Consider the following 56,406-nt stretch of genomic DNA (forward strand, 5'->3'; position numbering starts at 1 on the left):
TCAAGAACAGCTCTGCGCACGACACTAAAACGACAAAGGAGAAAACGAAGAACTTGACCATGGCCGCAGACCCGAAGCATACCTAACAGGCGGGGCAGTTCTCAGTGGAAACGACGGGGCAGTTCTCAGTGGCAATCAACAATTGACGGCTTTCTGATGGTCGTATCACTTATCAGTATGCGCCGTTCGAAATTGGCACAAGCCTATGTATCTGAACGCCTCGTTCAGAGAGTTAATCTCGCAAGCTTTTGTCGTTAAACATTGGACCCTGCACAGCCAAGCTCGGCGTTAGCGGTTTTTGTTTTTTGTCCAGAAGCTAACGCCGGTCTGTCCAGAAGGTGCCGTCGTGCCACAACTAGCATCAATATTCTGGAAACGAAAACTAGCTAAGTGCTTGATTTTACTGGTGCCGCTTGCGTGACTCGAACACGCGACCCCATCATTACGAATGATGTGCTCTACCAACTGAGCTAAAGCGGCCCGGAACAGTGTGTTCCATTTTCCCGAAGGAAGCCAACCGTTTCCGGCTGGACGGTGCGCTGATAACCAAAAGCATGGAGGAAAGCAAGGCCCAAATCAAACAATCTGTATGTTTGTTCAAAAGCTTTCACAACATGCGCATCGCCAGCGCCCGGCAAGGCTGAAAGAAGCTGTCTTCAGCTGCACAAAAGCGATGGTTTTGTGGACGTGCGCGGTTTGAGCCCGCGCCAGCCGTCAAGCCAGCGCGGTCTACAACCAGAGAATCATACGCTCGCGCAAAGACGCTGGCGCGCTTCCTTATATTCACGCTCAAGACGGTCAATCAATTGCCCGGCAGGGGTCACTTCGTGGATAGCGCCGATGCCCTGACCGCAGCCCCAAATATCCTTCCAGGCCTTGGCGCCTTCCTGCTGCGCCTTGTCGAAGTCCATCTTGGAAGGGTCGGCCTCCGGAAGATTGTCGGGGTCCATGCCCGAATTGGCGATGGACGGCTTCAGGTAGTTGCCTGCAATGCCGGTAAAGTAGTTGGAATAGACGATGTCGGAGGAACTCGAGTCGACGATCATCTGTTTATAGGCATCTGTCGCACGCGCTTCTGTCGTGGCAATGAAGGGCGAGCCGATATAGGCAAGATCGGCACCCATGGCCTGCGCGGCAAGGATCGAGTTGCCGTTGGCGATGGCGCCCGAAAGGAGCAGGGGACCATCGAACCAGGAGCGGATTTCCTGCACGAGCGCGAAGGGCGAGAGCGAACCGGCATGGCCGCCCGCACCGGCTGCCACGGCGATAAGGCCGTCCGCGCCCTTGCGGATTGCCGAATTGGCATGACGGTTGTTGATGACATCATGGAGGACGATGCCACCGTAGGAATGGATTGCCGCGTTTACCTCGGGCACCGCGCCGAGCGACGAGATGACGATCGGCACCTTGTATTTCACACAGAGGCCGAGATCGTGCTCAAGCCGCTTGTTGGAACGGTGGACGATCTGGTTGACCGCGAATGGTGCGGAGGGGCGGTCAGGATTGGCCTTGTCGTGGGCAGCAAGCCCTTCGGTGATTTCCGCCAGCCACTCATCGAGTTGCGCTTCCGGGCGGGCATTGAGAGCAGGAAAGGAACCGACGACGCCTGCCTTGCATTGTGCCATTACCAGAGCCGGATGCGAAATGATGAATAGGGGAGCACCAACCACCGGGATGCGCAGTCTGCTTTTCAGAATATCCGGCAAGGCCATTTTCAATCGTCCTCCATGATTGACGTTTCCGTAAATGTAATACCTGTAGCATTTCCTTGCCCAACGGCAATATCAAAAGCGTGCGAACGTGCCTGTTGCCGCCAGTCTGCCTTCGATAGCCACTCGCAGACCTTTGCCGGAAGTCAGTCGGCTTGCTCACTTTCAAAACAGTGGGAATCCATCTTTGCCGAAATGATCGAAGGTGAGGGAATCGGCAATATACTTCCGGGGGTGTCGCTCACCTGGGGGCGGTGTTCAGCGCTGTAAAAACTATACGGATGGGGGAAAACCGCATTCAGAGTTAATATTTGGTGTCTCTGTTAAGCTTATCGGCTAGTCAAAGCGGGTGATGAACAGGTAAATGCCTTGATTCAGACGTTAATTTCGCTGAGGCTTATGAAACCGTCTGCATCGGGAACCGCTTGCTCCTGTTGAGGGCGCAACGAAACGGCGGGAAAAACGAACAAGGGAAGAGCAGCCTTTGGAAAGTATTGAGCGCGCGATCAGGAATGCATTTGCCAAGGCGGATGCACACAATCCGGCGACCCGGCAGCGAATTTATGAGTCCGCCTGGGGTGCGCATGAGCGCGCGCTCGCGACCAACACTGCGCTCAGCGATGCGCAGAAGGAACAGCGGCGCCAGAACCTGAAGGATGCGATTTCCGGTATCGAACAGGAGTTCAAGACCGGTGGCGGAGAGACGAGCGCTCGTCGCGAGCCAACGCTTGATGCACAGCTGGGGGAAGATCCCGTGCTGGGCGGGGTGGAGGAAACGTCGCCCGCGCTCGATACCGGCGATATTCGCGCGACCTCGCGGCAGAAGAAGCGCAGCAATGCCGATCTCGGCTATGAGGGTGGCGTCTCACGAAAGGACCGCCGCAAGAAGAAGCGCCATTCGCCTTTCTACAGCTACGGCATTCCGGCACTTGTGCTCGCGGTTGCGGCTTTCATCGGCTATTCGCTTTATAACAGCTTTATCGATCTGAGCAGCCGACCGGCGAACAACCCGCTGCATGGCGAAGGCAATATTGCTCCATTGAAGGAAGGCGAGGAGCCGGGCGGGGCGAAATGGATCACCATTTTCCAGCCTTCGGAAGCCACTCGCATGTCCGTCAAGGGACGCGCCACGGCTGAAATCAGGCAGGAGGGCACGCGCAGCTTCGCACGCATTCAGTCTGCCGGTGCCGAAGATACGGTCACATTCGATGTGGGCGAGGGCATTCTGGATCAGCTGGTGGGCAAGACCGCGACCTTCAACATCGTTGCGCGTGCCGACGATGGCAAAACGACCCAGATGTCGGTCAACTGCGATTTCGGCGGTCTTGGCGATTGCGGACGCAGGCGCTACGACGTGCGCGATTCCGTGAGCGATTTCCTTTTCGATATGGAAATGCCTTCCGGCCAGAAGGCAGGTCGTGCGGGCACAATCACGATCAATTCAGACCTGAGCGGTTCCGGCAAGCCGGTCAATATCTACGAAATCCGCGTGTCGACGGCGGCTGATTAGAGCGCATCCCGAAAAGTGTGAAGCGGTTTTCGGACAAGATGCGCTTCAAAGAAAGACGTTCCAGTCAGGATAGCAGTTTTTCCAGCGTTTCAAGCCGGTCCGCTTCGCGGGGCGGCTTGTCCCAGCGCAGCCGCGAAAAACGCGGAAAGCGCATGGCGACGCCCGATTTGTGGCGCGTGGAGCGATTGAGACCCTCAAAGGCGACTTCCACGACCAGCCCATGATCGGGTTCGGCGCGTACGGATCGCACCGGCCCGAAACGCTCGGTGGTATTCTCGCGCACAAATTTGTCCAGCAATTTCAGTTCTTCATCCGTAAAGCCGAAATAGGCCTTGCCGACCGGCACCAGCACGGGTTCATCTTCCGGTCCCGTCCAGACCGCAAAGGTAAAATCGGAATAATAGCTCGACCGTTTGCCATGCCCGCGCTGGGCATAGACGATCACCGCATCGATGGTGAAAGGTTCGCGCTTCCATTTGAACCACGGTCCCTTGGGGCGGCCCGGAAGGTAGGCGCTGTCATGGCGCTTCAGCATGACACCTTCGATGACCGGATGTGGCGGATTGGCGCGAAATCGCGCCAGTTCCTCGAAGTTGGAAAATGGCAGGACAGGCGAGAGATCGAAGCGGCGTGGATCGAGCCTGCTGACAAAGCTTTGCAGACGGGCGCGGCGCTCCAAAAAGGGCAGGGCGCGCAAATCTGCGCCTGTCTGCTGGTTCCCTTCCTGCAACAGGTCATAGGCTCGCACGAAGGCCGGATAATCGCGCAACTGTCTTGCGCTTACGGTCTTGCGGTTCAGCCTCTGCTGGAGGTCGGAGAATGTGGCGGTCTCTATGCCGGTTTCGCCGTAGTGGCCGACCAATAATTCGCCATCAATCGCGCCTTCGAAATCCATGGCTTCCAGAACATCCGGGAACGCGCCGGAGATATCGTCACCGGTGCGCGAATAGAGACGGCGCAGGCCGTTTTCGGCGACAGCCTGAACACGAATGCCATCCCATTTCCACTCGGCAGTGAATGCGGATGCGTCAAGCGCGGGAATTTCTGCTTCGTCAAGCGCAGTGGCCAGCATGACGGGGCGAAACGGTGCGGCTGCGGTAGCGGCGGGCCTTCCACCGCGGCCTTCGAGCCAGGCGAACAGCGCCTCATAGGGCGGCGATTGGCCGTGCCAGAGTTCTTCTATTTCCACGACGTCGACGCCGCCGAAATCCGCCAGCGCCTGCTTCACCAGACGGGCTGAAACACCGACGCGCAAGCCGCCGGTCACGAGCTTCAATAGCGCGTATCGTTCGGAAATGCCAAGCACGTCGAGCCATCCGGCGACGAGAAGCGGGCCTTCGCGGCGCGAAGCATTCTGCAATTCGTGCACCACGATACCAAGCGGCAGATCGGCGCCCGGAGCAGTTTCGCTGGGGCCGGGCCAGATCAGTGAAATCGTTTCGGCAAGATCACCGACATAATCGTAGGAATAGGCAAACAATGCCGGGTCTGTCCGCTCGGCAATGAGCGCGCGCAACATGGCCGGCTTTACGCTTTGCAGTTCCAGATCGCGGGTGATCGCCGCCAGCGCTACCCCGCGATCCGGGTCGGGTGAGGCGCGGAAATAGTCGATGAGCAACCGCAGCTTGCCGTTTCGCTGTGGCGTCAACACCAGCCGGTCGAGAAGTTCGGCGAAAGCGCGCATCAGTCGCCCTCATCTTCATAGCCGACGAGGTGCAGCGGCTTCGCCGGTATGTTCTGCAACTCGCACCAGCGAACAAGGGCTTCTTCCCGTCCATGCGTGACCCACACTTCGGCGGGAGCGATTTCCGTTATGGTCGCTGTCAGCTCGTCCCAGTCGCAATGATCGGAAATGATCAGCGGCAGTTCTACGCCCTGCTGCCTGGCGCGCTGGCGGATGCGCATCCAGCCCGAGGCGAAGGCTGAAACAGGATCGGGAAACCGTCGCGTCCAGCGGTCGGAAAATGCCGAGGGCGGGCCGACGATGATCTTTCCTGAAAAATCCGGCTGTGCCTCGCGCTGCTCCAGCGTGGCGGGTTCCAATACGCCGAGATCAATACCTTGCGACTGGTAATATTCGCAGATCTTTTCCAGCGCGCCGTGAATGTAGATCGGCTCCGCATAGCCCGCTTCGCGGATGAGCTTGATGACGCGCTGCGCCTTGCCGAGCGAATAGGCTCCCACCATATGCGTCCGCTCGGGGAACTGCCGGATCGATTTAAGAAGCGTTGCGATCTCGTGGGATGCATCCGGGTGACGGAATACCGGCAGTGCAAACGTCGCTTCGGTGATGAACACATCACAGGCGACAGGCTCGAACGGCGCACAGGTCGGATCGGCCGCACGCTTGTAGTCGCCTGAAGCGATGATGCGGGTGCCATCCATTTCCACCGCGATCTGGGCCGAGCCAAGCACATGGCCCGCTCCATGAAAGCTTATCCGCACGCCATTGATCGTCAGGCTCTCGCCGAGGCTTATCGGTTGCGTCGCTTCTGCAAAGTTTGCGCCGTAGCGCAGCGCCATGATGTCGAGCGTTTCGCGCGTTGCCAGCACATGGGTGTGGCCCGAGCGGGCATGATCGGAGTGTCCATGGGTGATGAGCGCGCGTTCCACCGGGCGCACCGGGTCGATATAGAAATCGCCGGGCGGGCAATAAAGGCCTTTGGGAGAAGAGCATAGAAGCTGGTTGAAGCGCATGGTTTTCAAGATAGGTCACGAAGTTTGCGCAGAAAAGGGAGGGAGTTTGCGTCTGCTGACAAAATGAGAACAAAAGTGAACAAACACCTTGGCGGTTCGCTTCGCTGCGATTAGATTGACGGCGTGACACTGAACCAGAAACCCGCCGCCGCATCTGCCGCTTTTCCCTTGCCGGACCGTTTTCTTGAATGGTTCGCGGCCAAGGGTTGGTCGCCGCGCGCGCATCAGCTGGAGCTTCTGGCACGTGCCGAACAGGGCCAGTCCACGCTCCTGATCGCGCCCACCGGCGCCGGCAAGACGCTGGCCGGGTTTCTGCCTGCGCTGGTGGACCTGGAACGAAAGGGCCGTAAAAAACCGGGTATGGCGAAGCGTGGTGTTCATACGCTCTACATTTCACCTCTCAAGGCGCTTGCGGTCGATATTCATCGCAATCTGACAGTGCCGGTGGAGGAAATGGGGCTCGACATTACCATCGAGACGCGCACCGGCGATACGCCAGCGCACAAGCGCCAGCGACAGAAACTGGCGCCGCCGGATATTCTGCTGACCACGCCGGAGCAGCTTGCGCTGTTGATCGCATCCAAGGGAGCAGAACAGTTTTTCAAGGGCCTGCGCTACGTGGTGCTCGACGAATTGCACTCGCTGGTCATTTCCAAGCGCGGGCATTTGCTGGCGCTGGGGCTGGCGCGGCTGCGCCGCCTGCAACCGCAAATGCAGACCATAGGCCTTTCCGCGACGGTGGCCGAGCCCGACGAGCTACGCCGCTGGCTGGTGGAGCAGGACGGGACCAGTTCCATGGCCGGTCTCGTGACGGTCGATGGCGGAGCGAAACCGGAAATCACCATTCTCGCTTCCGAGGAGCGGGTGCCATGGGCAGGACATTCCTCGCGCTATGCGATACCTGATATTTATGAGGCGATCCGTCGGCATCGCACGACGCTTTTGTTCGTCAATACGCGCAGTCAGGCGGAGATGCTGTTTCAGGAGCTTTGGCGGGTCAATGAGGATACGCTGCCGATTGCCCTGCATCATGGCTCACTCGATGCCAGCCAGCGCCGTAAAGTTGAGCAGGCCATGGCCGCCAACACATTGCGGGCTGTGGTCGCGACCTCGACGCTCGATCTGGGGATAGACTGGGGCGATGTCGATCTGGTCATCCATGTCGGTGCGCCAAAGGGTGCGAGCCGCCTTGCGCAGCGCATCGGCCGCGCCAACCACCGCATGGACGAACCGAGCCGGGCCATCCTCGTGCCTGCCAACCGCTTCGAGGTGATGGAGTGCCGTGCCGCACTCGATGCCAATTATCTGGGCGCGCAGGACACGCCGCCTCTGATCGAGGGGGCGCTGGATGTGCTGGCGCAACACGTGCTCGGCATGGCCTGCGCCGAGCCTTTCAATGCCAACCAGCTTTACCGTGAGGTGCAGAGCGCCGCTCCTTATTCGAACCTGCCGCGAGACACGTTCGACCGCATCCTGGATTTCGTGGCGACCGGCGGCTATGCGCTCAAGACCTATGAGCGGTTTGCGAAAATCCGCAAGACGGTGGACGGCACGTGGCGGGTGTCCAATCCGCGCATCGCGCAGCAATATCGCCTCAACATCGGCACCATTGTCGAGGCGCCGGAGCTGAATGTGCGGCTCACACGTGGCGGAAAGGGTGGCAGTGCAAGAGGCGGACGTGTCCTTGGCCGCATCGAGGAATATTTCCTAGAGACGCTGACGGCTGGCGACACGTTCCTGTTTGCCGGAAAGGTGCTGCGTTTTGAAGGCATCCGCGAGAACGAATGCATCGCCTCCAATGCTGCGGGACAGGATGCCAAGATTCCTGTCTATGCAGGCGGCAAGTTTCCGCTTTCCACCTATCTGGCCGCGCAAGTGCGCGCCATGCTCGCCGATCGCACGCGCTGGCAGTTTCTGCCGGAGCAGGTGCGGGAATGGCTGGAAGTGCAGCAATGGAAATCCGTGCTGCCCGGCACGGACGAGCTTTTGATCGAAACCTTTCCGCGCGGCAATCGCTTCTACATGGTCGCCTATCCATTCGAGGGCAGGCTGGCGCACCAGACACTCGGCATGTTGCTGACGCGCCGTCTGGAGCGCATGGGCGCGCATCCGCTTGGCTTTGTCGCCACTGATTATTCGCTGGGTCTCTGGGGCCTCAAGGATATGGGCGCGATGATCGGCACGGGAAAACTCAGCCTCACCCGCCTGTTCGATGAGGACATGCTGGGCGATGATCTCGAAGCATGGCTTGATGAAAGCTACCTGTTGAAACGCACTTTCCGCAATTGCGCCGTGATTTCCGGGCTTATCGAACGCCGTCATCCGGGGCAGGAGAAGACAGGCCGTCAGGTGACGGTTTCCACCGATCTGATCTATGATGTGCTGCGAACCCACGAGCCGGACCATATATTGCTGCAGGCGACGCGTGCGGATGCAGCGACCGGGCTTCTGGATATCAAGCGCCTCGGCGACATGCTGGCGCGTGTGAAAGGGCATATGCTCCACAAGCCGCTCGACCGGATTTCGCCGCTGGCGCTGCCAGTGATGCTTGAGATCGGGCGGGAGCGCGTGGCAGGCGAGGGCGATGAAATGCTGCTTGAAGAGGCCGCGGACGATCTGATCAGAGAGGCGATGCAATGAAAACCGCAGTGTGGGGAAATGGAGAGGCCTACAGTCTGGCCCATGCCGAAGTGCGTGGCGTTGCAGCTGTTTGCGATCCATCCGGCGCGCTGTTCCTGCCCGACCTGCATATGCTGGTCGTTTCCGACCTGCATCTGGAAAAAGGTTCATCCTTTGCCCGGCGCGGCCAGCTTATCCCGCCTTATGACACGGCGGCGACGCTCGACATGCTGGCGCTGGCAATCGCGCGCTACCAACCGCGAACCGTCATCAGCCTTGGTGACAGTTTTCACGATGCGACGGCCAGCGAGCGCCTGCCGTCACTCTATGCCATCCGGCTGAAATCGCTGATGGAACATCGCGACTGGTTCTGGATCACCGGCAATCACGATCCGGATCGCCCGGTTGACCTGCCGGGCGATTGCGTGGAGGAACTCGCGGTCGGGCCGCTGACTCTCCGGCACGAACCGTCGCGCAAGGCCGGGCAGGGCGAGATTGCAGGCCACCTTCACCCAGCCGCCCGCATCGTGCGGCGCGGACGGTCAGTGCGCCGCCCCTGTTTTGTGAGCGACGGCGAAAGGCTCATCATGCCTGCTTTCGGAGCCTATACGGGCGCGCTCAACATTCTGGATCGCGCCTTTCGAGGACTGTTCGCTGATGAGACCCTGCGCGCCTATATGCTTGGCCAGGGCAAGGTTTACCCGATGACGCGCAACGTGCTGCTTGGTGGATAGACCATTATACCAGAACGCGATGAACTGAACGGTCCCGTACGATCCGGCGACACGCTTTAATTGGGCTGATAGGAAAAAATAAGCCCTTCACCCAATTTGCATTTGAAGATTCTCGTTTCCCCAATGGCTTCAAATGTCTTTGATGAAAAGACTTTGGTCGTGATTATCGCTGTTTGATCCGACGCGACGCGATAGCGAAGGAATTCATGTACGGGCAGGTCATCATGCACTGTCGAATGATCGTCCGAATAGAGGATCGCTTCGGAGGGTTCCTGCACATTCATGAAGCTGGGAATGACGAAGCCGCCTGTCAGACCTTTCATTCCGATTTTTGAACCAGATGTCTGCTCGCACTTGTCGAGTTGCACGATGGAGGTGGTTCGCTGTCCGGCAAGCAAATGTTGCTTGAGTATCTCGTACTGGCCGGGCTCGTCCGCCTGGGCCGCGCTCATGCCGCCAGCACCGATTAACATCATCAATAACAAAGTATTCCTGAACATTCTCTGGCTCACTTTTCCAATAAGTACGCTAGAGCTTAGCGACTATGGCAATGGGCGCTACTCCAAGTATTTGCTAGTTCTATAGGAGGGCATACCAAAAGCGGTTCCCGTTTTTGGGAGCCATGCATCAGTCTTTTTTAAACAGAATACGCCCGAACCAGCCGGTGAAGACGGCAAGGAAAACCGCAAACAGGCCGTAGAGAAAACTGTTCTGATGGGCGGCGTTATATATGCTCTGTTCGAAACCGGCCTTCACGATTTCCAGGCTGGCATTGGCTTCCCGCAGGAAAACGCCGTTGCGAAACAGAAGCGCGCGCGCCTTGTGGCGGCCAACAGGCACGTTGGCTGGCAGTTTCAACGTAGCGCGAAACAATGTGCGTGAAATGAATTCCACGCCTCCGATACGCTGCGTATAGAGACCTTGCCGGATTTTCATCTCGCGCAGTTCATTGCCAAATCGGGGAATATTGCCAGACAGGCTGCCGGGGTCTTCGGGAACGAGATAGAAGTTGCGCACGCCAACCGAAAGCTGCCGGTAGATTTTCTCTTCGGTTATGTCCTGAAGATTGCGGGTGGAGGCCAGCGAATAGGAAAGCGGCACCCCCAGGAAAGTTTCCGAATCCGCATTCAGCCACACGCCGAGGTAACGATCCTTCTTGCGCACGACGAGGTCGCGCGAGGGGCCTTGCAACACTACGATGATATCATAGCGGCCCTGCCGCTGGATCGTCGGATCAGCATTGTCGAGCGCGCCGAATATGGTGAGGTCGGTGCCGCCGAAATTCGATGTGATGGCGATGGTTTCGGTCGATAAGCCGATTTCGATGCTTTCATCGGCTGGGTTCTGCAATTGCGGGACGGGATTGCCATTGCCGCTGGAATCGACCTGCGCAAATGCGCTTCCTGTCAGCAGAAGCATGAACAAAGCACAGAAGAGCCTACCCATCTCACATATCCGCAATCGAGATGGAGAACAGATTGTCCGGCCGCACGAACAGGCCGAAGGCAAGGCGCAGGCCGACGGCCAGCACGAGAAGTGCTAGCAGAAGGCGCAACTGTTCGCCGCGCAGTTTTTGTCCTGCGCGCGCGCCATATTGCGCGCCGATAACGCCGCCAGCCATCAACAGGAAGGCAAGCACGATGTCGATGGATTGGTTGGTCGTCGCCTGCAGGACCGTCGTGACTGCGGTGACGAAGGTGATCTGAAAAAGAGAGGTGCCGACAACCACATTGGTCGGAACGTGCAGCAGGTAGATGAGGGCTGGCACCATGATGAAGCCGCCGCCGACACCCATCACCGAGGACAGAAGGCCAATGAAAAAGCCGATGCCGAGCACCGGAATGATGCTGACATAGATGGTGGAGGCGCGGAACCGCATCTTGAACGGCAGACGATGTATCCACGTGTGCTGGCCGGACCGCCGCACAGCGCCAGCCTGTCCCTTTTTCACGCGGCGGAGCGCCCGCACGCTTTCCACCAGCATCAACCCGCCGACAGTGCCGAGAAAGAAGACATAGAGGATCGACACGATCAGGTCCAACTGGCCGAGATCGCGCAGCCACGCGAACACGAAGATACCGGCGAGGGAACCCAATATGCCGCCCGCCACAAGAAACAGGCCAAGCTTGATATCGAGCGTTCGACGTTTGAAATGCGCCAGCGCGCCTGAAACCGACGAGGCGATCACCTGATTGGCGCCTGTGGCGACCGCGATGGCAGGCGGAATGTTATAAAAGATCAAAAGCGGCGTGATGAGAAACCCGCCGCCGACGCCGAACAATCCGGATAGAAAACCCACGGCGGCGCCCATGCCGAGAAGAACCAGCATGTTGACCGATAATTCCGCAATGGGAAGATAAATACCCAATTCCCAACCCGGCTTTCACGAACGCATGACATACAGCTGCTTGCGGTCGCGTTTCCCCGCAAGATATCTCACCTTACCAAAACATCTCCGGCAACATTATGAAACTGTTCTGCGCACGGAAATGCATGAAAACAAGTAGTTAGGCTTTATTCTGCTCGCGAGTTCCAGCCTTGGCCACCTCTGATAATGTCTTGCGCTGTCGTTGTCGGGAAGTCAAACGCCGATTGCCGATAAGGTTACCTTGCGGGAGTATATTGAAGGAAAAATCCGAACTGTTGTTTGAGAACAACAAAAAGAGTGCTGATGACCATAGAAAACAGCTTTCATCGATATAATCCTACCGATTATATAGGATATACTTCAGCGGTTCCGGTGCTGATGCGCTTTGAATCAGTCAGCTGCGTTCTGACGATTACTGATAACGATATTGATATCTTCTTTGGGCGTGATGACCGAATAGCCGGACGACGGATAAAACTGGGCGCGGATTGAAATGTTGTCCGACATTTTACTATCGGTGAGGCTGCCGTTCTTTATGATGTAAAGATAGGGATTGGTCAGGTTGACACTGAAATTCCCGGCAAAGCGGCTGCTGGATTTGAAGCCGAAGCAGTTCATGCTCTCGGCATAATAGCTGCCATTCATCACATTCCAGTCTTCCATCGGGCTGGAGCGCGTCAGACAGGTTTTCTTGCCGTCTGGCGTGGTGAAATTCGCATTGAACGATACGGCGATGAAGATGTTCTTCAGCTCGAAACTGCCAGAAAGAACCTTGAAAATGGATTTGTAAGGATGGATGTCCTCGGCGGGGATAAGCTGCTTGTCGCCGGAGGAAATTTCAAAGTCGATCGCGTCCCCCTGGAAACTTTTGATATCCTTGTCGAGCGCGAGAGGGATTTTCGCGATGATACCGTTTTCCATGTCGTTGTTTACATGCAAGAGCATAGTCTATCCCCTCGTTGATAGGGTGTAGATAATAAGCCTCGGCGAGTCGGATCAACCTGTCACTTCTCTCAGACGATTGCAGCCGAAAACGAAAAAGGGCAGCTTATGCCGCCCTTGTTTAATCCATATGATTTCAATGGGTTACTTGTTCTTTTCAAGCAGAAGCTGGACCAGCTTCTGGTCCACGTCTCCGGTGGGCGCCTGTCCGTTCGCCTTCTGGAACGCGGCAATCGCGGTGCGGGTCTTGCCCCCCATTACGCCGTCGGCTGTGCCGACGTCGTAGCCGTTTTTCTGAAGAATGAGCTGGATGTTGCGGACGGCCTTTTTCATGTCCACCGAGCCTGTGGTGACCGGCTTGGTTTCGGTCCATGCATCCGGCACGTCGATGGAATTGGTCGCCTGATCGAGCGGCTTGGCCTTCCAGAGCTTCACCAGATCCTTGGCGCGTTCAAGCTGCTCTGGCTTCAACGCCTTGGCAATCTGGTCGCGCTTGTCGGCTGCATCCTTGTCGCCAGCATTGGCGGCAAGCGAGAACCACTTGTAGCTTTCTTCCAGATTGACCGGCATGCCCAGCCCCTTGGCAGCGAGGATGCCGAGATTGAACTGGCTATCCTTTACGCCGAGTTCAGCCGCATCGATGAACCAGCGCACGGCTGAAGCATTGTCGGGATTGCCGTTGGCGCCGGTTGCGAAAAGGACGGCGAGATTGTGCATCGCGCTTGCGTTGCCCTGCTGGGCGGAGAGCTGATACCAGGTCTTGGCTTTTTCGAGATCGCGGGGCATGCCAAGGCCCTTCTCGTTGAAATTGCCGAGACGATACTGTGCGGGAGCAAAGCCCTGGCCTGCGGAAATTTCATACCAATTGGCAGCCTTGGCAAAGTCGGCGGCAACGCCGCGGCCTTCCATGTAGCGATTGCCAATTTCAAAGAGGGCGCGGGCGTCGCCCTTGGCCGCAGCTTCGCGAAGCGCTGCCGGACCGGCTTCCTCTGGAACGGGCGGGATCGTGGGCTGGGATTGGGCAGCGGGTTCTGCCGGAGCCGTTTCCACAGGCTTCACCGGATTGGCCGCTGTCGCCGCAGGCTGTTCGATCCGCGTGGGGATTTCCACCGCCGCCTGCTGTTCATCGACTGGTGCCGGGGCCACTGCCGTAGGGGCGGGTTCAGCGGATTGCTGTGGCGCCGGGGCTGCATCCGTTGCAATCTTGGTCGCGATTTCGTCGGCTGGCGGGGGCGTCTTATCGACGGCACTTGTGTCGATTTGCGGCGAAGCCGTATCGATTGCCGTTTCCATCGGTTCGTCGCGGTTAAGGAAAGCGGAACCGATTTGCAGGCCAGCCATCGCGATCATCACCGCGCCGATAGCCATGAGGATAGGCTTGCGCTGGCGCTGGATCATCTCGCCGACGGAAGATTTCTTGTTGTTCGGGCGCTTGGCCGCGCCCTTTTGAAGCTGTTCGGATTCGGCAGCGGCAAGCTGGGCGGCGCGCCGGGCTGCGGTTATGAAGTCCACTTTACCATTGGCAGCAAGTGCTGCATCGGCAGCATCTTCGCGCTGGCGGCGTTCTTCGCGCACCCGCTTCATGATTGAATTTAGGTCGGGCATTCCTTCGCCTCGGGGACGAAGCGAGGAGGTCCTTTCCAGTTCGGGTTCTTCACGTGTGACCGGCTCGATTGCCGCAAGGTCGCTTTCGAAGGCAGGCGCGTCGAGCGTCGCATCAAGCGCCATGGATTCGAGCGTTTCGCCGTCCTTTCCGGCGGATTTGTCGGCGCGACGGCCACGTATGGCCTTGGCAAAGCCGCCGAACAGCGATGATTTTGCACTCACATCATCGGCGCGCGTATTGGCAGGGCCAGCTTCGTCCTGAACGGTTGCGAAAGCGGCCTCCGCCGCTGCCGCCGCCGGTGAGCGCGGTGTGGACAGGCGCGGCGAGCCGGAATTCGGGCCCTTGAAGATCGGCTTTTCCGCATCGGACGCATCCGGTCTGCCCGCTACATCCTGTTCAAGCCTGGCCAAGCGGTCGACAATCTTGACCAGCGTGTCATGGACGGTCTCGAAAGTCTTGCCGTTTCGCTCGTCGGAATTGCGCGCCAGGGCCTCCAGCGATTTCATGTCTTCGGCCAGTTGGCGGGCAATCGTGCCGTCATTGTGCGATCCGTGTTGCAGCACGCGCGCAACCGCGCTTTCGGCAGCTTCGCGTGCAGCATCCAGGACGGTTTCACGATTGGAGGCGATGGAGCGCTCGATGGAATCGAGACGCGGCTTCAGTTCCGCGATTTCGGCAACAGGCTGCGCCAGATGATGGGCGATATTGGCGATCTGATCCTCAAGGCTGCGGATCGCCTTCATGTCCAGTCCGGGACCGTCATAGGACGGTGCCTGAAGGAGACCCAGCGAAATCTGCTGCGAAAGATCGTCGATACGGCCTTCCAGCGTATGGAGCGCGCTGGTGTCAACATGCTGCGTGGCATATTGCGTGTCGAGACGTTCCGTCAGCTCCGCAAAGCGGCGGTCGATCTTTTCCAGAACGGAAGGATGCGGCTCTTCGGCCCGGCGTTCAGCCGCTTCGAGTTTTTCGCCAATCGCTTCAAGGCGGGCTTCAACGGTGTGATAATCGGACTGGCTGAGATTCTCCATAACCTTGCCAACCTGGCTGGCAAGCAGGTTGATCTGGTGCGCAAGCTGGTCGATGACACCATCCGGCAGCGCGGAGCCGCTGGCAAGGCCGTCAATGCGTGAGGAAAGTTCGCCGAGCTTGCGATAAAGTGTGTCCGAGTTCTGCTGTGTCGCGGAAGCGGCAAGCTGTTCGGCAAGGTCCGCCAGACGGCTTTCGATGCGCTCCAGTCGGCGTCCGCCGTCCTGATCCGGGCGCTGGGCGCGGCCCGTCGCAATGATGGCGCGGCTGATTTCATCCAGCCGCTCGTCAATCTGTTGCAGGCGCCCCTGTTCGAGCGACGATGCATGTTGCGGGTTGAGCGATTCCTCAATGGAACTTGCCAGCTGGCCGATGCGGTCTTCGATTGCGCTCAGGCGGTTCGACTGCGGCAGGGTGCCGATAGCGTCGCGCACCTGCTCAAGGCGCGAGCCTATGGCATCCAGCGCCGGATCGACAGCATTATGACGCTGCTCGAAGGCTTCGAAACGAGCGTCGAAGCGGTCCCAGCGATTGTTGAGGCGGTGCAAGGTCTCCTCGCGGGCAAGGCTCTGGACCGTTCGGTTCAGCTCTTCGAGCTGGCGGCGAAGCGCCTGCGCATTGGCTTCGCTGCTGCGCTCTGCGAGAAGGCGCACACTGTCGTTGAGGCGCTCGAAATCGTCGCTGACCCGCTGTGAAAAACCTTCTTCGCTTGCGGCGCGCTGGAGACGGGTCATTTCGCGGCTGGCCCGGCTGACTTCTGCGCTGGAGGCATAATTCTGCTGGTGTTCGTCCTGACTTCCCCGCATGCGGCGCAGGTTTTCGGCGATTTCCGCAAGACCCGTGACCGTCTCGTCGGCTTGGCGCGCGGGCTGGCGTTCCGAGCGCAAGATATCGCGCATGTCCGGCGCGTCATCCTGCTCCAGATCCATCAGGCGCTTTTCAAGGCTTGCCAGTGTGCGGTTGAGTTCTTCCATGGCAGGCGAGGGAGCACGGCGCTCGCGGCGGGCATTCAATTCGTCGATGATGGATCGTGAACCTGACGCCAGATCTGGGTTTGCCATGAGAAATTCACTTTTTCCAATGATAGAGACCGCCGGAGCAGATTTCGCCAACGCAACTGGCAAGAATTTGCTCTGCCTAGTTTTGTACAAACGTGGTAAACAACTCGTTAATATATGTAGCCAACTGAGTGCTTTAGTGGTGCCGGAGAGGCATCTCGCTGCAAAGCGGTCGAAATCGGCGTGTCGAATACGGACTGACAAGATAGCGCATTTACCAGGCATGAAAGACGAGTGGATTGCGGCGGCGAGTATAAGCCGCGGCAGTGGCAGCGCGGCGCTGGCAGCAATGTCAATTTGAGCTGCCGTCAACATTGGTTCCATCGCGCTTTCGTGCGGTGGCCGGGCGTTTCCGGGGGCGGAAACAGGGTAGAAGATGAGTAAACAAAAAAACGCGCCGGGACAGACGGTAGATATCGCCATCGCGGATCTGCTGACCGGGGCAAGCGGGAATGCGCGAAGGGAAAATCAGTCGGGGCAATTATACCGGATCGGTGATCTTGCCGAAGAATTCGACCTGACATTGCGAGCCTTGCGCTTTTATGAAGACAAGGGACTGCTCAATCCGCGCCGCGCGGGCATAACGCGGCTCTATGACTACAAGGACCATACCAGATTGCGTCTGATCTTGTTCGGGCGCCGCATCGGCTTCACGCTGAGCGAAATGGGTCAATTGATCAGCGTGTGGGAAAAGGGCACCGCCGACCAGGCTGAGGCCGAGAGCCTGCGCAAGCGTTTCAAGGATAAACTCAGCAAACTTGAGAAGAAAAAGGACGAAATCGACCGCTCCGTCGAAGAGCTGCGCGCTGTTCTGGCGCGCATGGCCGAGTGAGCGGCGAAACTACCGATCTTTCCCTGTCCTGACGGCCTGATTGTTTCAGTCTGTCGCACTAAGTGTGCCGTTCCGCAGGAACTTAGGCGTCCCGATGCGGTTATTTCAGCCTTGCGAGTGATAGCGCATCCCGAAGCAGCCCAAAGCGGCTTTCGGATAGGATGTGCGTCGAAACGAACCGACAGAGCGCTGAGCTGATCCAGATCAGGTCAAAAATCGCTCTGATGCGAAAGTGAGGCTGAAAATGAAAAAGGCTCTTGTTCTGACCGCAGCGGTGTTTTTTGCCAGTTCCGGCATTGCGCTGGCGCAAGATCGCGTACTGGTCGAAGTGCCGCAAGCAGCACGTGACTATGTCATCGCAAATCCATCGGAGCCGGTCGTCATCGAGGGCGAAATCCGCGATGGTTACGTTCTGCCTGACGCAATCGCCGTTCACCCGATCCCCGACAATCCGGATTTCGGCTACATCTATGTCAATGGCGAACCGGTAATCGTGTCCATGCAGAACCGTCAGGTCGTCTATTATACCGAGGGGCCGAATGCCGGGCCGCTGGTTCCCAATGAAGTGGTGACCTACATCGAAGCCAACCCGGTCGATCCGGTGGTCATCGAAGGCGATATCGCTGAGGGCACAGTAATTCCTGAAGGCGTGCCTCTGGTGGCTGTGCCGGACCAGCCCGCCTATTCCTATGTTTATGTGGAAGATCGCCCGGCCCTGATCGATACGCAGACGCGCCGCGTCGTTTGGGTCAAATAAGCCCTGGACGTCTGGATGAAAGGCGGCAATTCCGCCGCCTTTCACGAGATTTCAACAGGGCTGCCGCGTCCTGATCGCTTTGCTGGCCAGGATGCGCCGTTACGAAGCTGCGAATTTGACCGCAACGCCGCGCTGGCGGAAATAAGCCTGCATCAGCTTTCTGCCGGAGCGGTTGTTCTGCACGAGTTTGGCCGGGTCGAATACGGCTTCTTTGGAACCCGCGCGCTCCAGAGCGGCTTTGAGCGCTGCGATATGCAAGTCCAGATCGAGATTATCAGCCCGAAGCGATTCATAGATCTGGTCTGTCGCTTCCGCTACGGTAAGTTCGCTCACCACTATACTCCTGTCGTTGTCTGGAGCGGTTCCTGTTTCAACGGAATCGTTGGAACCGCTCTATCTGTTTGTTTGGCTTCGAGATGCCCTCGGCGCTTTAGCGTTAATCCGAGCGAGCCAGACCTACGCCAACATTCTTTAACGCGCCTCATGTGGGGATGCGCTCTAACACACTTTCGTTCGGACCACTATCAGCCCCGAATGCGCCTTTGCATACATTTTGTCTGTCCTGCACGAAGTTGTGTAATTTTTGACGTTTACGGAAACGTCAAAGTAGGCTAGCTTCAGCTCCGAATTGGTCGGACCTACGCGAAATCCGTGCTACGGTTGGCCAAAAAGTAACAAAAAGGGCTGTTTTTCGCAGAAATTCATCCGTTTTTGTTGCAGCATGCGTGCTGTCACAACAATTCGCTATAATGTGGCATGCAGGCATGAAACGCGGTTACGGGCTCGTTCCAATCATCGCGGAACGGCTCAGGTGGTGAATTTGGAGGATTTCTATGCCGAGCTATCGCGCGCCAGTTGAGGATACGAATTTCGTTCTCAACGACGTTCTGAATTATCAGCGCTACAACAACCTGCCGGGCTTTGCCGACGCGTCGCCCGATGTCGTCGAGGCAATCCTGTCGGAAGGCGCGAAGCTTGCGGAAGGCACGCTGTTTCCGGTCAATCACAGCGGCGATCAGGAAGGCTGCAAGCGTTCATCGGATGGCTCGGTCACCACGCCGAAGGGTTTTAAGGAAGCCTATAATCTCTATCGTGAAGGCGGCTGGCTCGGTCTTGCCGTGCCGGAGCAATATGGCGGGCAGGGGCTGCCTTATCTGCTGCACACTGCGGTCGGCGAATATATGTCTTCGGCCAATATGGCGCTCACCATGTATCCGGGCCTGACGCAGGGCGCGATTGCCGCGATCCTGACCCACGGCACCGACGAGCAGAAGGACACCTATCTGCCGAAGATGGTGGAAGGCATCTGGACCGGCACGATGAACCTGACCGAGCCGCATTGCGGCACCGATCTGGGGCTTCTGCGCACCAGCGCCACGCCGCAGGCGGACGGCAGCTACAAGATTTCCGGCCAGAAGATTTTCATCTCGGCTGGCGAACACGACATGTCGGAAAACATCATCCATCTGGTGCTGGCCCGTATTGACGGCGCGCCGGAAGGGGTGAAGGGCATTTCGCTGTTCATCGTGCCGAAGTTCATTCTGGATGAAAACGGCAATCCGGGCGCGCGCAATGGCGTTTCCTGCGGTTCCATCGAAGAAAAGATGGGCATCCATGGCAACGCGACCTGCGTCATGAATTATGACGAGGCGACCGGCTTCCTGATCGGCGAGGCCAACAAGGGCCTGCGCGCCATGTTCACCATGATGAACGAAGCGCGTCTCGGTGTGGCCTTGCAGGGCCTTTCCATTGCCGAAACCGCCTACCAGAACGCCGTGATCTATGCGCGCGAACGTATCCAGGGCCGTGCGCTGTCCGGCGCGAAGGAGCCGGAAAAGAAGGCAGATCCGATCATCGTCCACCCGGATATCCGCCGCAACCTCATGAATATCCGCGCTTTCAACGAGGCCGGTCGTGCGCTGATCCTCTGGATCGCGCTTCATTCCGATATTGCCCACCGCGCAGGCGATGAAGCCGAGCGTCAGGCCGCAGACGATCTGGTCGGCCTGCTGACGCCGGTTCTGAAGGGTGTTCTGACCGACAAGGGTTTTGAGCACGCCGTCATGGCGCAGCAGGTCTTTGGTGGCCACGGCTATATCGAAGAACACGGCATGAGCCAGTATGTGCGCGATGCACGCATTGCCATGATCTATGAGGGTGCGAACGGCATTCAGGCGCTTGATCTGGTTGGCCGCAAGCTGGCGCTGAACGGCGGCCGCGCCATCACCGCCTTCTTCAAGGAAGTGGGCGAGTTTTGCGAAGCCAATCGCGAAAACGAAAAGCTCTCCTTCTTCACCAAATATCTGAAGAAGGGCGTCAACGACCTTCAGGCCGCAACCATGTGGCTGATGCAGAATGCGATGGCCAAGCCCGACAATGCCGGTGCTGCCTCCAATGATTACATGCATCTCTTCGGTCTGGTGGCGCTGGGCTATATGTGGGCGCGCATGGCCAAGGTCGCGGAAGAAAAGCTGGCCGCAGGCGAAGGCAACAAGGCGTTTTTCGAAGCAAAGCTCGTCACCGCGCGCTATTATTTCGAGCGGATCATGCCGGAAAGCGTGGCGCATCTGGCCCGCATCCAGTCGGGTGCGGACAGCATGATGGCGCTTAACGCAGACACATTCTGAGGCTTTTTGATTTGAGCCGGTGCCGGGGGCACCGGCGGGCCAAATTTGGCTGGAAGGAGCAAACATGGCTGAGGCTTATATTTACGATCACGTGCGCACCCCGCGCGGGCGCGGCAAGAAAGACGGATCCCTGCACGAAGTGCCTGCCGTTCGTCTGGGCGCGAAGGTTCTGGAATCCCTGCGTGACCGCAACGGCATCGACACCGCCAAGGTCGACGACATCATTTTCGGCTGCGTCGATCCGGTCGGCGAAGCTGGCGCGGTCATTCCGCGTTCTGCCGCTTTCGAAGCCGGTTACGACTTCAAGGCGCCGGGCATGCAGATTTCGCGCTTCTGCGCTTCGGGTCTCGATGCGATCAATCTGGCTGCGGCCAAGGTCGCTTTCGGTTCCGACGATCTGGTGATTGCTGGCGGCGTGGAAAGCATGTCGCGCGTCGGCATGGGCATGTCGGGCGGCGCCTGGTACATGGACCCGTCGGTCGGTTTTCCGGGCTATTTCATGCCGCAGGGCGTTTCCGCCGACCTGATCGCCACGAAATACGGCTTCAGCCGCGATGACGTCGATGGTTATGCTGTCGAAAGCCAGAAGCGCGCCGCCAAGTCGTGGGAAAAGGGCTACTTCAAGAATTCGGTCATTCCGATCAAGGATCAGAACGGCCTGACCATTCTCGACCGTGACGAACATATGCGCCCGTCAACCGACATGCAGGCGCTGGGCCAGCTCAATCCGTCCTTTGTGATGCCGGGCGAAATGGGCGGCTTCAATGCCGTCGGCATTCAGGCCCATCCGGAAATCGAGACGGTCAATCACGTCCACCATGCCGGTAACTCGTCGGGCATCGTCGATGGCGCGGCTGGTGTTCTCGTCGGCTCCAAGAAGGCGGGCAAGGCTTTCGACATCAAGCCGCGCGCGCGTATTCGTGCTTTCGCGAATATCGGTTCGGAACCGGCACTGATGCTGACCGGCCCGGTCGATGTGACGGAAAAGCTGCTGAAGCAGGCCAAGATGAAGATTTCGGACATCGATCTGTTCGAGCTCAACGAAGCCTTCGCCGCTGTTGTGCTGCGCTACATGCAGGCTTTCGAGATTCCGCACGACAAGATCAATGTCAATGGCGGCGCCATCGCCATGGGCCATCCGCTCGGTGCGACCGGCGCGATGATCCTCGGTACGGTGCTGGATGAGCTGGAACGCCGCGATCTCAATACCGCTCTGGTGACTTTGTGCATCGGTGCCGGCATGGGTACGGCGACGATCATCGAGCGCGTGTAAAGGGGAGGTTTAGACAATGGCTTATGTAAATTTCAAGGTTGAAACCGACGCCGACGGCATTGCTCTCGTTACGTGGGACATGCCTGAAAAGTCGATGAACGTCTTCACCGTCGAGGCGATGCAGGAACTGAACGCCATCATCGATGCGACGACTGCTGACGAGAAGGTCAAGGGTGTTGTTATAACATCCGGCAAGGAAAGCTTCTCCGGCGGTGCGGACCTGACCATGCTGGAAGGCATGTTCAAGGAATTCCAGAAGCAGAAGGCCAAGGACCCACAGGGCGCCGTCCAGACGCTTTTCGACAATGTTGGCAAGATGAGCGGCTTGTTCCGCAAGCTTGAAACCTGCGGCAAGCCGTGGGTGTCGGCCATCAACGGCACCTGCATGGGCGGCGCGTTCGAAATGTCGCTTGCCTGCCATGCCCGCGTGGCATCCGATGCGCCGGGCGTGAAGATGGCCCTGCCGGAAGTGAAGGTCGGCCTGTTTCCGGGGGCTGGCGGCACGCAGCGCGTTCCGCGCCTTGCCAACCAGCAGGACGCGCTCCAGATGATGACGACGGGTTCGAGCCTGACGGCGCAGCGCGCCAAGGCCATGGGTCTCGTCACCGAGATCGCCCCGGCCAAAAAGCTGGTCGAAACCGCCAAGAAGCTCATCAAGGGCGGCCTCAAGCCGGTTCAGCCGTGGGATGAAAAGGGCTTCAAGCTGCCGGGTGGCGCGATCTATTCAGCCGCTGGTGCAAACCTTTGGCCCGCCGCAACGGCAATCCTGCGCCGCGAAACCTCCGGTAATTATCCGGCGGCGCTGGCCATTTTGAAGTCGGTTTATGAGGGCCTTCTGGTGCCGTTCGATACCGGTCTCAAGATCGAGCAGCGCTATTTCACCGAAATTCTCCAGACGACCGAAGCGGGCATGATGATCCGCTCGCTGTTCGTGTCGCTGCAGGAGCTGAACAAGGGCGCACGCCGTCCGGCGGACGAAAAGCCGACCAAGCTCAAGAAGATCGGCGTTATCGGCGCGGGCTTCATGGGCGCTGGCATCGCCTATGTCACCGCCAAGGCGGGCATCCCGGTCGTGCTGATCGACCGCGATCAGGAATCTGCCGACAAGGGCAAGGCGCATACGGCAGACCTTATCGCCAAGGAAATGCAGAAGGGCCGTGCCACCGAGGCCGATAAGGAAAAGCTCCTGTCGCTCATCACCGCGACGCCGGATTATGCGCTTCTCGAGGGCGCTGACCTGGTGATCGAAGCCGTGTTCGAGGACCGCGAAGTCAAGCGCGTTGCGACCGAGAAGGCCGAGGAAGTGCTGAAGTCTTCGGCGATCTTCGCGTCCAACACCTCGACCTTGCCGATCACCGGCCTTGCAAAAGTGTCGAAGCGTCCGAAGAACTTCATTGGCATTCATTTCTTCTCGCCTGTCGACAAGATGATGCTGGTGGAAGTGATCCTCGGCAAGAAGACCTCCGACAAGGCGCTGGCCGTCGCGCTCGACTATGTCCGCGCGATCAAGAAGACGCCGATCGTCGTCAACGACACGCGCGGCTTCTACGTCAATCGCTGCGTGCTGCGCTATATGTCGGAAGCCTACAACATGCTCGTTGAAGGCGTTCCGGCGGCCATGATCGAAAACGCCGCCCGCATGGCCGGCATGCCGGTCGGTCCGCTGGCGCTCAACGACGAAACGGCCATCGACCTGTCGCAGAAAATCCTGAAAGCAACGCTTGCTGATCTCGGCGAAAAGGCTGTCGATCCGCGCCATGTGGAACTGGTGGACAGGCTCGTCAACGAGTTTGACCGCAAAGGCCGCAAGAACGGCAAGGGCTTCTACGACTATCCGGCAAAGCCTGCCAAGAAGCATCTGTGGCCGGGCCTGAAGGACCTCTACCCGCAGCAGGACCCTGACAAGGTCGATGTGAAGGAACTGAAGGAACGCTTCCTCGTCACCATCGCCCTGGAAGCTGCCCGCGTGATGGAAGAAGGCATCGTTACCGATCCGCGGGAAGCCGATGTCGGCTCCATCCTCGCCTTCGGTTTCGCGCCTTATACGGGCGGCACGCTTTCCTATATCGATGGCATGGGCGCGAAGAAATTCGTCAAGCTCGCCAAGGAATTGCAGAAGAAATACGGTCAGCAGTTCAAGGCGCCGAAACTTCTGCTCGATATGGCCGAGAACGGCGAAAGCTTCTACCAGCGCTTCAACCCGTACAAGACGGAAACGAAGAAGGCAGCGTAAGCTCATCCTTTCGCAAGAACATCGAGCGCGGCATGTTTCATGCCGCGCTTTTGTTTGCGCTTCCCGCCACTGCCGAACTGTATCCGTCGCGAATAAGAAAATTTTCCCTGTTAATTCAGCCATCTTGCGCAATTCGCGCTTTTTCGGTAGGTTGAAGCTGAAGATGGGACGGAAATTAGGTTTAAAATCCTTTAAGCATATCGCCTGACGGGGCTGTTCAGGGAGATATGTCGGAACCTACGTGGCGGATCATGACTATGTTTTCTCACGAGAGCGTGTGGGCGGCCATCGATGCCTTGGCTGAACGTCATTCCCTCAGCGCGTCCGGCTTGGCGCGTCGTGCGGGGCTGGACCCAACGACCTTTAACAAATCCAAGCGCTATGCTTCCGATGGACGGGCGCGCTGGCCTTCGACGGAATCACTTGCCAAAGTGATGGAAGCAACCGGCTCGACCTTCGATGAGTTCACGCGGCTCATCGGCGGAGGAACCCGCACGCCGCAATTTGGCGAATATACGCAGGACATGCAATCGATCCCGCTGCTTGGCATGGCCGAAGCAGGAGCGGGCGGCTACTTCGACGATGCCGGTTTCCCGGCGGGGCAAGGCTGGGATATTGTGGAATTTCCCGCCAGCACGGGCGAAGGAGTATATGCGCTGGAGGTTTCGGGCGACTCGATGTTGCCCCTTTACCGTGATGGCGATACGCTGATCGTCGCGCCCAATGCGGCGGTCCGCCGTGGCGACCGCGTGGTGGTGCGAACGAAAGACGGAGAAGTGATGGCCAAGATCCTGCACCGCCAGACCCCGCGAACCATAGAGCTGCATTCGCTCAACCCTGAGCATTCAAACCGCACCTTCGAAACCAGGGATATCGAATGGGTCGCCCGCATTCTGTGGGCCAGCCAGTAATGGTGCAATCAAGGGATAGAAGCCATGCGCGCGCCGTCTTTGGCGGTCTGGCTGGCGTAACCGGCGCGGTTCTGGTCGCGGCATTCGTGGCGCCGTTCTATGGCGCTCTGGACCGTCCCGTGGTCGTCATCGATTCCGGTGATGCACAGGCTGGCTCTGGCGAAGGCAATGGCATTGTTGTCGAACAGTTCGACTATAACGAGCCGGGAACATCGCCTGAAACGGGCAATATGCCGGAGGGAACTTCACCGCAGCCGGGCGAGGGCGCACCCGCTGAAGGGCAGTCGCCTGCATCGCCTGAAAACGGCACAGCTAACGATCAATCCAATGAAAGTGACATGCAACGCGAGGCACCGCGTCCGCCGCTGAGCGATCTCGGTCTTGCTTCCACGCCCAAACCGCCGGAGCCGCCTTCACCGGCCACGCCTGTCGATGCGGGCGAACAGATGCAGCTTTTGCAGCGGCCTGTCGCCGTGGCGGCAGGTCGACTGGAAAGCCAGGGCCGCACAATCGAGCTGCAAGGCATTGAAATCGTGCCCGTTGAACAGACCTGCCAGACCGCTTCCGGCGAAAGTTGGCCGTGCGGCATGCAGGCGCGCACCGCCTTTCGGCAATGGCTGCGTTCCCGCGCCGTCATGTGCCGTCTGCCTGAAAATGACAGCGGTGCGGCGGTCGCGACCGAATGTACGCTTGGCAATGAAGATGCCGCCGCGTGGCTGGTCGCCAATGGCTGGGCGAAGGCCGCCCCCGGCGGCGCCTATGAGGAAGCGGGCCGCAAGGCCGTGGAAGCGCATCTCGGTATTTTCGGCAACAAGCCCGATACGTCGCTGCCCAATCCGGAACCCGGCAGCAGCGATATGATGGATAATCCTTCGCCGCTGGCCCCTGAACCGGAACCGCAGCCGTCTTCGCCGTCCCCGCAGCCGCTGGACGGTTTTCCACCCGCACCACCCGCACAATAGAACGAGAAGAACTTAGAGCATTTTCGAGCCAAAAGTGTGAAACCGTTTTGCGTTCGCAAATGCGAAGCACCGTGTCGAAAGGTCAGGCTTGAGCTTTCTGAACCCTCGTCCTTCGACAGGCTCAGGATGATGCTACGCTTCGCTCTGCGCGTCGGTGAGGCTGTGCAAAACAATAAGGGCGGCTCGAAGCCGCCCATATTTTTAATTTCATTGCTCAGGGACAGAGCGTGCCTTACGCCAGTTCGCCAGCCAGCGCCTTTTTGATCAGTGCGCGGGTTTCATCGATGCCGTAAAGCGCAACGAATGAGCCGAAACGCGGTCCGCGTTCCTGACCGATCAGCACTTCATAGAGCATCTGGAAGAAGGAAACCGAAACGCCGGGGCCACCTTCCGGGCTCTTCTTGCTGTGATCCTGATAGCGTTCGATAGCGCGGGCAACGTCGAGAATGGCGTTCTGGATTTCGTTGCCATCGGTGCCAGCAGGCAGGGTTGCAAGCTTCGCATCCAGCGCTTCAAGGGCTGCGCGCTCCACGTCGTCCGGCGCGCGGAACTGCTTGGTCGGCTTCACGAAATCGTTGAAGTAACGGATCGCATAGCCGACGAGCGCGTCGAGTTCCGGATTGTTTTCCGGTGTGACGCCCGGCACGTGCCGCGAGATGAAGCCCCACAGTACAGAGGGATTTTCGGCATTCGATGCACTGACCAGATTGAGCATCAGCGCAAAAGTGACCGGCAGGTTCACCTTTGGCGGATTGCCGTAATGAATGTGCCAGACCGGATTGCTCAGCCGGTCCTTCCATTCCTGACGCTCATAGGCGGACAGATAGCTGAAATATTCGTCCACCGCCTTTGGGATGACATCGAAATAGAGCCGCTTGGCGGTCTTCGGCTTCTGGAAATTGTAAAGCGCAAGGCTTTCGGTTGGCGCGTAGGCCAGCCATTCATCGATGGAAATGCCGTTGCCCTTGGACTTGGAAATCTTCTGGCCAAGCTGGTCGAGGAACAGTTCATAGACGAAATGTTCCGGCGCGCGCCCGCCAAGGATTTCGCAGATGCGGTCATAAACGCCCGCATTGGTCTGATGGTCCTTGCCGAACATTTCGAAATCGACGCCGAGCGCCGCCCAGCGCATGCCGAAATCCGGCTTCCATTGCAGCTTCACATTGCCGCCCGTGACGGACAGGGTGGTCTCAACGCCATCCTCATCGTCAAAGGTGATCGTGCCAGCCTTGGCATCCACGCTCTTCATCGGGACATAAAGCACGCGACCGGACTTGGGCGATATCGGCAGGAACGGGCTGTAGGTGGCCTGACGCTCTTCGCCCAGTGTCGGCAGCATCACTTTCATGATGTCGTCATAGCGTTCGACTGCCTTGAGCAGCACGGCATCGAATTTGCCCGACTTGTAATAGTCGGTCGCGCTGGCAAATTCATAATCGAAGCCGAAAGTGTCGAGGAAGCGGCACAGCATGGCGTTGTTATGGTCTGCAAAGCTCTTGTAATCGCCGCCGAACGGGTTCGGGACGGCGGAAAGCGGCATTTGCAGATAAGGCTCAAGGGCGGCCCTGTCCGGCACATTGTCCGGAATCTTGCGCATGCCGTCGAGATCGTCCGAGAAGCAGATCAGGCGCGTCTTGACCTTGTCTTCCGTGAGAATACGGAAGGCATGGCGCACCATCGAGGTGCGCGCCACTTCGCCGAAGGTGCCGATATGCGGCAGGCCGGAAGGGCCATAGCCGGTCTCGAAGATCACCGTATCCGGCAGGCCGGTCTTCTCATAGCGCTTGAGGATTTTCTTCGCTTCTTCAAAGGGCCATGCTTTCGCTTCCGCAGCCGCCGCGGTCAGTTCCGGGGTCAGCGTGATTTCGGGAAGGCGGTGCGAAGTCATGATTTTATCCTGATATCCTGTGAAGGGCTTTATTCTTTGAAAACGATGCGCGAAATGCGCGCTCCTGCTCTATGGCGCGGCAACCCCGTGCCGTCAACGGTCAGCGCCGAATTTCCTTGCGTAACCGCGTGAGGCTTCCTAATTTTCCGGTCAATTCCAATGAAATGATGATTCCGATCATGTTGTACAGGAGTAGCCCGATGAAAAAGATCACGCCGCAGGATGCGCTTGTCTACATCATGATCACCACCTCTGCGGCAGACACGACCATGACCGATGCGGAGCTGTCGTCCATTGGCAATGTCGTTTCCCGCCTGCCGGTCTTTCAGGGGTTCGACAAGGAGCGCCTGCCGAAACTCGCCAGCGATTGCTATGCGCTTTTGGCGGATGAGGACGGACTGGAAAAAATCCTCGATCTCGCGCATGACGCATTGCCGGAACGCCTCTACGATACGGCCTATGCGCTCGCTGTCGAAGTGGCCGCCGCCGATCTGCATGTCGAACAGGAAGAGCTTGAATTCCTCCAGATGCTGCGTGACCGCTGGACGCTGGATGAACTGACCGTTGCCGCCATTGAGCGCAGCGCCCGCGTGCGGTTTCGCAAGCTCGATCCTGCTGTCTAGAACAGCTTCCCTGCGTTCTGGTATTCAAAACGGGCGGAAAATCCGCCCGTTTCTATTTGTTCGGGAAAATCAGCACACGACCGGGAGCAGTCGTGCCTTGCGCCTTTCCAGAGCGACACGCATGATGCGCGCAGCTTCTGCGAATGTAGGCGTTTCCTTCCAGTGTTCGGCATGAATGATTCCGGTCGGAACGATATCTTTCAGTGCTTCCAGCGTGTGGCGCGGCACCATGTCAGTGCAGTTCCACAGGCGGCGGAAAACGACGCTGATCCGTGTCACCTTGCCGTTGACCTGAACGGACGGCTCGGTCGTTTCGAGCGTCCAATCCTCGTAGGCATCGACTGCATCCTGAAATGCATGATGCAGATAGATCGGTGCGTGACCGTCATGAAGCGGGGGCAGCAAACTGGACATTTCTGTTTCCTCTCTTCTAATGTGGTTCAGTTTTAGAGCGCATCCCGAAAAGTGTGAGAGGTTTTCGGAACAAGATACGCGGTAAAACAGCAATCAGGGACATTTGTCGCCGGATGGAATGGACCGGCAGCGTACAAATGCATTTCGAACAAGAGCCTGAATTGCTCTTCATCGGTCCATGTGTGCCGTGCAGAAATTGAAACTCACGAAATACGACAACACATAATTAACCATGATCTACGGAGGACCCCCTGTTTGACAAGAGGGGATTTTCTTTAATTTAGCTTTTGTCGGAAAAATAATTCAAACGCATAGGTTGAATTACTGCAATAACAAGCTAGCCAGTCTTTGAAATATTATATTTACTTGATCGTTACAAATGCCGGAAAGCCAAGTGTTTTTCGGCATTTATTGTCACCGTAACAGATTTTGATCCTGTCATTTGCGGGTGACTGGTATAGAAATGCGAACAACTGACATAAATTGCGGGGCACGAGATATGGCGCAACTGGTTCTGTCGCGTAGGGCTTTTCTGGCGGGATCGACCGCCTTGGCTGCTGTCGCCGTCTGGCCGCGAGGGTCGAAAGCGGCAGGTCAAGCGCAGAAAGGCGGGCGGCTGGTCGTGGCCGCCGATTCAGAGCCGCGCAATCTCAATCCGGCCATCGTCGCATCCAACGGTGTTTTCTTCGTCGCAAGCAAGGTGATCGAACCGCTGGCGGAAGCCTCCTTCGAGGGTGAAAACGGTCTCGCGCCGCGGCTTGCCACGGGCTGGGAAGGCTCCGCCGATGGGCTGACCGCGACGTTCCGTCTGCGCGATGGCGTCAAATGGCATGACGGCAAGCCGTTTACATCGGCGGATGTGGCCTTTTCGGCGATGGAAGTCTGGAAACCGCTGCAAAACCTTGGCCGCGTTGTGTTCAAGGCGCTGGAAAAGGTGGAAACGCCAGACGAGCTTACCGCCATCTTCCATTTTTCTGAGCCGACGCCCTTCCAGCTTATTCGCAATGCCTTGCCGGCGCTGACCGCAGTGCTGCCGAAGCACGTCTTTGCGGGCACTGACATCATGGCCAATCCGGCCAATGAAAAGCTCGTCGGCACCGGCCCGTTCAAATATGCCGAACACAAGACCGGCGAATATTATCGGCTGGCGCGCAATGACGATTATTGGGGAGAGGGCGAGCCTTATCTGGACGAGATCGTCTATCGCGTGCTGCCGGATCGGGCGGCAGCGGCTGGCGCGCTGGAGGCGGAAGAAATCGACTTGGCCGCCTTTTCTGCCGTGCCGCTCGCCGATCTGGACCGCATCTCGAAAGTTCCGGGCCTGACGGTCATCTCCAAGGGCTATGAAGCGCTGACTTATCAGCTCGTTGTCGAGATCAACCATCGTCGCAAGGAACTGGCAGACCGGAAGGTTCGACAGGCGATTGCCCATGCCATCGACCGCGATTTCGTGGTGAAGACGATTTTCCTCGGCTATGCCAAGTCCTCGACCGGTCCCGTGCCGCGCTATGACAGCCAGTTCTATACCGATGACGTGCCGTCCTATCCGTTCGATGTCGCGAAGGCGAATGCGCTGCTGGACGAGGCCGGTTACAAGCGGGGCAAGGACGGCACGCGCTTCACGCTCAGGCTTTTGCCCGCGCCTTATTTCAACGAAACGAAGCAGTTCGGCGATTATCTGCGGCAGGCGCTTGCCGCCATCGGCATCGATGCGCGCATCGTCAACAATGACTCCGCCGCGCATCAGAAGGCGGTTTATACCGACCATGATTTCGATCTGGCCATCGCGCCCACGGTCTATCGCGGCGATCCGGCCATATCGACGACAATTCTGGTGGAAAGCGGCATACCGGCAGGCGTGCCGTTCTCCAATCAGGGTGGCTATGCCAATGGGGAACTGGACGCGCTGATCGCCAATGCGGCGCGCGAGATCGATGAGAAAAAGCGCACGGCGCTCTATCATCAGTTCCAGCAGATGGTGGAGGCGGATTTGCCGCTCATCAATGTCGCGGAATGGGGTTTCATCACGGTTGCCAGCGACCGGGTGAAGAATGTTTCCAACAATCCGCGCTGGGCTGTTTCCAATTGGGCGGATACCTGGCTGGAACAGTGACGAACCTCCCGGATTGATTGTATCCTGCCATTGTGAAACAGATTCTGGCCCTTTTCCGCAAACGATTGGTCGGCAGCATCATCGTGCTGCTGATTGTCATTGTCGGCTGCTTTTTCATGTTGGAAAGCGCGCCCGGCGATGCCGTTGACGCCTATGCCGTGACATTCGGCGGCGATGCGGCGACGATTGCAGAAATGCGGGCGCGCTGGGGGCTGGAACAGTCGGTCTGGCACCGGCTCGGGGCCTATCTGGCCGCGCTTACGCAGGGTAATCTCGGCTGGTCCGTCAGTTTCAACCGGCCCATTCTGGTCGTCATTCTGGAACGCCTGCCCAACACACTGCTTCTAATGGGGGCGGCGACAGCCTTGTCTTTTGCCGTGGGCTCGCTTCTGGGCATCGTTGCCGGTGCCAAACCCGGAAGCTTTCGCGACCGGTTCCTTTCCGTGGCATCGCTCGTCCTTTATGCGATCCCCGGTTTCTGGCTGGCGCTTGTGCTGGTCATCCTGGTTTCGATCCGGCTGCGCTGGCTGCCGTCGAGCGGCATCGAAACAATCGCCTCCGGCAAGCATGGGCTGGCGCGGGCTGGCGACATTGCCGTTCATCTGGTGCTGCCGGTTGTCTCGCTGGCGGTGATCTATCTGACGCTTTATCTGCGGGTGATGCGTGCCGCCATGGCTGATATCTGGCGTATGGATTTCGTGCGCGCCTTGCGGGCGAGGGGCATTTCGCATGCGCGCATTGTCCTGCGCCACGTCGCGCGCAACGCACTTCTGCCAGTCGTCACCGTGCTGGGCTTGCAGGCGGCGTCCATGCTTGGCGGCAGCGTGGTGATCGAAAGCGTCTTCGCAGTGCCGGGTCTGGGGCGGTTGGCGCAGGAGGCCGTCGCAAGCCGCGACACGCCGCTTCTGCTCGGCGTCATTCTGGTCAGCGCCGTCATGGTGATCGTGGTCAATTTCCTGATTGATCTGATCTATCTCTGGCTCGATCCGCGTATCGCGACCGGAGGCGGCGGGGCATGAGTCACTCGAAACGTTATTTCAGAACGGGTGAAGGTATAACGGGCACAATCCTGCTGGCCCTGCTTGTGCTTGCAGCACTTATGGCACCCCTCCTCTTTCCCGGCGATCCATTAAGCATTGTCTCAGCACCGCTGCTGCAACCTTTTGAAAATATGGACTTTATCTTCGGAACAGACCGGCTTGGACGCGATGTTCTGGCCGGGATTTTCTATGGTGCGCGCACCTCGCTTCTCGTCGGGCTGGCTGCGGCCTTGGCTTCGATCATCCTTGGCAGCATCGTCGGAACGCTGGCCGGTTTTGCGGGCGGTATCGTCGATGAAGTGCTGATGCGCATCACCGAAGCCTTCCAGACTGTTCCGGGCTTCCTGCTGGCGCTGGCTCTGGTCAGCATTGCCGGGCCGTCGCTGCCGGTGCTGATCGCTGCGATTGCGCTTTCAAGCTGGACGCAGGCGGCGCGCCTCACACGCGGGCAGGTGCTTTCCATCCGCGAAAGCGATTATGTGGCCTCCGCCCGCGTCATCGGCATGCATCCGATGGAAATCGCTTTCCGCCAGATATTGCCCAATGCCCTGCCGCCGGTGCTGGCGCTGGCGCCCGTCATCGTCGCTTCTGCCATATTGATTGAAGCGGCTTTGTCCTTTCTGGGCCTCAGCGATCCCAACCGCGTGAGCTGGGGCGGCATGATCGCCGAAGGGCGCACGGTCCTGCGGTCCGCGCCTTGGCTTTCAATTTTGCCGGGGCTGGCGCTGGCAACGACTGTTGTCGGCGTCTATCTGGCGGGCGAAGGGCTGACGAATAGTCTGTCGCGGCGCGAGGTGCGGTCGTGAGCAGCCTTATCCACGTTGAAAAACTCTCCGTATCGTACGGCAGCGAACCTGCGCTGGAGAACATAAATCTCGATATAGGGCAGGGCGAAACGCTGGCGATCATTGGCGAAAGTGGTTCGGGCAAAAGCACGCTGGCGCTGGCCTTGGCATCGCTCCTGCCGGGCAATGCACGCATGTCCGGTCAGCTGGATTGGGCGGATGGCAGGCCGCGACCGGGGCGCGACATAGGCTTCGTGTTTCAGGACCCGGCATCAAGCTTCGATCCGCTGATGACGGTCGGCGCGCAGCTTGTCGAGACCATCCGCGCCCATGCGAAAATCGACAGGCTGGCGGCAAAAGCCAAAGCAATAAGCCTTTTGCAGCGGGTCCATATTCCGCAACCGGAGGCAAGCTTCGCACGCTATCCGCATCAGTTTTCCGGCGGGCAGAAACAGCGCATCGCGATTGCGCTCGCCATTGCCGCCAGCCCGCGCCTGCTGATCGCGGACGAGCCGACGAGCGCGCTTGACACCATCGTGCAGAAGGAGATCGTCTCGCTCCTGCGCGAACTGGTGCGTGCAGACGGAATGACGCTGATCTTCATCACCCACGATATCGCTTTGGCGTCGGGGCTGGCCGACCGCATCGCTGTTTTCCGTCAGGGAAAGCTGGTGGAGTTCGGCCCGGCACGAAATATCGTCTCGAACCCGCAAACGGAATATACAAAAGCGCTTATCGCCGCCGTGCCGGTGCTGGAGGCGGCCCATGGCTGAACCGCTTCTGAAAGCCGACGATCTCATCATGCGCTATGGTGACGCCCGCGCACTGGATGGCGTCAGCCTCGCGATTGAGCGAGGCGAAACGCTGGCGTTGGTCGGTCCGTCCGGCAGCGGCAAGTCCACGCTGGCCCGTGCACTTTTGCGGCTTCACCCGCTTCAAAGCGGCGCAATCCGCTTTGAAGGCGGCGACTGGCTGGCGCTCAACGGTGCCGAACTTCGCAAAGCACGGGCGCGCATGCAAATGGTGTTTCAGGATCCGCTTTCAGCCTTCAATCCGCGTGCGAGCGTTCATGATCTCCTGAGCGAGCCGCTGCGCATTCACAAGCTCAAGCGCGACATTGCCAGCCTTCTGCAGACGGTTGGCCTCGATCCGGCGCTGGCGCGGCGCGGCGTTCATGAGATTTCCGGCGGGCAGCGCCAGCGTGTGGCGATTGCACGCGCGCTTGCGACCAAGCCGTCGCTGGTCGTGCTGGACGAAGCGGTTTCGGCGCTCGATGTCACCGTGCGTGGCGCCATTCTCAACCTGTTGCGGGACATACAGAAAGCCGAGCGGACGGCCTATCTCTTCATCACGCACGATCTGGCGGTTGCGGCACAAATGGCGGACCGTATCGCGGTGATGGAGCGGGGGCAGATTGTCGAATGCCGCCCGACGCAGGAGCTGCTGGCGGCACCGCAAGCGCCTGTCACAAAGGCGCTGATCGAAGCGGTGCCGCGTCTGTTTATTTAAGCCTTGCCCAGTTCCACCGAACGCTTGCGGGCAGCTTCCACGGCTTCCGCAACCAGCTTCTTGAGGCGGTCGCCGCCCATCAGCACGTCAAGCGCCGCCGCCGTGGTGCCATTCGGGCTTGTCACCTGTTCGCGCAATTTTGACGGCGAGTCCGTGCTGGCATCGGCCAGAGCGCCAGCGCCCATCACCGTCTGCATGGCAAGCAGTGCCGCCGTTTCACGCGGCAGGCCAGCGGTCACACCGGCCTCGGTCAGCGCCTCGATGAAGTGGAACACATAGGCCGGGCCGGAACCTGAAACGGCGGTCACTGCATCCATCAGCGCTTCATCGTTCACGCTTGCGACCTTGCCGGATGTTTCAAGCAGGCGGGCGACGAAAGCTTCGTCTTCGTCGCTCACATTGGCGTTCTTGTAGGTGACGAGCATTCCCTTGCCGATGGCGGCGGGCGTGTTGGGCATGCAGCGCAGCACGGCTGCGTCCTGACCGAGTTGGCTTTCAAAAAGCGCGACCGGAATACCTGCTGCGACGCTGACGAAAGTGGCGGCGGGTGCAAAACGCTTATAGGCAGGCAGAACCTGTGCCATGACCTGCGGCTTGACGGCCACGAGAACCATGCGCGGCTTCAGATCGCCGGGAAGGGCGTCAGCATCGGCAAAGGCATGAACGCCAGCGCCAGCAGCGCGATCGCGAAGCGCTTCCGTCGGCTCCACGACGTAAACGTCCTTCGCCTTGAGGATACCGCCATCGAGCCAGCCCTTGAGCATGGCGAAGCCCATATTGCCGCAACCAACCAGAATTACCGTGTCATGCATAGTGATCGTTCCACCCTTGGAGTTCGTTGGGGCATGGTATAGCGCCGCCTCGCCGGACTGCGCAAGCATATGCGGCCTATCCACGTGTTTCTGAGGTTAAATCATTGATCCATCAGCCTATATCGCGCAGTATGAACCGGAATTGATTGGATTTTCGGAGGGGAAGAATGGACGCGGCTTTGACAACGGGCGTGCCGCCAGCCGAAGCTTTCGGGCATGTCCGTATCATTATCGGCATGATCCTGGGCCTGTGCGTTTCTCGCCTTCTGACGGGGTTGGCGCGGTTCATCCAGCATCCCGGCAAGCAGAGGATTTATCCGGTCCATCTGGCATGGGTGGGTTTCATCCTGCTCTCGGTCATCCATTTCTGGTGGTTCGAGTTCGGCTTGCGAACCATTCAGCTCTGGACCTTCGAGAAATATCTCTTTGTGATCTTCTATGCCGGTCTCTATTTCCTGCTCTGCACGCTGCTTTTTCCCGACAGCATGGAGGAATATACCGGCTACCGCGATTACTTCATTTCCCGGCGCAAGTGGTTCTTCGGCATTCTGGCACTGGTCTATGTGGCGGACTTCATCGATACACTGTTGAAAGGCGCCGATCACTACCGGGTCTACGGGATCGAATATCCCATTCAGGTTGCCTGCTTCATCCTGTTCAGCCTGATCGCCGTGTTATGGGGCAACAGGCGCTATCATGCGGTTTTTGCGGCCGTTGCGCTGGTTTACCAGATCACTTTCACCCTGCGCCACTTCGCGACCTTGAGTTAGAGCATTTTGGAGCCAAAAGTGTGAAACGTCTACGCGGGGAAATCAGTTCATTGGACTGATTTCTTATCCCGCTTCGATGCGTTGGATAATGCGATAAAACAAATGGATAGAACGGCTCTGTTTTAACCGGAACCGCTTTACGACCGTCGCTCTGCATTGCGCCGGGTTTCGGCATCCACGATGTCGCGGAACTGGCGCAACAACGGATGGCGGGCGGTCTGCCTGACGCCATAGCCAAGATTGAAAGCATAGTCGAAATCCGGCGGATTGAGCCCGATATTGTGCTGCAGCATGGTTTCAAGCTTGTCGAAGCCCTTGGCGAATATCGCTTCCGGTGAGTTGCCTTCGTTATAGTCCGCCCAAAGCTCCATGATTTCGTTACGCAGATCATCCGGCAGCGGCGCACACAGGGTCAGGAGATCGGCTCTTTCGCGCGCGGCGCGTCCGTCATCGGCAGATTGATGGATGGCAGGTACATCGCCGGAAATCGCCTCGCCCAGATCATGGACAATACACATCTTGATGAGTTTCAGCCGATCGCAATCGCCGAGTTCCCGGTCGAACAGCGATACCAGCAGGCAAAGCCGCCAGCTATGTTCGGCCGTACTTTCCGGTCGGCCCTGGGAGGTGTGACCGGAACGTAATGTGCTTTTCAGCCGTTCTGCATTCTGGATAAATCGGATGATGCCATTCAGCCGGTCTGGATCGATGGCGTATTCCGTTTCGGCGCTCATACTGGCCTCCTGATTTATCTACATGAATCAACACATATAATTGCAATTTTAACGGTTTATTTGCCATAATGAATATTAATCTGGATCAATAGCCACGGTGCAAGCGGGACGGAACGATGGTGGAGAGGGACAGAAAGGCGAGACGTGCGGCTGCCCGCCCGCTGCTGGCCTATGCGCCGGAATTTCTTGAGCCGGTTTCCTCGTCCCGCGTTTTCCAGAACGATGAAGAGCGCGAACACCAAAGGCGCCGCGAGGAACTGCTTCGCCGCAAGCAGGAATTGCTGGATGCCGGGCATGATGGCTCGATTGATCGGAAGGCCGATATGCAAGGCCGCATGTATGCCGTGCGTGAGGCATTGCAGGCCAATCTCGACAGCGCGGCGGCGAGAGCGCAATCTGCGCCGGAAGCTTCCGCGAAGCCTGAAAGCGAGCCGGTGAAATTACCGCGCCGCAGGCGGCGCTGGGGGCTTCTGGCAGGCTTTACGCTCTTGGGCGGAATCATTGCAACGACATATGCCTTTCTCGTGCCGCCCCAATATGCGGCGACGGCTTCCATGCAGGTTTTCCCGCCGGAGCGGCGCAGTGAAATTGCCTCGAATGTTGTTCTGGAACGTGCCGCGCAGATGGCGCGCATAACGCGCGCGGAGGATCTGGGCCGGCCTTCCTTTCAGGAGGAATTGCGCGTTCGTCTGAACAGGTTGCTGCCTGAGGATTTGCAAACGCCAGCGTCAAAACCGTCCGGTGTCGATTTGCTGCGCCAGCGTCTTGATTTCACACAGGCGCTCGACAGCGGCACGGTGAATGTCGAGGCCACGGCAGACAGGCCGGAAACGGCGGCGCTTCTGGCCAATGCGGTTGCGCAGGCGTTTCGCGATCATCTGCAAGGCGGCGCTCCGTTGAACGCGGCTGAAGGCGATCTTCCGGCGCGCCTGCAAAGTCTGGAGGCGGATGCCGAAGCGGCGCGACAGGCGGCAACTGCCTTTCGTGTCAGCCGCGATTTTGGCGGTGACGACAACAAGGCAGCGCTTCAACGCGAGTTCGCCTACAGCAAGGCCGAGACGGAACGGATCGCCGCGGAGGCCAACAGCCTGAATGGAGCCAACGCGGGAAGTCTTGTCCGCGAAGGCGTGCCGGAAAGCATGCGTTCCGGGCCACTCGGCGCGCTGGTGGAGCGTTATCGCGCCGCAGGGCAGGGGGCCGAAACAAAGCAGATTGAGGCGGAGATCGATAAGGAGATTTCCAGCCAGCGCAGCCGCTTGCAGGCCGATCTTAAGAATGCAGTCGAACGCGAACAGAAAGCCGCCGCCGTCATTGCCGGTTTCGGCTCGGCGCCCGCAACGGATGAAGACAAGGCCCGCCTGCAAATGCTTGAGCGCGATGCCGCGACAAAGCAGGCGCTGTTTGAAGATTTGCAGATGCGCGCGGCGCGGGGTGAACCTGCCTCGACCGGCTCGGCGGCGACAGTGCGGATTGTTGCGCCTGCCATTGCTGAACCGAACCCGCGCAGTCTCCCGCCGCAATGGATTATCGCTGTTGGATTTGGGGGCGGCTTCCTGCTTGGCCTCCTTTCCATGGCGCTGGCCGGTCGCGAGCCCCGGTCGTCGTCAAAGACGGAAGCCGAGCCGGAAGACGTTCTTGAAACCTATGGCGAGACCCGTCTTGCCGCCGTGATCCGCGAAGCCAATGCGCGCTGGGAAGCCGAGAATGAAGGCGCCAGCCGACCGCGGGAAAATTCGGCCATCGGTCGCGCCATTGATGAGGTGCGTTCGTCCCGCGCCTCGCGGCTCTGACATCTGAAATTTCATAAAATCCTGCCATAAAATCCTGCATTGTCGCGCATTCGCCGATTGTCATCGGGCGTCATGACGCTTATGGGCATGTGTGCGGAAAATATGTCGTGTATCTCCCAGACAATCACGAAAGAACGGAGCGCTCGCTATGGCCCAATTGATTGATGGCAAGAAGCTCGCCGAGGATGTGGTTTCCACGGTGAAGACCGAAACCGAAAAGCTCGTGGCCGCAACCGGCATTGTGCCCGGCATTGCAGTGGTGATTGTCGGCGAAGACCCGGCAAGCCAGGTCTATGTCGCTTCCAAGAGCCGCAAGGCCAAGGAATGCGGCTTTCACTCCGTTCAGCATGATCTGCCGGAAACGGCATCGGAGCGGGAACTTCTCGACCTGATCGAGGGCCTGAACAACGATCCCGCCATCCACGGCATTCTGGTGCAGTTGCCGCTGCCCAAGCACATTGATGCAGGCCGGGTGATCCAGACCATTTCTCCCGACAAGGATGTCGACGGCTTCCATTTCATCAATGTCGGAAAGCTTGGCACCGGCGAGGTTGAAACGGCTTTCGTTCCCTGCACGCCAGCAGGCGCGATGATCATGATCGAGCGCGTCCATGGCCGCGATCTTTCCGGGCTGAATGCCGTGGTGATCGGGCGTTCCAACATTGTCGGCAAGCCGATGTTCAATCTTCTGCTCGCCGCCAACGCAACAGTGACGGTTGCGCACAGCCGCACGAAGGACCTGCCCGCAATTGCCCGCACGGCTGACATTCTGGTGGCAGCGGTCGGGCGTCCGCAAATGGTCAAGGGCGATTGGGTCAAGCCGGGCGCAACGGTAATCGATGTCGGCATCAATCGCATTCCGGCGCCGGAACGGGGCGAAGGCAAGACGCGGCTGGTTGGCGATGTCGATTTCGCGGAAGCCGAAAAGGTCGCCGGAGCGATAACGCCGGTTCCAGGCGGCGTCGGTCCGATGACCATTGCCATGCTGATGGCAAACACGCTCACCTCGGCTTGCCGCACTGCTGGCGTGAAAAAGCCAGTTTTTTGACACAATTGAGCTGCGCTTTTTGCGCAGTTTCATTCCGTTTTTGATGGTTTAAAGGGCAAAACAGTGTGAATCACTGTTTTGCCTTAATTTTATTCGGGCGTTTTCAGAACACCGAAGCGCCTTCGTCGGCCCGCCCGGCGATCTGGCGGAAGGCGCGGAACAATTCGCGTCCCATGCCATGTTCATTGCCGGAAAGATCGGGTCGGTCCTCGCCGCGATCGTTCAGCAGGGCGATATTGGCCAAAACCTCCAGCGTACCATTGACGGCATCGAGGCGGATAACATCGCCATCGCGGATTTTCCCGATGACACCGCCATCGAGCGCTTCCGGCGTGACATGGATGGCGGAAGGCACCTTGCCAGATGCCCCCGACAGACGGCCGTCAGTGACAAGGGCAACGCGCTGGCCGCGATCCTGCAAGATGCCGAGGACGGTCATCAGCTTGTGCAGTTCCGGCATGCCATTGGCTTTCGGACCCTGATAGCGGACCACGGCGATGAAATCGCCGGTCAGCTCGCCAGCCTTGAACGCGGCCTGCATTTCCGCCTGATCGTTGAACACCTTGGCGGGTGCTTCAATGACCTGACGCTCCGGCTTCACGGCGGAAACCTTGATGATCGCATTGCCGATATTGCCGGTCAGAACCTTGATGCCGCCGGTCGGCTGGAACGGCGTATGAATCTTGGCCAGAACCTTGTCGTCGCCGCTTTTTTCCGGCACCGGCTCGCGCACGACATTGCCGTCGGCGCCAAGCTTCGGTTCGATGGCATAAGGCCGCAAGCCTTCGCCCCATACAGTGCGCACATCCTCATGCAGAATGCCGCCATCGAGAAGCTCGCGGATCAGGAAACCCATGCCGCCAGCGGCATGAAAATGGTTCACATCGGCAAGGCCGTTCGGATAGACACGCGCCAGAAGCGGCACCACATCCGAAATCTCCGAAATATCGTGCCATGTCAGCTTGATACCGGCGGCAGCCGCCATGGCGATCAGATGAATGGTATGGTTGGTCGAGCCGCCGGTCGCATTGAGACCGATGACGCCATTGACGAAGGAGCGCTCGTCCAGCATTTCGCCGACCGGCGTATATTCATTGCCGCAGGCGGTGATGGCCAGCGCGCGCTTGGCGGCCTCGCGGGTCAGGGCATCGCGCAGCGGCGTGCCCGGATTGATGAAGGATGCGCCCGGCAGATGCAGGCCCATGATTTCCATCAGCATCTGGTTGGAATTGGCCGTGCCGTAGAAAGTGCAGGTGCCGGGACCGTGATAGGACTTCGATTCTGATTCCAGCAGTTCGGCGCGCCCGACCTTGCCTTCCGCATAAAGCTGGCGGGTCTTGGCTTTCTCGTCGTTCGGCAGGCCGCTGGTCATCGGCCCGGCAGGTACGAAGACGGCGGGCAGGTGGCCGAAGGTCAAGGCACCGATGATAAGGCCCGGAACAATCTTGTCGCAGACGCCGAGATAGACGGCGGCATCGAACATATCGTGCGACAGGCCGACAGCGGTCGCCATCGCGATGACTTCGCGGGAGAACAGCGACAGTTCCATGCCGGCAAAACCTTGCGTCACGCCATCGCACATGGCGGGCACGCCGCCTGCAACCTGCGCCACGCCGCCCGCTTCGCGCGCCGCTTGCTTGATGAGCTGCGGAAAGGTTTCGAATGGCTGATGCGCCGACAGCATGTCATTATAGGCGGTGATGATGCCGAGATTTGGAATCTCGTCGCCGATCAGCGCTGCCTTGTCATGCGGTCCGCAGGCGGCAAAGCCATGGGCGAGATTGGCGCAGGCCAGAACCGTGCGGTTCGGCTTTTTCAAGGCAGCCTCACGCACGCGGCCAAGATAGGCCTCTCTGGTCGGCTTGGAGCGTTCGCGAATGCGCGCGGTGATTTCCTGTATGCGTTTATGTGCGGACTGCATGGGCATGGGTATCACCTGTGCCAATCTGGCCTGTTGGAAATGCTCTATCTCTTTGTTTTTACGCGCATCTTGTCCGAAATCGTTTCACGTTTTTCGGGATACGATTCAGCTTGTCCAGTAAAGCTGGACGGGGGTGCGGGCATGATGGAAGACAGCCCGTACCGGCATTTCATTCTCGTCGTCGCCGGAAAGCGCCTTTTCCAGCGTTGCCTGCTTGGCAGCGCCTTCGATGTGCAGCACCAGCATGTCGGCTTCCGCGATGAGCGGCAGGGTCAGCGTCAGGCGCTTTTCACCGGCGCTCTCGGCATGGATCGGCAGCACGAGCGCGCGCGTTGCCGGATCGATCGCCTGATCGAGCCGGTCGGCATCGGGAAAGAAGGATGCGGTATGACCGTCATTGCCCATGCCAAGCACCACCACATCAAAAGGCTGGCGCAGCGCATCGATGCGGCTGGCGGCGGCAAGCGCTGCCGTTTCAACCGTCGCCGCCGGATTGTAGAGGCCGACAAACCGGGCCACACCTGCATGGTCGCGCAAAAGATGCTCGCGCACCAGCTTTTCGTTGGAGCGCTCGTTTTCAGCGGGCACGAAACGCTCGTCCACGAGGGTGATCGTGACGAGGTTCCAGTCGATCATCTTGCGGGAAAGCACCTCGAACAGCTTGAGCGGCGTGGTGCCGCCGGAGACGGCGAGCGTTGCCTGTCCCCGTTCAGCGATGGCGGCATTCAGCTTGTTCGCAATGGCTTCGGAGAGCGCTTGCGCCAGTTCTGTTCCGCTGGTGAAATCGTGCCGTTCGATGCTCATTCCATTCCCTTCCAAGACAGAAATCAGAGGCTCTCGTGCCATGTGCGCCCGTCACGCTCGATAAGCGCGATGGAGGACGAGGGACCCCATGTTCCTGCTGTGTAGCCCTGAACGGGCTGGCTGTTCAAATCCCATCCCTGAAGGATCGGATCGACCCAGCGCCATGCGGCTTCCACTTCGTCGCGGCGCATGAACAGGGTCTGGTTGCCGCGAACCACATCCATGATGAGGCGTTCATAGGCATCCGGATTGCGTTCGCTGAAGGATTCGGCAAAGCTCATGTCCAGCGGCACGTGGCGCAGGCGCATGCCCCCCGGACCCGGGTCCTTGATCATCAGCCACTGCTTCACGCCTTCATCCGGCTGGAGGCGGATGACAAGCTGATTGGCTATCACCTTGCCAGCGCTTTCACCGAAGATGGAATGCGGGATCGGCTTGAAGGTGACGACGATTTCCGAAACGCGCGTGGCAAGCCGCTTGCCGGTGCGCAGATAGAACGGCACGCCCGCCCAGCGCCAGTTGGCGATTTCGGCCTTCAGCGCCACGAAGGTTTCGGTATTGCTGGTGTCGCTTTCCAGATCTTCCAGATAGCCGCGCACCGGACCGCCTGCCGAAGCTCCGGCGCGATACTGGCCCCGCACCGTCACGTCCTCGACATTGAGATTGGTGATTGGCTTCAAGGAGCGCAGAACCTTGACCTTTTCGTCATGGACGGCGTCGGCTTCAATCGATGCAGGCGGCTCCATCGCAACGAGGCAGAGAAGCTGGAGAATATGGTTCTGCACCATATCGCGCAGCGCGCCCGCCTTGTCGTAATAGCCTGCGCGCCCTTCCAGGCCGACGGCTTCGGCGACGGTGATCTGCACATGGTCGATATGGGCGGAGTTCCACAGCGGCTCATAAAGCGCATTGGCAAAGCGCAGCGCCATCAGGTTCTGCACGGTTTCCTTGCCCAGATAATGGTCGATGCGGAAAATCTGGTCCTCGCGGAAAACGCTGCCCAGCGTATCGTTGAGCGCCATGGCGGATTCCAGATCGCGGCCAATCGGCTTTTCCACGATGATGCGCGTGTCGCGGGTGATGAGGCCATGCGCTTTCAGGCGCGTGGCGATGTCGCCGAAAAGCGTCGGGCTGACGGCGAGATAGAAGGCGCGAATCTTTTCCGGCTTCTTGCCGATCAGGGTCTTGAGCGTATCCCAGCCTTCTTCGGACTTGGCATCGACCGCCACATAGCTGAGGCGGGCAAGAAAGCTGTCGACTTCCTTCTCGTCGACTTCCTCGGCCTTCACATGCTCATGGATGGCATTGCGTGCGAACTGTCGGTATTCGTCATCCGTCATGGCGCTGCGCGATGCGCCGATGATGCGTGTCGGGTCGGTGAGCTGGCCTGCACGCTGACGCTGATACAGCGCCGGGATGAGCTTGCGCTCGGCAAGATCGCCGGAACCGCCGAACACGATGCAGTCGAAGGGCTCTACCGGAATTGTCTGGCTGGTCATCTATCGCTCTCTCTTCTTGCGCAAATCAGTCTGCCTGTGAGCAGCATGCGATTTTCACGCTGCCCTTGTCTATTATCTAATCGATTTAAATTCAACAGTCGCAATGCCGCATTCCCGCGAAATTGAACGCGCCCTGCGATAATTGACGGATTAACGGCTTGTGCACACATGACATGTTCATCTTAAGGCCATATTGGAACAAACAATCTGGATTCAAGTGATTTGGCCAAGTTGGACGGTATCTTGGTTATGCCAAAGGAGAATGACATGAAGAGGCTGCAAGACAAGGTCGCGATCATCACCGGCGCCGGTTCGGGCTTCGGTTCAGGCATGGCGCGCCGGTTTGCGGCCGAAGGCGCCAAGGTCGTTCTCGCAGATGTGAATGTGAAGCGCGTCGAGGACGAGCTTGCCGATATCGGCAGGAACGGCCTTTCCGTGCAGGCCGATGTTTCGCGCAAGGACGACATGGAGCGCGTGGCGCGCACGGCCTTCGAGGCGTTCGGCCGCATCGACATCATGGTCAACAATGCCGGTTTCACGCATCGCAACATGCCGCTGACGGAAGTGACGGAGGACAGTTTCGATCTGATCGCCGCCGTGAATATGAAGGCGCTTTATTATTCCAGCCAGATCGTTGTGCCGATCATGGAGCATCAGGGCGGCGGCGTCATCATCAATACGGCTTCGGCAACCGCACTGCGTCCGCGCAAGGGGCTTGTCTGGTATAGCGCCTCCAAGGGATGGATCATCAGCGCGACCAAGGCGATGGCGCTGGAACTGGCGGAGAAGAATATCCGCGTCAACTGCATTTGCCCCGCCGAAAGCGACGGCGAGGCATTGAAGCTGTTTCTGGAAGAGGACACGCCGGAAGCCCGCGCAGCGCTGAAACGCACCATTCCGCTCGACCGTTTTTCGACGCCGGAGGATGTGGCGGAAGCCGCGCTCTGGCTGGCCTCCGACGCCGCCTCCATGGTGACGGGGACGGCGCTTAATGTTGATGGCGGTTACTCTATCTAGGGTCAGGACCTGTTAATTTGGTGAAAATGGTGTGAGGCCATCCGTTTGGATACGAGGAGAAAAGGCGAAGGAAATGTGGTTCATTTTCGAGACTTTTCGACGAGATAGCCGGGCGGATGGACCACATCCTCTGGACACCGAAATGACTGGCGATCTGCTGCGTCGAACCGCTCGGCCGGGAGAACCACCCCGTCCTTCGCGGCTCTCCTGGCAGCTCTTGTCATTTCAGGTGCCATTTCCATCAAATTAATAGGTCCTGACCCTAGCCATCCGCTTCGGCCAGGAAGTCATCAAATATGGCTTCCAGCCGCCTGTGCCTCTCAGCGGCCATGCGCCTTCCGGTTTCCGTCCTGAAACCGGAGGCGAGGCCGAACAGCTTGGTGCGGAAATGGTCAAGCGCGAAGCGCTTGTCGTCCAGCGGACGGTTTTCGGCATGGGGGTCGCGCCAGTCGTAAAGCGCGCTGCCCATGCGGCCCGCAATGTAGAAACAGCGTGCCGCGCCAATGACGCCGATGGCATCCAACCGGTCGGCGTCCTGCAATATCTTCGCTTCCACCGTGACAGGTTCGATATTGGCCGAAAAACTGTGCGCCTCGATGGCGTGGGCGGCAAGGCCGGTGCGCGCCTCATCCCAGCCGAGGCTGCGTAGCAGTGCTGATGCCTTTTCCGCCGCCAGTCGCGAAGCGCGGTTTCTGTCAGGCGAGTTTTTCTCCACGCTCACGCAATCGTGCAACAGGGCGGCGGCGCACAGCACTTCTGCATCGCCGCCTTCGTGACGCTGGATTGCGGCTGCATTTTTCCAAACGCGGGCAAGGTGGGAAAGGTCATGCGATCCATCCTCGCCGTGTTCAAGCGCATAGGGCAAAAGCCTTTCCGCAAGCATTTCGAAAGGCGCGAAAATATGGGCTGTCATGCTGGTTCCGCCATGGTGTCGGGGGATTCGGACGATGACGGAAACTACGGGTTCTTGCGCAGGACGGTCCAGTTATAAACTGCGCCGAGCGCCATGATCAGGCATGTGCCGAGGAACACGGAGCGCATGCCGAAGTGGCCGCCGACGAAGCCGCCTGCAACTGGCCCGGCAACCTGTCCGATATATTGGGCCGAGACGGAAAGCCCAAGCACGCCGCCCGCTACGCGGTCGGGGACGTTGTGCCTTATGACGCTGCTGATGCAGGGCAGAAGCCCGCCCAGCGCCAGCCCCATCAGAAAGCGCAGGCCGATCAGTTGCCAGGCTTCCGTCACGAAAGCCTGCGGGATCAAAAGCAGCGCGGAAACCGCAAGCGCCCCGATGATGACGCGCGTATGGCCGATGCGGTCGGCAAGGCGGCCCAATCGCGAGGATGACAGGATGCTGCCGAGCGCTGCCGCAGCCATCACCACGCCGGAAATCAGCGTCACTTTCGTCTGGTCGTCCATCAACTGGATTACGTAGACGGTGATGATCGGCTCTATCGACATATTGGCGAAAAGCAGCAGCATGCCCGTCACCAGCATGGCGATGACCGGTTTCCTGTCAGGGATCGCTGCCCAGATGGATTCCGCCTTCTGTTCCTGCGTCGGCTTTGGCGGCTTGCGCTCTTCGCGAATGAGGAAAGTCGTGGCCAGAAAGGTGAGAAAGATCACGCCGCCCGCCAGCCAGAAGGTTGCGCGGATGCCGATCAGCGGCGGCAAGGCGCCGCCGAGCAGCGGGCCTGCCAGATTGCCCGCCATGATACCCGCCGAAAGTGCGCCCAGCGCCCAGCCGGTCTTGTCCTTCGGCGTCTGCGTGGCGACGAGGATCATCGATCCGGACGAGTAGCCGCCCGCAATGCCGACGAAGAGCCGCAGCGCCACCAGTTGCCACACGCTCGTCACCATGCCGATCAGCGACATGGCGATGGCCATGCCGAGGCTGGCGCGGATCAGCATCAGCTTGCGCCCGTAACGATCACCGAGCTTGCCCCACAGCGGCGCGACGAAGGCTGCTGCCAGAAAGGTCGCGCCATAGGCGATGCCGGACCACTGCACGATGGCCGCGTGGTCGGCGACACCAAGCTGCTCCACATAAAGCGGCAGGAAAGGCAGAAGCAGCGACATGGCAATGAGCGTCGTGAACGATCCGATGAGGCAGATCAAAAGGTTCTGCTTCCAGTAGCGTTCGTGGCTTTCCTGGACCGTTTCATTGCTTTGCTGGGTCGTTTCATTTCCGGCGGCGGCTTGGGCGGTACTCATGTCATGTCTCGCGGTTGCAATGTATGCCGTTTTGGGATACCAAATTGGTATGCATGAGTGCGCCTGTTGACGCCGCTTGTCAATCGGGGTGCAGATTTAAAACGGAGAATGGTCGCCAATGTCACAGATGAGGCAGGTTGAAACGCAGCTTCGCGACATGATCCTCGGGCTGGAACTGGGACCGGGCGAGCGTTTGACCGAGCGCTGGATCGAGGCGCAGTTTGCCGCCTCGCGCACGCCGATCCGGGCCGCGCTCCTGCGGCTGGAGGCGGAAGGGCTGATCTGCCGCGAAGGGCGCGGCTGGACGGTTTCGCCCATCAATCTTGGTGAAATCGAGCAGATTGGCGTCTACCGCGAGGCGCTGGAAATCGCCGCTTTGAAGCTCACCTGCGCGTTGGAAGACCGCAGCGGCGTGGAGCCTATTGCAGCCATGCTGGACAGTTGCGATGCCGACACCTCACGCGAGGAATGGCATCGTATCGGCATGGATTTTCATATCGAACTGGCGCGGCTTTCCGGCAATGAGTTTCTCAGCCGTGGCGTGCGCGACGCCATGCAGCGCCTCTCACGGGCGCGCTGGCTGGAGGTGCGCGACGAGGCGGCGCTTGCCCGCGCATGGGCGGAACACCGCGCCATTCTCGAGGCGGTGCGCGAAGGGGACGCCGACAAGGCGACGCGTCTGATGAGCGCTCATCTGGACGGTAGCCGCAGCCGTCTCGTCAGCAATCTGCACGAGGACCGGCGCGGCCTCAAGGCGCGGGGCTTTGCCGTCATCAGCGGCTGACACAGTCACCGCCATTCGGGCAGCTTATGGCCGTCCCGCGAATAATATTGTGTGCGCCCATCGCCTATACCGATATCGCGCAGGAGATATTCCGGCGAATGCTCGGTGATGACGATGTGGGTGCGCTTGCGTGAAAACAGGCGGGAGAACAGCGCGCTCCAGCCGCTGTCAGCCTCACGGCAGATAGTGGGTGCCGGGGCGGTGGCAGAATTGAGGTTCTTCATGGTCTTACCTGTCGGATGAAGCGGCTGTGGGAGGCAGCGGCCCGTTAATCTGTGCCCGTAGATATGCGCCCGAAAACCTTTGTTTTCCAATTGAACATCAATTAGTGTGCATAAGGAGGACTTATGTATCATGACCGCAGCGCTTCCCCCCTTATCGGCCATTCGCGTTTTTGAATCCGCCGCCCGCCATGCAAGTTTCACCCGCGCCGCGGCGGAACTGGGCATGACGCAGGCCGCAGTCAGCTATCAGATCAAGATATTGGAGGAGCGCGTCGGCGCGCCGCTTTTCCTGCGCAAGCCGCGACAAGTGGAATTGACCGAACTTGGCAAGCAGCTTGCGCCCGCGATTACGGAAGCATTCGAGACGATGCGCAATGCCTTCGCCAGCCTGCGTGAAGACGCGGAGGGCACGTTGTCGATCAGCGTTCTGGGCACATTTGCCGCGAACTGGCTGGCGCACCGGCTTGGCTCTTTCCAGATGCGGCATCCGTCGCTTGCGGTCCGGCTCGATACGTCCGACAGTGTGATCGATTTCGCGACAACCAATGTCGACATCGCGATCAGGAGCGGTTTCGGCAAATGGCCTGGTCTGGAAGCGCATCAGCTCATCAAGGCGAGTTTCACGCCCATGCTGAGCCCGGCCCTGGCCGCGACCATTGGCGGGGTAAAGGAGCCTGCCGACCTGTTGCGGCTCAAGATAATCGATGCGAGCGACCCGTGGTGGAAGATCTGGTTCAAGGCGGCGGGGATTGAAAACCCGCAATTGCAGGGCAACTTGCAGAACCGCCTGGGCGCCCAGCATATTGAAGGGCGGGCAACGGTTGCGGGGCAGGGCGTCGGCATCCTCACGCCCGCTTTCCATCAAATAGAAATCGCCACCGGGCAGCTTATCCAGCCCTTTGACATTCTTTGCGACGATGGCCGCGCCTATTGGCTGGTCTATCCCCGGTCCCGCCGCAACACGCCAAAGATTCGCGCATTCAGGGAATGGATATTGAGCGAACTCGACTGCGAATAGCGCTGAAGAAGCGCATTCGATTTTTCGGGCGCACTCATAATTTTTTCCGCCGCATGTCACATTGGGCAATTCTGTCTCGTCATGTCTGTCGAACCTCTTGAACCGAAAGGAACGATACGATGACCCTTCTGCTCAACCCGCTCAATGCCGCGCCTGCCACGATGAAATCCTGGCTGAACGCCTCGATGACCATTGCATCCAGCCTTGAGGCGAGCCTGATCGAGCTTGTCAAAATCCGCTCATCGCAAATCAATGCCTGCGCCAATTGCATCAATATGCATACGGTCGAGGCGCGTTCCCTCGGTGAGACCGAGCAGCGCATCTATCTGCTGTCGGCCTGGCGCGAAGCGCCGTGCTATTCTGAGCGTGAACGTGCGGCTCTGGGATGGGTGGATGCGCTGACCCGCCTGTCGCAAGGTCACGATCTGGAAGAAGCGCGCGCCGCCATGCGGGCACAGTTTACCGAGGAGGAGCAGGTGAACCTTACATTGATGATCAACATCATCAATGGATGGAACCGCATTGCGGTCGGCCTCGACCTCTGGTTCGACCCGGAAACCAAGCAGCCCGTAGCAAAGGCAGCCGCATGATGGCCGACATATCCCCGCAAGGCGATGCAGCCGAAAGCTTCGATCCGCTGCGCCCGAAACTGATCCGCGTTGCCTATCGCATGCTGGGTTCGGTCGCCGATGCGGAGGATATGGTGCAGGAAGCGTTCATCCGATGGATGAACGCCGACCGCAGCGCGGTGCGCGAGCCGGAAGCCTTTTTGCGCCGCGTTGTTACCCGCCTGTGCCTCGATTTTCTGAAATCCGGGCGCAACCAGCGCGAAACCTATTTCGGGCCATGGATTCCCGATCCGGTCGTTGAAGAGGAAGCGGATGACGACGTCACCCTGCCGCTCATGCTGGCGCTGGAGCGCCTGTCGCCGCTGGAACGCGCCGCATTCCTGCTGCACGATGTCTTCGGGCTGGATTTCGACGAGATAGCAAGGACCATCCAGCGGGATGCGGCCGCCTGCCGCCAGCTTGCGGCACGTGCGCGAAAACATGTGCGCGAGGAGCGTCCGCGCTTTCAGGTCGACAGGCAACGCGGGCTTGAGCTGGCGCAGGCTTTTTTCACGGCATCGCGCAGCGGCGACATGAAGCTGCTCGGCACCATGCTCGCCGCAGATGTGCACATGCATGCCGATGGCGGCGGCAAGCGCCCGGCCTTCCCGAAACCTGCTTTCGGCTTCAGCGAGGTGATGGAGATCCACGAGAAACTGGCGGGCTATTTCCGTGGCAACCAGTCGACGCTGCTGCGCATCGTTTTCATCAATGGCTTGCCCGGCTTCATCACGCGCGAAGCCGATGGAGAAATTCAGACGACTGCTCTCGATATGGAAGATGGCAAGATTGCCGGGATTTATGTCGTGCGTAATCCCGACAAGCTGAAGCATCTGCATTGAGCATAATCTGACCCGAGTGAAGCGAGAAACGATCAGGCTCAGCTTGAACAAAGACAGGTTGGAGTGCCGATCCGATGAATTGGATCGGCACTCCAGATTGCCGTGTCGGCGCGCAATCTTAAAGGCAAGCCGGAGCGTTTCGATCCTCAGCTTACCTTCTTGAGCGTGCTCGTATCCTTGTGATCGAAAGGCTTTCCATACACCTGCAAGTTGGTTGTTTGGCTGTATTTAAGTTTGTCTTTGGAGAAATCCATGTCTATGGAGAATTTCAAGGTATTGTCGTTCTCCAACATATAGTCAGATTCGGCAATTCCCTGATTTTTTGTTTCAAGTTTCATCACATCGCCAGCTTTTCCTTCAGCAACGATGCAAACGCCTCTTGGGATGCAAAAAGAATTGTATACTACATCATTCTTTTTGTCATAGATCATGTATCCCCTTTGATCATGAAACTTGGCGTTATCTCTTTTGCGAAATACTTCCTGTTTGTAATAAATGGCGGTCAGAGCCTGATCGCTTGCATTTTTCGCGTCGGCAGCGGGCTCAAATGTATAAACTTCGTAATATGGCTCCACCGCAAGGCCGCCTTTGCCTACGGCAGATTGTGCCTGGCCGGGGGCTACGTCAGTGCCGCCAGTTTCTTCCGTTTTCCACGTGCCGATGAGTTTTGCCAATGGGCCAAAATCCAGGCCGTTTACTATTGTGCTGTCTGTTTGGGAGGTGGGCGTATCTTTAGCGTATGATGGAAGAGTTAATGCTGAAAAAGATAGAGCTAACAAAGCAACTTTGAATCTAAGCATAGTTTCCTCAAATATGCGCCGATTTAAATAATTTCCTTAACTATATAAATATCGGGTCTGTCATGTACGGCGCAGTTCAGCTTAGATTTATTCTAAAAAAATTGTCAATTGAACAGAAATTGACTATTTCGTGAACGTTGGAGCGCCGATCTGATTGAACAGATCGGCGCTCCAACGTCTGGTTTTCACACCCATTTCAAAAGGCGCACGGCGCCTTCGGCTCACCCGATCAGGTAGCGGCAAGCGCCCGCCGCGCCGATGCCGATCAGCACGGTCGGCAGCATGGAAAAGCGCGTTGCGGCGAAGATCGTGATTGCAAGCGCGATGAGGTCGGCTGGCTTGTCGGACACGAAATCGGGCGCGATAACCGAGATCAGGACACAGCCCGGTGCTGCTTCCATCACCGCCGTCGCGCGTTTGCTCAGCGTGCGGTTGCGCAGCAGCACATAACCGCCGATGCGGGTGAGATAGGTGACGCTTGCCATCAGAACGATGGTGAGAACGGCTAACGGATCAATCATTCTTCACCTGCCAGCAGATAGGCTGCAACGAGGCCGGACATGGCACCGGCGGCGACATACCAGGCGCCGGGAACAGTGAGATAGGTGAGCGCCGCCACCACAAGGCTGACCAGCCACGGGCGCGCTGCCGCAAAACCTTTCCACATGCCCGCCAGCAGTACCAGAAACACAGCCGGAAACGCCATGTCGAAACCGTAGGGCCGCAGGTCTCCCATCATCGGGCCGAAGGCCGCGCCAAGCGTGGTGAAGACCACCCATGCGAGGTAGAATGGTATGGCCACCCCGGCATAGAAGGTGAGGCTCATCGCAGGATTGACGCCTTTCGACTGGCGGCGTTTCGCATCGGCAAGACCGAGCGCCCAGCTTTCATCGCACATCAGAAACAGGCTCGCGAAAGCCTTGCGCTTGGGCAGGTGGCGGATGAACGGAGCCAGAGCTGCGCCCATCAGCAGATGGCGGCTGTTGACGAGAAAGGTGATCGCGACGATCAGCAGGACATGCGGCGGCGAGGTCCAGAGCTGGATGGCCGCGAATTCCGATCCGCCTGCGAAGTTCAGCCCGGTCATCAGCGGCACTTCCACGATGCTGAGGCCTTTTTGAGCTGCCTGCGCGCCCAGCACCAGCGCATAGGGAATGATGCCAAGCAGAACCGGCAGGCCAGCTGCGGCCCCGCGGCGGAATTCCGATCCGCGCCCGGATCTGCTTTTTTGAGGCACATAGGCCTGTGAAATATCCATAAAATTCCTGTTGGCTGGTTGCTGGTTCGCAACCGCCCCTTGCTCAGTCTCTTGCGAGTTTGCTTGAGAGTTGCGTAACTATAATCAATTCCGTCAGCAATTTGGTTGCGAATTATGCCCTCATGCATCAATATTTGGCAGAGAATGCCAACAAGATTGGCATAAATGGAATCGAGCGCTAATGAAGCTGGATGAGATCGACAAACGGATTCTGCGCGTGCTGCAACGCGACGGCCGCATCGCCAATAACGATCTCGCACGCGAGGTCGGCCTTTCGCCTTCGCCATGCCTGCGGCGGGTGAAGCTGCTGGAAGAGGCGGGCGTGATCGACCGGTATGTCGCGGTGCTGAACCCGGCCAAGGTCGGCAAGGGGCTGACCTTCTTCACCCGCATCCGGCTGGACCAGCAGGACGAGGAAACGCTTCAGACCTTCGCCAAGGAAATATTGAAGCTGCCGCAGGTGCTTGAATGCTATTTCATGCTCGGCGACTACGATGCGATGATCCGGGTGGTTGCGGCGGATATCGAGGATTACCGCCGCTTCCAGTCGGAATATCTGAGCCGGATCAAGGGTGTTCAGAACCTGAAGACCGACGTGCCGAGCCAGACGGTCAAGCAGACTTCCGAAATGCCCCTGTAGCCTCCTTTGAGGCCGGGTTTTTCGAAATGACCAGATCGAGCTGCGCCAGTTCCTCATTGACCTGATCTGCCAGCGCGAAGAAGCGTCTTCGCATCTTCGAAGCATAGGGATTGGCGTGCTCGATGGCCTGAAACACTTCCGGCGCATCGTGGCGGACCATGTCGACCGCCTGCATCAGAAGATCGAAGCTTTTTGTCGTCATGCGGGTGGGCAATGGTTCCATCTGCACCAGAACCCTGGCAATGAGATGCGTCAGGCCCTGAGCCATCGCCGCCTCGCGGTCATGGTCTTCCGGTGTTGTCATGATGACATCGAGGGAAAGGTGCTTCTTCAGGAAGGCTGCAACCCGATGGAACCGCGTGCCGCGCACCGGGCAGACGGCGATTTTGAGCCCGGCAATGCCGTCGCGGACGCTTTGCGGGCCGAAAAGCGGGTGGGTGGCGACAATATCGACATGCGCGGGCAGGCCGCGCCGCATGATATCGGCAGGCCCGACCTTCACTGAACCGACATCGAGAACAAGCGCGCCGGGGCGCAGATGCGGCGCAATCGCCTCCACCACCCGGTCAAGCATTGCGACCGGCGTCGCCAGAATAACGATATCGCACCGGGCGGCCTGTTCCAGAGAGGCCGGAGCAACGCCGTGTATCAGCGCCGTCTGTTCAAGGTTCGCGGCGGGATCATAGGCATAGAACTGGAAATACGGGTTCAGATAGCGGGCGATAAGCTGCCCGAACGCACCAAAGCCGATAATGCCAATTTTCGTATGCTGATTGTTGTCGCGAGACATGGACTGACCTCTTAAGGGCCGCATGGCCAGAGGCGCTGTCCTTGAAACTCAACCGCTGGCAATGCAGCGGTTGAACTATGACAAAGCAAACCCGCCGCTATGTGAGCGGGGCGTAATAAGACCGGGTGCTGATGAGTGCTTTGTTCATGCCGTCTAGCTATTCCTGCCTTGAGCGGATGTCAACACCGTCTATTTCAGATAGGCGCGAACCACATCGACAAGCTCGCCCGCGCCTTCGTCGCGCTCCTTCTGCGGAAGGGCGCCATCGGCCACATGCATCAGGATATGGTCTTCGATCACTTCCGCCATCAGCCCGTTGACCGCGCCGCGAACGCCGGCAATCACCTGCATGACTTCGGCGCAGCCCTTCTCGTCTTCGAGCATCCGTTCCACGCCCTCAAGCTGGCCGCGAATGCGGCGCACGCGGTTGATGAGCTTCTGCTTTTCGCGGATGGTGTGGGTCATGGATGCTCCTGAAATCTGGACGGTCAGGCGGTTCGCGGTTCCACCTCCACCGTCACATGCGACAAATCATGGATGGCTGCAAGCTTGTTCCGGTAATAGGACGGCGCTTGCGGCTGTTCCGCGATGATCGAAACGATGGCGCCGTGATGGCCCGGCCCAAGCTGCCAGACATGCAGGTCGGCAATTTCGCCGCCCTCGCGGACGATGATTTCGGCGATCTCCTGCGGCAGGTCCTCGTCTTCGGGCAGATAGTCGAGCAGGGTGGAACCCGTGTCCTTTATCAGGCCCCATGACCAGTTTGCGATCACCAAGGCGCCGACGATGCCTATCGCCGGGTCAAGCCAGAGCCAGCCGTAAAGACTGCCCAGCAGAAGCGCTGCAATGGCAAGCACCGATGTCAGCGCATCGGCGAGCACATGCATATAGGCTGCGCGCAGGTTCTGGTCATGGCTGTGATCATGGTGGTGGTGGTCGTGATGGTGCGAATGATCGTCCCTGAGAAGCCAGGCACAGACGAGATTGACGATCAAACCGATGACGGCGACCAGAATGGCCTCGTGAAAATCGATGCTGACCGGCGCGCTGAAGCGCCAGAAGCTTTCCCAGCCGATCAGGAGGGCGATCAGCGCCAGAACAATCGCGCTGGCAAAACCTGCCAGATCGCCGAGCTTGCCGGTGCCGAAGGTAAACCGCGAATTATGCGCGTGCCTGCGCGCATAGAGATAGGCCAGCGCTGCAATCAGCATTGCCGCGGCGTGGGTGGACATATGCCAGCCATCGGCGGTCAGAGCCATGGAGCCGTAAAGGTTTCCGGCGGTGATCTCGATTATCATCATCGTCACCGTGATGGCGATTACCATCCAGGTTCGCTTTTCGTTGCGCTGGTGGTTCTCGCCCAGAAAAACATGCTCGTGCCGGGACGAAAGCTGATGCCCCGGGTGGTCCGGATGGTGATGCGCGCCCATGAAATATCCTTTCAGTTAGAATAGGGGGGTATACTATTTTACGAGGGCTGACAAATCACATTCTCAGGCGCGGCGCTGACTTTGGCCGGCGCTGTTGCATGCGGGCCTATCCGCCGGATTGATGAAAGTTACACCTTTGGGAGTAAAGCCGTGCGCCTTTTCGAGAAGCCCGATGGCCTGATTGCCGGAATCTATTCGGGGGCGGGATCAGCTAAGATTGGGAACATCAACTTGGGGCAAAGCATCGAAGCGCCACTGGTCCGGGCAACGCGGAACGACGCTTCAGGGTTGGAAGCTGTGCATCGTGCTTTGCTAGAAATCCACGCTGATTTTCAGGCCGGTGCCGTAACGAGAAGAGCGGAGGGATACATGTCTTCGGAAAAGAACCCGCATTCGCCGCGCAATCGTGCGCGACGGCATTTTCTGGGTCTCACAGCCGCCGCTGCCGCGAGGATTGCGGCGCTGGGCGTGTTTGCTGCAACGGTGTCGTCGCGTCCGTCGCAGGCGCTGGGCACGAAATGGTGGCATGGTGGTCACGGCGGAGGAGGCGGCACGGGCGCCAACTGCCTCCTGAAAGGAACGCTCATCGAAACACCCGCCGGCCCGGTGGCGGTAGAGGCATTGTCTGTTGGCGATCTCGTGACCACGGTTCGGGGCGACGCCCGCCCGGTCAAATGGGTCGGCTGGCAGAGCCACAGAAAGGGCGGCGCAGAATGGAACGAGAGCGTGATGCCGATCCGCGTCAAGCGCCATGCCATCGACGGTAAAACCCCGCATCGCGACCTTTATCTTTCGTCCAACCATGCGCTGCTCATCGATGGCGTGCTGATCCGCGTGAAGGATCTGGTCAACGGCCAGAGCATAGCGCGCGTGTCGATGGACAAGCCGATCGACTATTACAACATCGTTCTCGACGGTCATGATGCCGTGCTGGCGGAAGGGGCTGCCGTGGAGACTTATCTGATGCGCGGCGACAGCTACAAGAGCTTCACCAATTTTGCCGAGTATCAGGAACTATACCCGGAAGAAGCCAATGTCATCATGCAGCCCTATGCGCCGCTGTTGGGCTATGAAGGTGCGCGTCAGCACATGCATGCGCTGTTGTGCATGAGCGGCATTCTTCCCGTGCGGGACGTGGTTGAGGAAACCTATCAGCGTCTGGCC

51 protein-coding genes and 1 tRNA gene (1 of these 52 only partly in view) are annotated in these 56,406 nt (G+C 58.8%); 26 read left to right on the forward strand and 26 right to left on the reverse strand.

The window, feature by feature from the left end:
• Positions 1-404: 404 nt before the first annotated feature.
• Positions 405-480: transfer RNA gene (locus tag AC0TOF_RS11270), tRNA-Thr, on the reverse strand.
• A gap of 263 nt (positions 481-743) precedes the next feature.
• Positions 744-1,712: an NAD(P)H-dependent flavin oxidoreductase gene (locus tag AC0TOF_RS11275; RefSeq protein WP_473768604.1), complete on the reverse strand. Its 969-nt coding sequence runs from the start codon at positions 1,710-1,712 to the stop codon at positions 744-746.
• A gap of 481 nt (positions 1,713-2,193) precedes the next feature.
• Between AC0TOF_RS11275 and AC0TOF_RS11280 the strand changes: the two genes are divergently transcribed.
• Positions 2,194-3,219 (forward strand): hypothetical protein, encoded by a 1,026-nt coding sequence (locus AC0TOF_RS11280; protein WP_473768308.1) that lies wholly within the window; start codon positions 2,194-2,196, stop codon positions 3,217-3,219.
• 64 nt (positions 3,220-3,283) lie between these two features.
• Here AC0TOF_RS11280 and AC0TOF_RS11285 read toward each other — a convergent pair whose 3' ends face one another.
• Both AC0TOF_RS11285 and AC0TOF_RS11290 read right to left on the reverse strand, forming a co-directional pair.
• The gene (locus AC0TOF_RS11285; RefSeq protein ID WP_473768309.1) at positions 3,284-4,903 is read right to left on the reverse strand and encodes a cisplatin damage response ATP-dependent DNA ligase; all 1,620 of its coding nucleotides are present in this window, start codon (positions 4,901-4,903) and stop codon (positions 3,284-3,286) included.
• A complete protein-coding gene (locus tag AC0TOF_RS11290) occupies positions 4,903-5,916 on the reverse strand; it encodes a ligase-associated DNA damage response exonuclease (RefSeq protein WP_473768605.1) in 1,014 nt (337 codons plus the stop codon). Before AC0TOF_RS11290 ends, AC0TOF_RS11285 begins: the two co-directional genes overlap by 1 nt.
• Before the next feature lie 123 nt (positions 5,917-6,039).
• On the opposite strand from AC0TOF_RS11290, the gene AC0TOF_RS11295 reads away from it, so the two are divergent.
• Positions 6,040-8,556, forward strand: coding sequence for a ligase-associated DNA damage response DEXH box helicase (locus tag AC0TOF_RS11295; RefSeq protein ID WP_473768310.1), 2,517 nt, complete (start codon positions 6,040-6,042; stop codon positions 8,554-8,556).
• The gene (pdeM, locus tag AC0TOF_RS11300; RefSeq protein ID WP_473768311.1) at positions 8,553-9,269 is read left to right on the forward strand and encodes a ligase-associated DNA damage response endonuclease PdeM; all 717 of its coding nucleotides are present in this window, start codon (positions 8,553-8,555) and stop codon (positions 9,267-9,269) included. The genes AC0TOF_RS11295 and pdeM overlap by 4 nt, the downstream gene beginning before the upstream one ends.
• A gap of 56 nt (positions 9,270-9,325) precedes the next feature.
• On the opposite strand, the gene AC0TOF_RS11305 is transcribed toward pdeM, so the two are convergent.
• The 5 genes from AC0TOF_RS11305 to AC0TOF_RS11325 form a co-directional block, all read right to left on the reverse strand.
• Positions 9,326-9,769, reverse strand: a complete 444-nt coding sequence (locus AC0TOF_RS11305; RefSeq protein WP_473768312.1) for a VirK family protein — start codon at positions 9,767-9,769, stop codon at positions 9,326-9,328.
• Positions 9,770-9,896: 127 nt separating this feature from the next.
• Entirely contained in the window at positions 9,897-10,715 is an 819-nt protein-coding gene (locus AC0TOF_RS11310) for a TIGR02186 family protein (RefSeq protein WP_473768313.1), read from the reverse strand.
• 1 nt (position 10,716) lies between these two features.
• A complete protein-coding gene (locus tag AC0TOF_RS11315; RefSeq protein ID WP_473768606.1) occupies positions 10,717-11,598 on the reverse strand; it encodes a sulfite exporter TauE/SafE family protein in 882 nt (293 codons plus the stop codon).
• 429 nt (positions 11,599-12,027) lie between these two features.
• The gene (locus tag AC0TOF_RS11320; protein WP_122002036.1) at positions 12,028-12,582 is read right to left on the reverse strand and encodes a hypothetical protein; all 555 of its coding nucleotides are present in this window, start codon (positions 12,580-12,582) and stop codon (positions 12,028-12,030) included.
• 141 nt (positions 12,583-12,723) lie between these two features.
• Complete coding sequence (locus AC0TOF_RS11325) at positions 12,724-16,275, reverse strand: peptidoglycan-binding protein (protein WP_473768314.1); 3,552 nt, start codon at positions 16,273-16,275, stop codon at positions 12,724-12,726.
• Between the two features lie 373 nt (positions 16,276-16,648).
• Here AC0TOF_RS11325 and AC0TOF_RS11330 point away from each other — a divergent pair, with 373 nt between their 5' ends.
• Together AC0TOF_RS11330 and AC0TOF_RS11335 are read left to right on the forward strand one after the other, a co-directional pair.
• Positions 16,649-17,104, forward strand: a complete 456-nt coding sequence (locus tag AC0TOF_RS11330; protein WP_122002033.1) for a MerR family transcriptional regulator — start codon at positions 16,649-16,651, stop codon at positions 17,102-17,104.
• Positions 17,105-17,348: 244 nt separating this feature from the next.
• A complete protein-coding gene (locus tag AC0TOF_RS11335; protein ID WP_473768315.1) occupies positions 17,349-17,861 on the forward strand; it encodes a DUF1236 domain-containing protein in 513 nt (170 codons plus the stop codon).
• A gap of 99 nt (positions 17,862-17,960) precedes the next feature.
• Here the strand turns inward: AC0TOF_RS11335 and AC0TOF_RS11340 are convergent, their stop codons facing one another.
• A complete protein-coding gene (locus tag AC0TOF_RS11340; protein WP_162997337.1) occupies positions 17,961-18,197 on the reverse strand; it encodes a hypothetical protein in 237 nt (78 codons plus the stop codon).
• Positions 18,198-18,694: 497 nt separating this feature from the next.
• On the opposite strand from AC0TOF_RS11340, the gene AC0TOF_RS11345 reads away from it, so the two are divergent.
• The 5 genes from AC0TOF_RS11345 to AC0TOF_RS11365 all read left to right on the forward strand — a co-directional run bounded on the left by AC0TOF_RS11345 (position 18,695) and on the right by AC0TOF_RS11365 (position 25,867).
• The gene (locus AC0TOF_RS11345) at positions 18,695-20,488 is read left to right on the forward strand and encodes an acyl-CoA dehydrogenase C-terminal domain-containing protein (protein ID WP_473768316.1); all 1,794 of its coding nucleotides are present in this window, start codon (positions 18,695-18,697) and stop codon (positions 20,486-20,488) included.
• Positions 20,489-20,552: 64 nt separating this feature from the next.
• Positions 20,553-21,761: an acetyl-CoA C-acetyltransferase gene (locus AC0TOF_RS11350; RefSeq protein ID WP_122002029.1), complete on the forward strand. Its 1,209-nt coding sequence runs from the start codon at positions 20,553-20,555 to the stop codon at positions 21,759-21,761.
• Positions 21,762-21,777: 16 nt separating this feature from the next.
• A complete protein-coding gene (locus tag AC0TOF_RS11355; RefSeq protein WP_473768317.1) occupies positions 21,778-23,994 on the forward strand; it encodes a 3-hydroxyacyl-CoA dehydrogenase NAD-binding domain-containing protein in 2,217 nt (738 codons plus the stop codon).
• A 257-nt stretch (positions 23,995-24,251) separates the two neighbouring features.
• On the forward strand, positions 24,252-24,905 hold the full coding sequence (locus tag AC0TOF_RS11360) for a S24 family peptidase (RefSeq protein ID WP_122002027.1): 654 nt from the start codon (positions 24,252-24,254) through the stop codon (positions 24,903-24,905).
• Positions 24,905-25,867: a thermonuclease family protein gene (locus AC0TOF_RS11365; RefSeq protein ID WP_473768607.1), complete on the forward strand. Its 963-nt coding sequence runs from the start codon at positions 24,905-24,907 to the stop codon at positions 25,865-25,867. The genes AC0TOF_RS11360 and AC0TOF_RS11365 overlap by 1 nt, the downstream gene beginning before the upstream one ends.
• A 232-nt stretch (positions 25,868-26,099) precedes the next feature.
• On the opposite strand, the gene AC0TOF_RS11370 is transcribed toward AC0TOF_RS11365, so the two are convergent.
• Positions 26,100-27,755 (reverse strand): lysine--tRNA ligase, encoded by a 1,656-nt coding sequence (locus AC0TOF_RS11370; RefSeq protein WP_473768318.1) that lies wholly within the window; start codon positions 27,753-27,755, stop codon positions 26,100-26,102.
• Between the two features lie 200 nt (positions 27,756-27,955).
• Between AC0TOF_RS11370 and AC0TOF_RS11375 the strand changes: the two genes are divergently transcribed.
• On the forward strand, positions 27,956-28,378 hold the full coding sequence (locus tag AC0TOF_RS11375) for a tellurite resistance TerB family protein (protein ID WP_006470576.1): 423 nt from the start codon (positions 27,956-27,958) through the stop codon (positions 28,376-28,378).
• A gap of 69 nt (positions 28,379-28,447) precedes the next feature.
• Here the strand turns inward: AC0TOF_RS11375 and AC0TOF_RS11380 are convergent, their stop codons facing one another.
• On the reverse strand, positions 28,448-28,792 hold the full coding sequence (locus AC0TOF_RS11380; protein WP_122002024.1) for a BRA0787 family protein: 345 nt from the start codon (positions 28,790-28,792) through the stop codon (positions 28,448-28,450).
• 499 nt (positions 28,793-29,291) lie between these two features.
• Between AC0TOF_RS11380 and AC0TOF_RS11385 the strand changes: the two genes are divergently transcribed.
• The 5 genes from AC0TOF_RS11385 to AC0TOF_RS11405 are packed head-to-tail and all read left to right on the forward strand — an operon-like array spanning position 29,292 to position 34,239.
• Positions 29,292-30,905: an ABC transporter substrate-binding protein gene (locus tag AC0TOF_RS11385; RefSeq protein WP_122002023.1), complete on the forward strand. Its 1,614-nt coding sequence runs from the start codon at positions 29,292-29,294 to the stop codon at positions 30,903-30,905.
• Between the two features lie 17 nt (positions 30,906-30,922).
• Entirely contained in the window at positions 30,923-31,924 is a 1,002-nt protein-coding gene (locus tag AC0TOF_RS11390) for an ABC transporter permease (RefSeq protein WP_473768319.1), read from the forward strand.
• Entirely contained in the window at positions 31,921-32,751 is an 831-nt protein-coding gene (locus AC0TOF_RS11395) for an ABC transporter permease (RefSeq protein ID WP_473768320.1), read from the forward strand. The genes AC0TOF_RS11390 and AC0TOF_RS11395 overlap by 4 nt, the downstream gene beginning before the upstream one ends.
• Complete coding sequence (locus AC0TOF_RS11400) at positions 32,748-33,503, forward strand: ABC transporter ATP-binding protein (RefSeq protein ID WP_473768321.1); 756 nt, start codon at positions 32,748-32,750, stop codon at positions 33,501-33,503. Before AC0TOF_RS11395 ends, AC0TOF_RS11400 begins: the two co-directional genes overlap by 4 nt.
• Entirely contained in the window at positions 33,496-34,239 is a 744-nt protein-coding gene (locus tag AC0TOF_RS11405; protein ID WP_473768322.1) for an ATP-binding cassette domain-containing protein, read from the forward strand. The genes AC0TOF_RS11400 and AC0TOF_RS11405 overlap by 8 nt, the downstream gene beginning before the upstream one ends.
• Here the strand turns inward: AC0TOF_RS11405 and proC are convergent.
• Positions 34,236-35,051 carry a pyrroline-5-carboxylate reductase gene (proC, locus tag AC0TOF_RS11410; RefSeq protein WP_473768608.1) on the reverse strand — a complete coding sequence of 272 codons (816 nt, stop codon included), beginning with the start codon at positions 35,049-35,051 and terminating at the stop codon, positions 34,236-34,238. The two genes, AC0TOF_RS11405 and proC, sit on opposite strands and share 4 nt — an antisense overlap.
• Positions 35,052-35,218: 167 nt before the next feature.
• Here proC and AC0TOF_RS11415 point away from each other — a divergent pair, with 167 nt between their 5' ends.
• A complete protein-coding gene (locus tag AC0TOF_RS11415) occupies positions 35,219-35,821 on the forward strand; it encodes a hypothetical protein (protein ID WP_122002017.1) in 603 nt (200 codons plus the stop codon).
• Positions 35,822-35,958: 137 nt separating this feature from the next.
• On the opposite strand, the gene AC0TOF_RS11420 is transcribed toward AC0TOF_RS11415, so the two are convergent.
• Positions 35,959-36,555 carry an HD domain-containing protein gene (locus AC0TOF_RS11420; protein WP_473768323.1) on the reverse strand — a complete coding sequence of 199 codons (597 nt, stop codon included), beginning with the start codon at positions 36,553-36,555 and terminating at the stop codon, positions 35,959-35,961.
• 116 nt (positions 36,556-36,671) lie between these two features.
• Here AC0TOF_RS11420 and AC0TOF_RS11425 point away from each other — a divergent pair, with 116 nt between their 5' ends.
• Together AC0TOF_RS11425 and folD are read left to right on the forward strand one after the other, a co-directional pair.
• Positions 36,672-38,345 (forward strand): Wzz/FepE/Etk N-terminal domain-containing protein, encoded by a 1,674-nt coding sequence (locus tag AC0TOF_RS11425; protein WP_473768324.1) that lies wholly within the window; start codon positions 36,672-36,674, stop codon positions 38,343-38,345.
• A 148-nt stretch (positions 38,346-38,493) separates the two neighbouring features.
• Positions 38,494-39,393, forward strand: a complete 900-nt coding sequence (gene folD, locus AC0TOF_RS11430) for a bifunctional methylenetetrahydrofolate dehydrogenase/methenyltetrahydrofolate cyclohydrolase FolD (RefSeq protein WP_122002014.1) — start codon at positions 38,494-38,496, stop codon at positions 39,391-39,393.
• A gap of 103 nt (positions 39,394-39,496) precedes the next feature.
• Here the strand turns inward: folD and edd are convergent, their stop codons facing one another.
• From edd to zwf, 3 genes are all read right to left on the reverse strand, one after another.
• Complete coding sequence (gene edd, locus AC0TOF_RS11435) at positions 39,497-41,320, reverse strand: phosphogluconate dehydratase (protein WP_473768325.1); 1,824 nt, start codon at positions 41,318-41,320, stop codon at positions 39,497-39,499.
• 99 nt (positions 41,321-41,419) lie between these two features.
• Complete coding sequence (pgl, locus tag AC0TOF_RS11440) at positions 41,420-42,118, reverse strand: 6-phosphogluconolactonase (RefSeq protein ID WP_122002012.1); 699 nt, start codon at positions 42,116-42,118, stop codon at positions 41,420-41,422.
• 23 nt (positions 42,119-42,141) lie between these two features.
• Entirely contained in the window at positions 42,142-43,617 is a 1,476-nt protein-coding gene (gene zwf, locus AC0TOF_RS11445; RefSeq protein WP_122002011.1) for a glucose-6-phosphate dehydrogenase, read from the reverse strand.
• Between the two features lie 267 nt (positions 43,618-43,884).
• Between zwf and AC0TOF_RS11450 the strand changes: the two genes are divergently transcribed.
• Positions 43,885-44,634, forward strand: coding sequence for an SDR family oxidoreductase (locus tag AC0TOF_RS11450; protein ID WP_473768326.1), 750 nt, complete (start codon positions 43,885-43,887; stop codon positions 44,632-44,634).
• Between the two features lie 262 nt (positions 44,635-44,896).
• Here AC0TOF_RS11450 and AC0TOF_RS11455 read toward each other — a convergent pair whose 3' ends face one another.
• Entirely contained in the window at positions 44,897-45,547 is a 651-nt protein-coding gene (locus AC0TOF_RS11455; protein ID WP_473768327.1) for an HD domain-containing protein, read from the reverse strand.
• A gap of 44 nt (positions 45,548-45,591) precedes the next feature.
• Positions 45,592-46,848 carry a multidrug efflux MFS transporter gene (locus AC0TOF_RS11460; RefSeq protein ID WP_473768328.1) on the reverse strand — a complete coding sequence of 419 codons (1,257 nt, stop codon included), beginning with the start codon at positions 46,846-46,848 and terminating at the stop codon, positions 45,592-45,594.
• Between the two features lie 118 nt (positions 46,849-46,966).
• Between AC0TOF_RS11460 and AC0TOF_RS11465 the strand changes: the two genes are divergently transcribed.
• The gene (locus tag AC0TOF_RS11465; protein ID WP_473768329.1) at positions 46,967-47,632 is read left to right on the forward strand and encodes a GntR family transcriptional regulator; all 666 of its coding nucleotides are present in this window, start codon (positions 46,967-46,969) and stop codon (positions 47,630-47,632) included.
• A gap of 5 nt (positions 47,633-47,637) precedes the next feature.
• On the opposite strand, the gene AC0TOF_RS11470 is transcribed toward AC0TOF_RS11465, so the two are convergent.
• Positions 47,638-47,856, reverse strand: a complete 219-nt coding sequence (locus tag AC0TOF_RS11470; RefSeq protein ID WP_473768330.1) for a hypothetical protein — start codon at positions 47,854-47,856, stop codon at positions 47,638-47,640.
• A 130-nt stretch (positions 47,857-47,986) separates the two neighbouring features.
• Between AC0TOF_RS11470 and gcvA the strand changes: the two genes are divergently transcribed.
• From gcvA to AC0TOF_RS11485, 3 genes are all read left to right on the forward strand, one after another.
• On the forward strand, positions 47,987-48,874 hold the full coding sequence (gene gcvA, locus AC0TOF_RS11475) for a transcriptional regulator GcvA (protein ID WP_122002005.1): 888 nt from the start codon (positions 47,987-47,989) through the stop codon (positions 48,872-48,874).
• A gap of 119 nt (positions 48,875-48,993) precedes the next feature.
• Entirely contained in the window at positions 48,994-49,464 is a 471-nt protein-coding gene (locus AC0TOF_RS11480) for a carboxymuconolactone decarboxylase family protein (RefSeq protein WP_473768331.1), read from the forward strand.
• Positions 49,464-50,324 carry a sigma-70 family RNA polymerase sigma factor gene (locus AC0TOF_RS11485; protein WP_473768609.1) on the forward strand — a complete coding sequence of 287 codons (861 nt, stop codon included), beginning with the start codon at positions 49,464-49,466 and terminating at the stop codon, positions 50,322-50,324. Before AC0TOF_RS11480 ends, AC0TOF_RS11485 begins: the two co-directional genes overlap by 1 nt.
• A 146-nt stretch (positions 50,325-50,470) precedes the next feature.
• Here the strand turns inward: AC0TOF_RS11485 and AC0TOF_RS11490 are convergent, their stop codons facing one another.
• From AC0TOF_RS11490 to AC0TOF_RS11500, 3 genes are all read right to left on the reverse strand, one after another.
• Positions 50,471-51,124, reverse strand: a complete 654-nt coding sequence (locus AC0TOF_RS11490) for a heme-binding beta-barrel domain-containing protein (protein ID WP_473768332.1) — start codon at positions 51,122-51,124, stop codon at positions 50,471-50,473.
• A 221-nt stretch (positions 51,125-51,345) separates the two neighbouring features.
• Complete coding sequence (locus AC0TOF_RS11495; protein ID WP_010659133.1) at positions 51,346-51,645, reverse strand: AzlD family protein; 300 nt, start codon at positions 51,643-51,645, stop codon at positions 51,346-51,348.
• A complete protein-coding gene (locus tag AC0TOF_RS11500; protein ID WP_473768333.1) occupies positions 51,642-52,382 on the reverse strand; it encodes an AzlC family ABC transporter permease in 741 nt (246 codons plus the stop codon). Before AC0TOF_RS11500 ends, AC0TOF_RS11495 begins: the two co-directional genes overlap by 4 nt.
• 181 nt (positions 52,383-52,563) lie before the next feature.
• Between AC0TOF_RS11500 and AC0TOF_RS11505 the strand changes: the two genes are divergently transcribed.
• Entirely contained in the window at positions 52,564-53,022 is a 459-nt protein-coding gene (locus tag AC0TOF_RS11505) for an Lrp/AsnC family transcriptional regulator (RefSeq protein ID WP_006473061.1), read from the forward strand.
• On the opposite strand, the gene AC0TOF_RS11510 is transcribed toward AC0TOF_RS11505, so the two are convergent.
• The 3 genes from AC0TOF_RS11510 to dmeF form a co-directional block, all read right to left on the reverse strand.
• Complete coding sequence (locus AC0TOF_RS11510) at positions 52,994-53,812, reverse strand: prephenate dehydrogenase/arogenate dehydrogenase family protein (RefSeq protein WP_473768334.1); 819 nt, start codon at positions 53,810-53,812, stop codon at positions 52,994-52,996. The two genes, AC0TOF_RS11505 and AC0TOF_RS11510, sit on opposite strands and share 29 nt — an antisense overlap.
• A 189-nt stretch (positions 53,813-54,001) precedes the next feature.
• The gene (locus AC0TOF_RS11515; protein WP_021587391.1) at positions 54,002-54,277 is read right to left on the reverse strand and encodes a metal/formaldehyde-sensitive transcriptional repressor; all 276 of its coding nucleotides are present in this window, start codon (positions 54,275-54,277) and stop codon (positions 54,002-54,004) included.
• Between the two features lie 23 nt (positions 54,278-54,300).
• Entirely contained in the window at positions 54,301-55,242 is a 942-nt protein-coding gene (dmeF, locus tag AC0TOF_RS11520) for a CDF family Co(II)/Ni(II) efflux transporter DmeF (RefSeq protein ID WP_473768335.1), read from the reverse strand.
• Between the two features lie 369 nt (positions 55,243-55,611).
• Here dmeF and AC0TOF_RS11525 point away from each other — a divergent pair, with 369 nt between their 5' ends.
• Positions 55,612-56,406 carry the 5' portion of a Hint domain-containing protein gene (locus tag AC0TOF_RS11525; RefSeq protein ID WP_473768336.1) on the forward strand. It continues 27 nt past the right edge of the window, so only the first 795 of its 822 coding nucleotides appear in the window; it begins with the start codon at positions 55,612-55,614; its stop codon lies beyond the right edge, outside the window.

The organism is Ochrobactrum sp. PL_is501 (genome assembly GCF_055816895.1).

Coding starts and splice junctions, on each gene's coding strand:
- AC0TOF_RS11275 (WP_473768604.1), bottom strand. CDS start 1,712: ATGGCCTTGCCGGATATTCTGAAAAGCAGACTGCGCATCCCGGTGGTT.
- AC0TOF_RS11285 (WP_473768309.1), bottom strand. CDS start 4,903: ATGCGCGCTTTCGCCGAACTTCTCGACCGGCTGGTGTTGACGCCACAG.
- AC0TOF_RS11290 (WP_473768605.1), bottom strand. CDS start 5,916: ATGCGCTTCAACCAGCTTCTATGCTCTTCTCCCAAAGGCCTTTATTGC.
- pdeM (WP_473768311.1), top strand. CDS start 8,553: ATGAAAACCGCAGTGTGGGGAAATGGAGAGGCCTACAGTCTGGCCCAT.
- AC0TOF_RS11305 (WP_473768312.1), bottom strand. CDS start 9,769: ATGTTCAGGAATACTTTGTTATTGATGATGTTAATCGGTGCTGGCGGC.
- AC0TOF_RS11310 (WP_473768313.1), bottom strand. CDS start 10,715: ATGGGTAGGCTCTTCTGTGCTTTGTTCATGCTTCTGCTGACAGGAAGC.
- AC0TOF_RS11315 (WP_473768606.1), bottom strand. CDS start 11,598: ATGCTGGTTCTTCTCGGCATGGGCGCCGCCGTGGGTTTTCTATCCGGA.
- AC0TOF_RS11320 (WP_122002036.1), bottom strand. CDS start 12,582: ATGCTCTTGCATGTAAACAACGACATGGAAAACGGTATCATCGCGAAA.
- AC0TOF_RS11325 (WP_473768314.1), bottom strand. CDS start 16,275: ATGGCAAACCCAGATCTGGCGTCAGGTTCACGATCCATCATCGACGAA.
- AC0TOF_RS11330 (WP_122002033.1), top strand. CDS start 16,649: ATGAGTAAACAAAAAAACGCGCCGGGACAGACGGTAGATATCGCCATC.
- AC0TOF_RS11335 (WP_473768315.1), top strand. CDS start 17,349: ATGAAAAAGGCTCTTGTTCTGACCGCAGCGGTGTTTTTTGCCAGTTCC.
- AC0TOF_RS11345 (WP_473768316.1), top strand. CDS start 18,695: ATGCCGAGCTATCGCGCGCCAGTTGAGGATACGAATTTCGTTCTCAAC.
- AC0TOF_RS11350 (WP_122002029.1), top strand. CDS start 20,553: ATGGCTGAGGCTTATATTTACGATCACGTGCGCACCCCGCGCGGGCGC.
- AC0TOF_RS11355 (WP_473768317.1), top strand. CDS start 21,778: ATGGCTTATGTAAATTTCAAGGTTGAAACCGACGCCGACGGCATTGCT.
- AC0TOF_RS11360 (WP_122002027.1), top strand. CDS start 24,252: ATGTTTTCTCACGAGAGCGTGTGGGCGGCCATCGATGCCTTGGCTGAA.
- AC0TOF_RS11365 (WP_473768607.1), top strand. CDS start 24,905: ATGGTGCAATCAAGGGATAGAAGCCATGCGCGCGCCGTCTTTGGCGGT.
- AC0TOF_RS11370 (WP_473768318.1), bottom strand. CDS start 27,755: ATGACTTCGCACCGCCTTCCCGAAATCACGCTGACCCCGGAACTGACC.
- AC0TOF_RS11375 (WP_006470576.1), top strand. CDS start 27,956: ATGAAAAAGATCACGCCGCAGGATGCGCTTGTCTACATCATGATCACC.
- AC0TOF_RS11380 (WP_122002024.1), bottom strand. CDS start 28,792: ATGTCCAGTTTGCTGCCCCCGCTTCATGACGGTCACGCACCGATCTAT.
- AC0TOF_RS11385 (WP_122002023.1), top strand. CDS start 29,292: ATGGCGCAACTGGTTCTGTCGCGTAGGGCTTTTCTGGCGGGATCGACC.
- AC0TOF_RS11395 (WP_473768320.1), top strand. CDS start 31,921: ATGAGTCACTCGAAACGTTATTTCAGAACGGGTGAAGGTATAACGGGC.
- AC0TOF_RS11405 (WP_473768322.1), top strand. CDS start 33,496: ATGGCTGAACCGCTTCTGAAAGCCGACGATCTCATCATGCGCTATGGT.
- proC (WP_473768608.1), bottom strand. CDS start 35,051: ATGCATGACACGGTAATTCTGGTTGGTTGCGGCAATATGGGCTTCGCC.
- AC0TOF_RS11415 (WP_122002017.1), top strand. CDS start 35,219: ATGGACGCGGCTTTGACAACGGGCGTGCCGCCAGCCGAAGCTTTCGGG.
- AC0TOF_RS11420 (WP_473768323.1), bottom strand. CDS start 36,555: ATGAGCGCCGAAACGGAATACGCCATCGATCCAGACCGGCTGAATGGC.
- AC0TOF_RS11425 (WP_473768324.1), top strand. CDS start 36,672: ATGGTGGAGAGGGACAGAAAGGCGAGACGTGCGGCTGCCCGCCCGCTG.
- folD (WP_122002014.1), top strand. CDS start 38,494: ATGGCCCAATTGATTGATGGCAAGAAGCTCGCCGAGGATGTGGTTTCC.
- edd (WP_473768325.1), bottom strand. CDS start 41,320: ATGCCCATGCAGTCCGCACATAAACGCATACAGGAAATCACCGCGCGC.
- pgl (WP_122002012.1), bottom strand. CDS start 42,118: ATGAGCATCGAACGGCACGATTTCACCAGCGGAACAGAACTGGCGCAA.
- zwf (WP_122002011.1), bottom strand. CDS start 43,617: ATGACCAGCCAGACAATTCCGGTAGAGCCCTTCGACTGCATCGTGTTC.
- AC0TOF_RS11450 (WP_473768326.1), top strand. CDS start 43,885: ATGAAGAGGCTGCAAGACAAGGTCGCGATCATCACCGGCGCCGGTTCG.
- AC0TOF_RS11455 (WP_473768327.1), bottom strand. CDS start 45,547: ATGACAGCCCATATTTTCGCGCCTTTCGAAATGCTTGCGGAAAGGCTT.
- AC0TOF_RS11460 (WP_473768328.1), bottom strand. CDS start 46,848: ATGAGTACCGCCCAAGCCGCCGCCGGAAATGAAACGACCCAGCAAAGC.
- AC0TOF_RS11465 (WP_473768329.1), top strand. CDS start 46,967: ATGTCACAGATGAGGCAGGTTGAAACGCAGCTTCGCGACATGATCCTC.
- AC0TOF_RS11470 (WP_473768330.1), bottom strand. CDS start 47,856: ATGAAGAACCTCAATTCTGCCACCGCCCCGGCACCCACTATCTGCCGT.
- gcvA (WP_122002005.1), top strand. CDS start 47,987: ATGACCGCAGCGCTTCCCCCCTTATCGGCCATTCGCGTTTTTGAATCC.
- AC0TOF_RS11480 (WP_473768331.1), top strand. CDS start 48,994: ATGACCCTTCTGCTCAACCCGCTCAATGCCGCGCCTGCCACGATGAAA.
- AC0TOF_RS11485 (WP_473768609.1), top strand. CDS start 49,464: ATGGCCGACATATCCCCGCAAGGCGATGCAGCCGAAAGCTTCGATCCG.
- AC0TOF_RS11490 (WP_473768332.1), bottom strand. CDS start 51,124: ATGCTTAGATTCAAAGTTGCTTTGTTAGCTCTATCTTTTTCAGCATTA.
- AC0TOF_RS11495 (WP_010659133.1), bottom strand. CDS start 51,645: ATGATTGATCCGTTAGCCGTTCTCACCATCGTTCTGATGGCAAGCGTC.
- AC0TOF_RS11500 (WP_473768333.1), bottom strand. CDS start 52,382: ATGGATATTTCACAGGCCTATGTGCCTCAAAAAAGCAGATCCGGGCGC.
- AC0TOF_RS11505 (WP_006473061.1), top strand. CDS start 52,564: ATGAAGCTGGATGAGATCGACAAACGGATTCTGCGCGTGCTGCAACGC.
- AC0TOF_RS11510 (WP_473768334.1), bottom strand. CDS start 53,812: ATGTCTCGCGACAACAATCAGCATACGAAAATTGGCATTATCGGCTTT.
- AC0TOF_RS11515 (WP_021587391.1), bottom strand. CDS start 54,277: ATGACCCACACCATCCGCGAAAAGCAGAAGCTCATCAACCGCGTGCGC.
- dmeF (WP_473768335.1), bottom strand. CDS start 55,242: ATGGGCGCGCATCACCATCCGGACCACCCGGGGCATCAGCTTTCGTCC.